Genomic DNA, 55,774 nt, shown 5'->3' with positions numbered 1-55,774 from the left:
GCCAGGTAGAGGACCGAGAAGTCCATCGACACCAGAATCACCGGCAGCGTCAGGACTCCCAGACCCACCCACGCCCGGCGTTCGCTGATCCCGGCGGGCATCGGCTCGGCTCCTGAGGTGTCAGATCGCGTACTGGAAGACGGTCAGCATATAGGCGCCGAACCAGGCGCTGCCGACCACGACGGGGACCAGGACGGCCGCGGCGGTGGCGGTGCGTTGCCGCGACAGCACCAGCGCCAATGGGATCAACAGGACGAACGCGGGCAGCAGCAGTCGGGCGCGGCTCATCATCAGGCCGCTCGAGAGCAGGATCGACGCCACGACCAGTGCGCCGTAGACCAGCACCGGCCACGGCAGGCGGGCCGCCACCGACCAGGCGAGCAGCCCGACGGTTCCCACCATCACCAGCGCCGTGGCGATGGTGGCGAAGTCCTCGGCGCCGGTGAACGCGTCGATCAGGAAGCGGCCGGCCGCGGCGCCGAAATCCACCCGGGTGTTCCACCCGGTGGTCTGGATGGTGAACCAGCCGGTCGGGGAGCCGGTCATCACTCCGACGTAGCCGAGGTAGCCGAGGTAGCCGAGGGGGGCCAGCACCACGGCGGCCCACGCGCGCGGTCCGTCGCGGTGGGCCAGCGCGGCGGCCAGCATCACCACGACGATCACGGCCACCCCGGTGGGGCGGACCAGACCGATCAGCAACGCGGCCGCGCCCGCCGCCAACCACTGGCGTTCCAACACCCAGACCAGCGCCCAGGCGGCGAGCGCGCAGAACAGCGCCTCGGTGTAGGCCATGTTCAGCACCACCGACATGGGCGTCGCGGCGAACAGCACCACCAGGTACAGCCCGCTGCGGTCGGGGTCGCCGCCGAGCGCGGTGCGCTCGGCGCACAGGGTGCCCAGTCGTGCGACGGCTACCGCGGCGAGCGCACCGAAGAGCACGTTGAGCAGGACGCCCGCGCCGAACGTGCTGACACCGGGGAGCGCGCCGAGCCAGCCGACGAGCAGGGGATAGCCCGGGAAGAAGGCGTAGGCGGTCTCGGCGGTGTGGATACCCTGTGCGTCGGTGAGCGTCGACGGCACGCCGCCGTAGCCGTGCTCGGCGATCGACAGCAGCCATTGCCCGTCCCATTTGGCGAGAACGTTCGACAGGGACAGGTCGTGTCGAGCGGCCATCGGAACCAACACCAGCACACCCACCGCACGGACGGCGAGGTAGGTGAGGACGGCCAGACTCCACTGCGGGACACCGGTGCGAGCTCGGGTCGAGGTGGGATTGCGCGTCACCGCAACGATCGTACGCAGGCCGCGCACTTGGTCAGGCCGAGGTCGCGACCGGTACAGTGGCCGGGAAAGAAGCACGCGAGTAGACCGAGTATAGGAAGGCCCCCGAACGTGGCATTGGTGGTCCAGAAGTACGGTGGCTCGTCGGTGTCGGACGCGGAGCGGATCCGTCGCGTCGCGGAGCGCATCGTCGAAACCAAACGGCAGGGCAACGACGTCGTCGTGGTCGTCTCGGCGATGGGTGACACCACCGACGAACTGCTCGACCTGGCGGAACAGGTCAACCCGAATCCGCCGGCGCGGGAGATGGACATGCTCCTGACGTCCGGCGAACGAATTTCCAATTCGCTTGTCGCCATGGCGATTTCGTCGTTGGGCGAGGAAGCGCAGAGCTTCACCGGATCGCAGGCCGGAGTGATCACCACCTCCAGCCACGGCAAGGCCAAGATCATCGACGTGACCCCCGGTCGCGTGCGCAGCGCACTCGACGACGGCAAGATCGTGCTCGTCGCAGGCTTCCAGGGCGTCGCCCTGGACACCAAAGACGTCACCACGCTCGGCCGCGGCGGCTCGGACACGACGGCGGTCGCGCTGGCCGCGGCGCTGAACGCCGACGTCTGCGAGATCTACACCGACGTGGACGGCGTTTACACCGCCGATCCGCGGATCGTGCCGGACGCCCGGCACCTGTCGCAGGTCTCCTTCGAGGAGATGCTCGAGATGGCCGCGTGCGGCGCCAAGATCCTGATGCTGCGGTGCGTGGAATACGCGCGCCGCTACAACGTTCCCGTTCACGTGCGCTCGTCGTACTCGACCAAGCCCGGCACCATGGTGTCCGGATCGATGGAGGACATCCCCGTGGAAGACGCGATTCTCACCGGTGTGGCACACGACCGCAGCGAAGCTCAGGTGACGGTCTTCGGTATCGACGACAAGCCGGGCAACGCGGCGCGGATCTTCCGGGCCGTCGCCGACGCTGAGATCAACATCGACATGGTGTTGCAGAACATCTCGAAGGTGGAGACCGGCAAGACCGACATCACGTTCACCCTGCCGCGCGAGCTGGGCCAGCTGGCCATCGACAAGCTCGGCGAGCTGCAGGCGGAGATCGGATTCTCCAAGCTCGTGCTCGACGAGAACATCGGCAAGGTCTCGCTGATCGGCGCCGGCATGAAGAGTCATCCGGGCGTCACCGCGACCTTCTGTGAGGCGCTGAGCGAGGCCGGTGTGAACATCGAGCTGATCTCCACCTCGGAGATCCGGATCTCGGTGCTGTGCCAGGAATCCCAGCTCGACGACGCCGTCCGCGCGCTGCACAAGGCTTTCGATCTCGGCGGCGACGAAGAGGCCGTGGTGCACGGCGGAACGGGCCGATAGTCATGGTGAACCTCGGAGTCGTGGGAGCGACCGGTCAGGTCGGCGGCGTCATGCGCCAGCTCCTGCAGGAGCGGAATTTCCCCGCAGATCAGGTGCGCTTCTTCGCGTCGCCGCGGTCGGCGGGCAAGACTCTGCCGTGGGGCGACGGTGAGATCGTCATCGAGGATGCGACCACCGCCGACCCGTCGGGTCTGGACATCGCACTGTTCTCGGCCGGCGGCACCATGTCCAAGATCCAGGCGCCGCGCTTCGCGGCCGCCGGAGCCACCGTCATCGACAACTCGTCGGCGTGGCGCAAGGACGAGGACGTGCCGCTGGTGGTGGCCGAGGTCAACGGCGAGCTGGCGCTGAACCCGCCCAAGGGCATCATCGCCAACCCCAACTGCACCACGATGGCGGCTATGCCGGTGCTCAAGCCGCTGCACGCCGCCAAGGGGCTGCGTCGATTGGTGATCTCCAGCTATCAGGCGGTCTCCGGCAGCGGTTTGGCCGGTGTCGAGGAGCTGGCGACGCAGGTCCGCAAGGGCATCGATGGCGCCGAGCAACTCGTCTACAGCGGCGCGGCCGTGGATCTGGGTGAGCCGGTCAAGTATGTGGCGCCGATCGCCTTCAACGTGGTGCCGCTGGCCGGCGACTTCGTCGACGACGGCTCCGGGGAGACCGACGAGGATCAGAAGCTGCGCTTCGAGTCGCGCAAGATCCTGGGTGTACCCGATCTGCTGGTGAGCGGAACCTGCGTGCGGGTGCCGGTCTTCACCGGGCATTCGCTGTCGATCAACGCCGAATTCGACGAGGCCGTGACTCCGGAGGAGGCCCGCGCCATCCTGGCCGCCGCAGCCGGCGTCAAGGTGGTCGACGTTCCCACGCCGCTCGACGCCGCCGGTGGCGACGTGTCGCTGGTGGGGCGCATCCGCCAGGATCCGGGTGCCCCGGACGGGCGCGGTCTGGCGCTGTTCGTCTCGGGCGACAACCTGCGCAAGGGTGCCGCGCTGAACACCATTCAGATCGCCGAACTGCTGGTCTGACGGGGGATTCCCCGCCCTCGCAACCCCCCACTGTGCGCCCGTCGAGCGAGTCTCGACGGGCGCACAGTGCATCGCGCGAGTCGTGACTACTCCCCGGTAACTGTGTCCTTTAGTATCGGTAAAATGAAACCAAGTCGGGGATTCATCTCAAAGTCCAAGTCAGCGGCCCGTCGGCGGCCCCTGCGTCAGCTGGGGGTGGTGCTGCTGAGCACCGCCCTGGTCGGTACGGCCACCGCGGTGGCGGCATCGCCGGCCGGTGCCGTCGGCGATTTCTATCGTCCGCCGGCGTCCTACTCGTCCACACCGGGCAGCGTGATCCGCACCCAGGCCACGCCGCTGCTGCTGCAGATTCCGGGGCTGCCCAATCAGTGGCCGGGCGATGCCAAGAAGATGATGTACACCTCCACGCGCCAGGACGGGAAGCCCACCGCGGTCACCGGGTACGTCGTCGAACCCACCGCGGCGTGGCGGGGCAAGGGCCCACGCCCCACCGTGGTGATCGGCCCGGGCACCGTGGGACAGGGCGATCAGTGCGCCGGATCCAAGATGTTGGCGCTGCCGATGAGCCTGGATCCGGTCAAGCCGAGCATCGGCGTCAACTACGCCGGACTGGAGATGAACCTGCTCCTTCTCAACGGCGTCCGCGTGGCCGTCACCGACTACGTCGGCATGGGTACGCCCGGCGTGCACACCTACGTCAATCGCGTGGAGTCCGGGCGCGCCATGCTCGACGCCGCGCGCGCCGCGCTGGCCGTCAGCAAGGCGCCCGAGAACGCGCCGGTGGCCTTCTCCGGCTACTCGCAGGGCGGCGGCGCCGCGGCGTCGGCCGCCGAACTCGCCCAGAGCTACGCCCCCGAGGTGAATGTGAAGGCCACTTACGCCGGCGCGCCGCCGGCGGACCTGAGCAAGGTGATCGACCAGATCGACGGCACCTTCATCGCCGGTGGCATCGGGTACGCGATCAACGGCTTGCAGGCCCGCTACCCGGCCCTGACGCCGATCCTGCGCAAGGAGCTCAACGCCCACGGACTCGGTGTCCTCGCGCACGCCGCCACCCAGTGCATCGGCGACACCGGCCTGATGGCCGGCTTCCAGCGCACCTCGCAGTGGACGCGGAACGGCAAGCCGCTGTCGGCGGTGATCGCCGGGCAGCCCGAGGTGAAGCAGATGATCGACGACCAGCGGATCGGCCGACTGAAGCCGAATGCGCCGGTGCTGATCTCCACCGGGGTGCACGACGACGTGATCCCCACCGGCCAGGTCCGGCAGCTGTACCGCGACTGGAAGGCGCAGGGCGCCGACGTGCGGCTCGCGACCAGCTACGTGCCGCCGATCTTCCCGGGGCTCGTGGTGAACCACGGGCTGCCGATGCTCGAGTTCCTGCTGCCCGGCACCTCCTTCCTCCTGGGTGAGTTCCACCGCTGACCCCTACTTCACACCGTCCGCTGGGCGATGTGATGAACTGCCGTCATGGTGAAATCGAGGTTCCGCGCCGTCGCGGCGGTGGTCACTGCGGTGGCCGCCGCCGCGACGTTCGTCTTCTCCGGCGCCGTCGCCGCGCCCGCGTCGGCCGAGCCGAGCGGGGTGCCGGGACTCGGGCCCAAGTGGACGTCGCTGATGCACGGCGACCTCGCGTCCACCGACAGCACCGCCTTCCGCGGCCCCGGCAAGACCGCACGACTGGCCGCGTCGAGCGTTCCCGGCGGCCCCTGCGCGGCCACCTTCATCGGTTCCGATCTGATGCCGGTCTCGCTGTGCACCAACGTGATCGCCGGCAGTCCGCCGCAGTTCGCCACCCCGGTGGTCACCCTGTTCGACAAGGACACGGCCGCCGTGCTGGCCACCCTCCCGTTGACCAAGGGCGGTCTGCTCGGCGGCGTGTACGGCTATCTCGACGACCGCAACCGCGTGGTGGTGGCCGACGGCACCGGCGCCATCCTGCGCGTGGCGCATCGTCGTACCGCGTCCGGCTGGCAGCTGTACGTGTCCGAGCGCATCGACATCTCGCGGCATCTGCGCGGCGACGCGGTGACCGGCTTGGCCCCGGACCACACCGGGCGCATCTGGTGGGTCACCACCGGCGGCCTGGTGGGCACGGTGACGGGCAAGAAGGTGGTCTCCATGCACCTGCCGCGCGGTGAGCAGCTGGGCAACGGCCTGTCGGTGCGGCCCGGCGGCGTGTCGGTGCTGACCACCCACGCCCTCTACGAGATGTGGGCCGACGCCGACGGTAAGCCGCGCACGGTCTGGCGTCGCGGCTACGACCGCGGGGCGGCCCGCAAGCCGGGCCAGCTCACCTGGGGCTCGGGCACCACCCCGACCTACTTCGGGCCGGGCGGCACCTCGTGGGTCGCGATCGTCGACAGCGCCGCGGTGCCGCGGCTGCACGTGTTCCGCAGCGCCGACGGCGCGCCCGTCTGCTCCATGCGAGCCTTCCCGGGCGCCAACCAGGGCACCGAGAACTCGCCGATGGCGACGGGGAACAGCCTGGTGATTCCCAGTACGTACGGCTTCCAGTACCCGCCGATCGCCGAGAGCGGAGGTCCGGCCTCGCCGCTGTTCGCACCCTTCGTCGGCGCGATGACCAGGATCGATGTGGAGCAGGGCAAGTGCACCCGGGTGTGGGAGAGCCACGACCGGATGGCCACGCTGCCGCGGCTGTCCACCGGTGACGGGCTGATCCACTCCCTCGGCTACGGCACCTACCGTCCGGGACCGCAGCAGGTGGGTCCGGTGAACTACGTGGCGGTCGACTTCCGCACCGGCAAGCGGGTGGTGACCCGTCAGATCGGCGTCGCGCCGCTCGACGAGCCGCTGCAGCTGACCGGGATGATCGCACCGGACGGTTCGCTGTGGCAGGGCACGCTCGGCCGGATGGTGAAGATCTCCCGATGACCGCACCGGGTTCCTGGGGCGACGAGCACGGCGACGGCGAACCGCTGCCGACGCAGGCCGAACTCGACGCGCAGGACATGGCCGAGTTGGCCGCCAACCGCGGGACCGCGGATCTGACGTCGCTCTATCCGCGACGGCAGTCCGATCCGGGGCCGGCCCCGTGGGCGCTCGCCCGCGGCGCCCGGTATGCCTGGTATCTCGCGGCGGTGAGCGCCGCCGTGTGCATCGGCTACGGCTTCGCCACGCTCGGCAGCACCGTCGAACGGCTGCGTGCGCGGTTGGAACCGCAGATGGCCGAGGTCACCACCATCGACGCGGGCGCCTCGGCGTCGTCGATGGCGAGCTTCTGGCCGCCTGCGCTCCTGGTCGGCTGGGTGATCGCGATGGGCGTCACCTACCCGCTGTTGGTGGCCATCGGCAACCATCACAGCCGAAATCTCCGCAGCATCTACGCCGCGGTGAGCGTGCTGGTCATCATGTTCGTGCCGCTGGTGACCGACCTGCTCTTCGCCTATCCGGCGGTGCCGACGGCCTTCCGCGTGTGCGGCTGGGTGTCGGCGGCAGCACTCGTTCTCTCGGTGCTGATGACCTTCAGCGGCGCCGTGGGCCGCTGGCTCCCGGCGTCGACCCGGATCAAGCCTTCGCGGGTCTGGCGCGAGTAGTCCTTCGGCGGAGTACGTTCGGAGGCGGAACTGACGACGCCCATCGCCGACCGGTACCGCCGGCGCGGTGGGGCAACGCATGGAGGCGAATCTGATGACCGTGAATCCCGTGTACCGAGTGTGGTCGATGTCCACCGGTGGTGGCCGCGACGGTGAAGTGGTGTCCGAGACCGGTCGTATCGACATGGAGCTGCGGCCGCCGGTGGAGATGGGCGGCAGCGGCGACGGCTCGAACCCGGAAGAACTGTTCTCGGCGGGCTACTCAGCGTGCTTCAACGGTGCGCTGCACCTGGTGGCCAAGAACGCGGGGGTCGCTCTCCCGGAGGGCACCACCGTCAAGATCACCGTCGGGATCGGCGAGGACGACGCCGACGGCGGCTTCGGACTCGTCGCCGACATCCACGTGACCATCCCGGGGCTGGACGCGGCACAGGCGGAGGACCTGACCGCGCAGGCGCACGCCTTCTGCCCGTACTCCAAGGCCACGCGCGGCAACATCGCGCACACGGTCACCGCGAGCGTCTGACGCTCCACCGGAGCCGCGGGTGCGAGGCGCTCGCCGCGCAGCCGCGGCCGACCGGTAGCGTGGGTGACCGTGAACACTCCGGCAATCATCGCTGCCCTCGGTCTCCTCTCCGCAGTCCTGACGACCCTCGCCTACGTGCGCTATCGCCAGCGCGAGTCGTCGTCGCTGCTCCGCAACGTGGAACTGGCTCGTGGCCTGCGGGAACTGGCCGACGGCGACCCCGTGCGCCTGGCCAGTGTCGACGAGTTCGAGGTGGGCCTCTACCAGCGGCTGTTCTACCTCTCGAGCGTCGGTCCGCGGGCGCGCAGCGCCGCGTGGGCGCTGATCGCCGCGCTGCTCGCGGCGACCGCCGCGCTGCTCTTCGACAGCCTCGACGGTGCGGCCGCCGACGTCTTCTGGATCGTCTCGCTGATCCTGACCTTCTGCTTCGGAATCGCGGTGATCGTGTACACGGCGTTGGCGTTGTATGCGGCCGCGACCACCCCGCGAGTCTCCTTCGACGACTCCTACGACACGGAAGAGGATGAGGCCGACGCCTTCTAGAACGCGAAGACCGGTCCGCGCCGCGCTGGTCGCGGGCGGCCTCGTGGTGATCGCCGCCGTGGTGGTCGCCTCGGCAGGCGCGCTCGGCGGCGGTCGAACCAGCACGTCGCAACCGATTCCCGGCGAGATCCGTGTACTCGCCGAGCCGGGTGTGCCCGGCGAGGTGCTGGTGAGCCGGTTGCTGCTGGACGCGTCCTCGTCGGCGCTGGTGGTCGCCGAGGATGCCGCACCCGCGGACCGCGCGCGGGCGGTGGAGCTCAGTCGTACCCGGCGGGTGCCGCTGTTCGTGGTGGAGCCTGGGCGGGCCGCCGTGGTCGCCGACGAACTGCGTCGACTCGACGCGCGGACGGTCGTGGCCGTCGGCGATGAGATCGCCGAGCTCGGGCTGGACCAGACCGTCGACGTGGGGCGTCTCGGCACGGGCGTGACATCGGAGGTGGACCGGCCGGTCGTGGTGCTGACCACCGAGCCAGCGGTCGCCGCGGATGCCGAGATCGGCGGAGCGCAGGCGACGCTGGTGCCCGTCGCAGATCCGCGGGCCGACGGCGCCTCGGTGGCGGCGGTGAAGAACGCGGGCGAGGCCGCGGTGATCGGGGTGGGCGAGCAGTTCGGCAGCACCGAGCAGTTCGTCGAGCGGGTGACGTTGGCGCGCACGGTGCCCCAACTGCCGGGCGGAGGCCAGCTGATGTTCCCGTCGCGGCGGGTGGTGGCGCTCTACGGCTCACCCGGTTCGCGGGAGCTCGGGCCCCTCGGCCGGCAGGACCTGCCGGCCACCGTGGCGAGGGCCGGTCGGCTCGCCGCCCAGTACGACACGCTCTCGCCGGTACCGGTGGTGCCCGGCTTCGAGATCATCGTGACGGTGGCCTCGGCCGAGCCCGGCTATCGGGGCGCGTACACCAACGTCATCGACCCGTCGGTGATCGAGCCGTGGGTGGATGCGGCGGCGGAGGCGGGGATCTACGTGACGTTGGACCTGCAACCGGGTCGCATGGATTTTCTGACCCAGGCCAAGATGTATCGGCGGCTGCTGGAGCGGCCGAATGTGGGCCTGGCCCTCGACCCCGAGTGGCGCATCAAGAAGGACCAGGTGCACCTGGAGCAGATCGGTTCGGTTCAGCCCGCAGAGGTCAACCGGACCGCGGCCTGGCTGGCCGAGCTGGTGCGCAGCAAGGGGCTGCCGCAGAAGGCCTTCGTGCTGCACCAGTTCGACGCCGACATGCTCGGCGACCGGTCCCGGCTGGACACCTCCCACCCGGAACTCGCGGTGGTGCTGCACGCCGACGGGCACGGGACGCCCGCGGTGAAGATGGGCACCTGGAATCGAATGACCACGGGTCTGCCTCCGAACATCTGGATGGGGTGGAAGAATTTCTACTCCGAGGACAAACCGATGTTCAGTCCGGCGGCGACGATGGACGTCCGTCCGGTGCCGTACTTCATTTCCTATCAGTAGATCGGCGGGCTCGGCCGTCGGCGGAGAGGCGGAGCCGTGACGCTCACAGCACACGAATTGGGTTCCGGCCCGGTGCACACACAGGAGCGGGACCCGGTCTCGATCCTCGTCGCCCAGGACCGGAATCGGCTGCAGGATCTGATTCCGGTCCGCCATCAGCGCATGGCGGTCACCCCGTTCACGTTCTTTCGGGGTGCGGCCGCCCTCATGGCCGCCGACCTCGCTTCGGTGCCCCACAGCGGGATTCGGACCCAGCTCTGCGGCGACGCCCATCTGAGCAACTTCGGGCTGTTCCTGTCGCCGGAGCGCCAGATGGTCTTCGACCTCAACGACTTCGACGAGGCGTACCCGGGCCCGTTCGAGTGGGACGTGAAGCGGCTGGCCGCCAGCATGGCGGTGGCGGCGCGGGCCAACGGCGCCGACGATCGGGACGCCCGCCGGGCGGCGCGTCGTGCCGCGCGGGCCTACCGACGCACGATCATCACGTCGGCGCAGCAGAGCGTGCTCGACTGCTGGTACGACAAGGTCGACGTCGACAAGGTGCTCGCCGAGATCGGCGACCTGCTGGACACGACGGCCAGCAGGAACATGCGCAAGATCCTCAAGAAGGCTCGGCACCGCAACAGCGAGCAGGCTCTCGCCAAGCTCTGCGTGGTGGAGGACGGGCGCCTTCGGATCAAGAACGACCCGCCGCTGCTGATCCCCGCCGAGGAGGTCTTCGTGCGGGCCCCGGCCGCCTACGTGCACGAGATGTTCGCCGAGCGCTTCGAGCGCTACCGCGCCGGGATCGCGCCGCACCTGGGCACGCTGCTCGATCAGTACACCTTCGTGGAGGCCGCGCGGAAGGTGGTGGGCGTGGGCAGTGTGGGCACGCGCTGCTGGATCATGCTGTTCGTCGGCAAGGAGAACGGTGACCCGCTGTTCCTTCAGCTGAAGGAGGCCCAGGAGTCCGTGCTGGCCCCGTACGTCGACCCGGTCGACTTCGACAACCAGGGACGCCGGGTGGTCATCGGGCAGCAGCTGATGCAGGCCTCCAGCGACGTTCTGCTGGGCTGGCTGCGCGGGCCGGTCTACGCCAGCGACGATCGCGGCGTGGCGCGCGGCGCAGCCGGCGAGTCCGACTTCTACGTCCGCCAGCTTCGTGACGGCAAGGGGTCGGTGGTGGTCGAGGGCATGCCGGTGGATCGGCTGTCCCTGTACGGCGAGCTGTGCGGGACCGTGCTGGCGCAGGCACACGCGCGCACCGCCGCCCGCGGTGAGATCGCGGACTACGTGGACGGCCTCGGGAAGTCCTTCGACCGGGCCATCGCGGACTGGTCGCTGCGCTACGCCGAGCTCAACGATGCCGATCACGCCAAGTGGGTGGAGGCGGTCTCCACCGGAGCGATCTCGGCGGCCGCGATGGACTAGTCGCGTCCCTCGCCGCTCGTCCCGAACAGGGCTCTGACCAGGCGATTTCTTGCTTCCGTCGCGCATCAGGTACTCTCGTTGAGGTTGTAACACGGGGTATGGCGCAGCTTGGTAGCGCGCTTCGTTCGGGACGAAGAGGTCGTGGGTTCGAATCCCGCTACCCCGACGCTTTGGTTGAGAAGCAGATGAGGCTCTGACTGAGAAATCAGTCAGGGCCTCCTCGTTTTTCTCGGGTCAGATCCCCCCGCGCCGGGACCCGGATCCCCGTGTCGCGACCCGTCCCTCGTGTCGCCGCGCTGCAGCCAAGGCGACACGAGGCACGGGTCGCGACATGGCGGGCCGTGGGCGGAGGTCAGGGGCCGGGGGCGACGGGGGAGTCACACCACCGAGAAGCCGCTGGGCAGGTCGGCGCGGCCCGACAGTGCCGTGAGCACCTGGACGCCGCTGCCGAGTTCGACGGCGATCCGCGCGGCCAGTACCGTCGTCTCGGCCAGGACGGCGGGGGGAAGTTCGAAGGCCAGGCCGGCGGCGGCCGCGATGTCCAGGCTGTGCACGGCCAACTCGAAGGTCCGTGTCGGTAGGTAGTCGTGCAGGCGCATGCCCATGTCGCCGGCGACGAGAATCGGGCGATCGGCGCCGTCGTCCAGCTTCTCGAGGACCTCGACCACCTGAGCGTCGACGGTGGCCACCGGATCGGGTCCGAGCGCTCGGCCGGCCTCCCGGCCGCGTTCGACGATGCCGGTGATGGCGCCGGAGGCGACCGCGGCCCGGGCGCGGGAGTAGTACTCGGCCGCGCTGTCGACGTCGACGACAGCGGCGGGGCGATCGAGGTACTGCACGACGGTGGTCATGGCCCGCACGGTGTGGCCGACGAGCGACCGAAGGTCCCATTCGCCGAGTCCGGGACCGTCCCACGCGTCGCTCGGGATCGTGTGCACCAACGACGAAAACCCTTGTGCCGCAGCGGTAAAGGTGGTCAATGTGGTGGTCATTAANCACCCTTCTGGTGAGCAACTCTACCGTGTACTACCCGCAGCCGACGGTCACCGGTGACGGTGCCGGGATCGTGTCTCATGCCGGACTGGCGTTGGTGACCCGTACCGCCGAAGTCGCAGGCCTGCCGGGGTTGTTGAGCCAGGCGCTGGCGCCGTGGCGCAAAGACCATGCCGTCCATGATCCGCCGTATCAGGTCAACGCCGAGGTCATGGCGGCCACCGGCAATCCGAACACCAAGTTCCTGCACTGTCTGCCGGCGTTCCACGACCGCAAGACCAAGGTCGGCGAGCAGATCTACGAGGAGACCGGACTCGACGCGCTGGAGGTGACCGACGAGGTGTTCCGCTCGGAGGCGTCCATCGTCTTCCCACAGGCGGAGAACCGGTGGCACACCATCAAGGCCGTCGTCGCCGCGACGCTGGGGATCTAGCGATGCGTGTGGTCGTCGCCCTCGGCGGCAATGCGCTGCTGCCGCGCGGGGAACCGCTGACCCAGGAAAACCAGGTGCGGGCGGTCAGCGAGGCCATGGAGGTGCTGGCGCCGGTGTCGGTCGATCACCACCTGGTGATCACCCACGGCAACGGGCCGCAGGTGGGCATGCTGGCCAATCTCTCGGCCGGGGCCGAGCACGCGCAGACCTTCGACGTGCTCGACGCCCAGACCGAGGGCATGATCGGCTACCTCATCGAGCGAGAACTGCGGGAGTTGCTGCCCGCGGTCCGCGAGGTGGCCACTCTGGTGACCCTGATCGAGGTGGATCCGAAGGATCCTGCGTTCGCGAACCCGACCAAGTTCATCGGTCCGGTCTACAGCAAGGATCAGGCCGAGCAACTCGCCGCCGAACGCGGGTGGGTGGTCAAGGAGGACGGCCAGTACTGGCGGCGCGTGGTGCCGTCGCCGTCGCCGGCCGCGATCCCGGGGATCTCGACCATCAACCGGCTGCTCCGCGAGGAGGTCACGGTGGTGTGCGCCGGCGGCGGCGGCATCCCGGTGGCCTGGGATGCGGTGGCCCGCCGCTACTCGGGGGTGGAGGCGGTGATCGACAAGGACCTGGCGACGTCGCTGCTGGCCTACGAGCTCAGCGCCGACCTGATGGTGATCGCCACCGATGTGGAAGGCGTGTACGAGAACTGGGGCACCCCGGAGCAGAAGTTGATCGCCACCGCGCACCCGAAGGCGTTCGACACCAGCGCCTTCCCGGCCGGATCGATGGGCCCCAAGGTGGCCGCCGCCATCGAGTTCGTCGAACGGGGCCTGCGGGGGGAGGCGGTCATCGGTTCGCTCTCGCAGCTCGCCGAGATCCTCGACGGCACCGCGGGCACCCGGGTGGGGCGCCAGTACAGCGGGATCACCTACCGCTGATCAGCGCGCGAAAAGGCCCCGCCGGGACGTGCCCGGCGGGGCCTCTTCACACCCCGCGATGCCGCTGGCGACGTCTGAGTTAGGTGAACCAGAATCAATTGAACCTGAAACTGTTGTTTCGAGTACCCGGAATCAGCGATATTGCCCGGCGCGGTCAGGTCATGGACGTCGCCAGCTGCGGCAACGACTGATCGATGATCTCGTCGTCGCCGCCCCCGCTGCGCGTCGCGGTGAGCGTCAGCAGCGACGCCTCCGGGCGACAGCAGAAGCGCGCCGGGGCATACGGCGACGTGCCGAGTCCGGCGCTGACATGCAGTTTCATCGTCGAACCCCAGTTGGAGACCCCCTTGACGCGGGACCGGTCGAGGTGACAGTTGGTCACCAGGGCGCCGTACCCGGGCAGGCAGAGCTGACCGCCGTGGGTGTGTCCGGCCAGCACCAGGTCGTAGTCGTCCGCGGCGAACTGATCCAGCACGCGCGGCTCGGGTGAGTGGGTGAGGCCGAGCCGCAGCTGGGCCAGCGGATTGGGCCGACCGGCGATGGTGGAGTAGCGGTCGCGGCCGATATGCGGATCGTCGACGCCAGCCGCGGCGACGCGTACGCCCGCGACCTCCAGTTCGCGCACCGTGTGGGTGGCGTCGAGCCAGCCGCGCTCGCTGAAGGCCGCCCGCAGGTCCTGCCACGGCAGCGGCTCCCCGTGCTGGCGCTTGTGGTCCTTCTGGAAGTACTTCAACGGATTCTTCGGGGTGGGGCCGAAGTAGTCGTTGGAGCCGAACACGAACAGTCCCGGACGGGACAGGAGACCGCCGAGGGCCTGCACCACGGCCGGCACCGCACCCGGGTGCGCCAGATTGTCGCCGGTGTTGACCACCAGGTCCGGTTCCAGGCGTTCCAGACCGCTGATCCAGGACTGCTTGAGCACCTGCCGCGGCAGCATGTGAATATCGCTCAGATGCAGCACCCGCAGGGGCGACGAGCCGGGTTCGAGTACCGGGATGGTCACGTGGCGCAGGGTGAAGGCGTTCCGCTCGATCACCGTCGAATACAGCAGGCCCGCGGCCGCGGCACCCGCGGCCCCGGCGGCGACGCCGGCCAACCGGCCGGAACGGAGCCGCTCAGAGGTGGCGGACAGCAGATCGGCGGAGAGACGGGGAGGCAGACCGGGCGCGGAAGGCATACCGACCAGGATACGCGTCGGTTCGGTGCCTGCCTGCCCGTCTGGCGCGTCGTCTCAGCCCTCGGGTACCTCGATGACCACCGGTCCCACTCCGGGCACGGTCACCGTCTTGGAGGTGGGTGCGCCGCCGCCGCTGTTCTCGCTCTTGCCGTTGCTCACGTAGATGGCGATCTCGGTACCCGGCATGGCGCTGTCCGAGGGAGCGGTGAAGACCACGGTGCCCTTCGGTTTGGCGCTGTCGACCTCGAGCTCGTTCACCTTGAAGCCGGCCTCCTGAAGTCGGGAGACCGCCTGGCTGGCCGGCAGGCCCGCCACATTCGGGATGCGGCCGCGACTGCTGCCGCGAACGAACTGCGGATCGTTCGGGGCCATGCGGACGGGACCGAACTTCTGCGCGACCGGACCGATGGCACCGAACCAGGTGCGGGCCGGCTCCATGCCGCCGTACACGTCGCCGTCGTAGCACTGGCGCAGCGGCGAGGTGCAGATACCGGAGGGGCGCGAGCCGTCGTTGTAGATGTAGGCCGCCGCGGCCAGCTGGTTGGTGAAGCCCAGGAATGCGGCCGAGCGGTGCGCCTCGGTGGTGCCGGTCTTACCGGACATCGGCAGGGTCCAGCCCGCAGAGGAGGCGGCCGCCGCGGACGTGCCCGCGCCCTTGTCGTCTTCGCTCATCGCGTTGGCGAGGGCGTTGGCCAGGCCGCGTTCGACCACCTGCTCGCACTTGGGGGGATTGAACGGCACATTGGTCATGACGGGCTTGCCGTCCTCGCCCATCACCACGTTGCTGTACGAGTCGCGCTTGACCTGCTGGATGGACACGATCGGGCTCGGCGGGCACCAGACGCCGCCGGAGGCGAGGGTCGCGGCCACGTTGGACAACTCCAGCGCGTTGATCGGGAACGGGCCCAGCGTGAACGAACCGAAATTGCCCTTCTTGATGTAGTCGGCAAGGCTCGCTTCGCCGACGCCCGAGGATCCCGGTGCCGTGTACGACCGCAGTCCCAGGCGCACGGCCATGTCGACGGCCGGCTTCACGCCGACCTGCTGCAGCATCTCCACGAAGGTGGTGTTGGGGGACTGCGCGAGCGCCTGCGTGAGGCTCAGTGCCGGCGGGTACGGGCCAGCGTTCTTGACGCAGTACGCGTTGGCCGGGCAGCCGAAGGCGCCGTTGCTGTTACCCATGCCGTAGACGGCGATGCTCGCCGGCACGTTCAGCACCGCGCTGGTGCCCAGGCCCTTCTCCATGGCGGCGGCGGTGGTGAAGATCTTGAACACCGAGCCCGCGCCGTCGCCGACCAGCGAGAAGGGTTGCGGCTGAACGGTTTGGCCGAGGTTCTGCTTGAGGCCGTAGTTGCGGCTGGAGACCATCGCCACCACGTCGTGCGACTGCGTGCCCGGGCGGACGATGCTCATCACGTTGGCGAGCCCGTCGACGGTGGGGGAGGCCTGGGCCTGTGCGGCGCGCAGCGCGTTGGCCTGCACCTCGGGGTCGAGGGTGGTGCGGATGGTGTAGCCGCCGCGGGACACCGTGGAGCGGCTGATCCCGTTCTCGGCGAGGTACTGCAGGACGTAGTCGCAGAAGAAGCCGTTGTTGTCCGCCGAGATGCAGCCCTGGGCGGTGGTGCGCGGCTGCGGCAGCACGCCGAGGGGCTGCTGCTTCGCCTCCAGGAGCTGGGGCGCCATCTGGGGGAAGTTCTCGATCATGGTGTCGAGCACCGTGTTCCGCCGCGCGGTGGTGGCCTGCGGGTCGGTGTACGGGTTCAGCGCCGAACTCGACTGCACCATGCCGGCGAGCATCGCGGACTCGGCGATGTTCAGCTCCTTGGCGGGCTTGCCGAAGTAGGTCTGCGCCGCGGCTTCGATCCCGTAAGCGTTGTTCCCGAAGGGGACCATGTTGAGGTAGCGCGTGACGATCTGCTTCTTCGCGTCTTCCTTGGCAGCGGCTTCGTCGAGTCCCTTCTCGCGCATGGCCTGCTCGACGAGGGACTTCTCCAGCGTCATGGCCATTCGCGCCTCGCGCAGCTTGCGGGCGGGGGTCGATTCCACCGCGGCGTCGCGGTCGGCCTCGGTGCGCGCCAGCACCAGGAGTTGGTAGTTCTTGATGTACTGCTGGTCCAGCGTCGACGCGCCCTGCTGGACCTCGCCCGCCGACGAGTTCTTCAGGGCCGCGCGGATGGTGCCGCGCCAGTCGACGCCGTCGTGCTCCAGGAAGCGGCGGTCCTCGACGGAGATGATCGCTCGGATCATGTCCTGCGAGATGTCGTTGTAGCCCACCGTCATTCGGTACTGGTCGTACAGCAGCGCCAGTGGCTTGCCGTTGACGTCGGTCACCGTCGTCACTTCCGGCACCGTGCCGTTGAGCAACTCGGACGAGGTGTTCTCCATGGTCGCCGCGGCCCGGTTGGACAGCATGGCCGCACCGCCGACGAACGGGAACAGGAGGCCGGCGACGAGGATGCCCGCCAGCACTAGGGCCAGCGCAAGGCCGGGGAGCTTCGTGGAGTTGCGCACGCGGCCAGGATACGTGGCCTGTGGGCTCGAGCACCGGACCCGTCCGCCGGAGCGGGGAATCTGCGTGTCGCAAACGCTTGCGTATAGCACTTTCTCGAATCGAGACTTGCGTTTGTCGTGAACACCTCAATAGATTAGGAAACGTGAGTTGTCTAACACTTCAGGGGGAGTGCGAGACAGGGCACGAGCAAGATCTTATGCACGCCCCGACCGGCGGGGAGTGTCGATGGGTTTGTGAAAGGCGGAGTACCGCAATGACTTTGGCGCCTCTTTCCAGCGGAGATTCAGAAGCTCGTCTTGCCTGGGTCGCCCAGGCCCGGTGCCGTGGCGGCGATCCCGACGACCTGTTCGTTCGTGGAGCGGCACAGCGGAAGGCCGCGACCATCTGTCGCCACTGCCCGGTTCAGCTCGAGTGCGGTGCGGATGCGCTCGACAATCGCGTGGAGTTCGGCGTGTGGGGCGGCATGACCGAGCGTCAGCGTCGCGCCCTGCTGCGTCAGCATCCGGAGGTCACCTCGTGGGCCGCGTTCTTCGAGGCTCAGCGTCGTCGGCAGCGCCTGGCCGCGGTGCCGCAGTCCGTACTGGGCTGACAGCCCGCAAGTTCGGACCGCGCCGGATCAGGCGCGGTCCCGGGCGGCGCCGCATTGCACCAGCGGTGCGGTGTCCCCTAGCGTCGGCACTATGACTGACCAGCCGCCGTCGCCGTCGCCCGAGGGTCCGGAAGACGACCGCGTGCCCGAGGCGGAGAACCCGTACGCGACCGATGCGCCGGTCCCGCGCGAGCCCGCGCAGGCCTCCGCGGAGGTCCTGCCGGGGCCGTTGAACAACGCCGTGCGCCTGATGTACCTGGGGGCGGCGTTGCAGGTCGCGATCGGCGCCTGGCTCTTCTTCTTCGTCTCCCGACTCCGCGACGACGACGAGGTCCGACGCGTCTACGAGGAGTACGTGGCCGACGCCGGCGGGGATGCGCAGGCCCTCATCGACAGTGCCGTGACCAACTGGCGGATCGGCGCGGTGGTGGCGACGGTTCTGCTCACCGCCCTCTGGTTCCTGGTGGCGTGGGCCGTGCGGAACGGCAAGCGGTGGGCCAGGCCCACGGCCACCGGCCTCGGTGTGCTGGCGCTGATCGGCTCGATCTACACCTTGCTGGGCGGGCTCAACGTCATCGCGATCGGGACGGTCGTGCTGTCCTCCGCCATTCTGTACCTGCTGTACCGCCCGGCCTCCACCGCCTACTTCGCTGCGGTCGCCGCGCCCCGTCGCTGAAGCGCCGACGGGCCGGAAGAGACACGGGGCAGAAGAGATATGGGGCGGGCGATCAGCCGCGACTGGTGATCTGCTCGGACACCGCGCGCAGCGCCTCAGCGTCGGCCACTTCGAACGGCAGCGCGGGCACTCCCACCCAGGGGACGCTCGGATTCGCCGAAGTGAAGCGCTGCAGCATGTGCAGCTCGCGCTGGGCGGTGGCCGCTCGCTCGATGTGGATCGACAGGACGCCCTGGGCCAACGCGTCGTCGGTCCGCTCCCGCGCGGCCTGCGCGGCCGGGGTGGAGATCCCCGTCAGGTTGGGATGGGTCCGGTTCACGATCAGGCCGCACAGGGGCATCGAGTCCTGGGCCAGCCGGTTGACGAAGAAGGCCGCTTCGCGCAGGGCGTCGGCCTCCGGGGTGGCGACCACCACGAAGTTGGTGCCCGGCTGCTTCAGCAGCTCGTAGGTGCGGCCGGCGCGCTCCTGGAAGCCGCCGAACATCGAGTCCAGGGACTGCACGAAGACCGCCACGTCGCGCAGGATCTCCGCGCCGATGATGGTGGCGATGCCGCGCATCGCCAGGCTCATCGCCCCGGTCACCACGCGGCCCACGCCGCGGCCGCCGCCGATCAGCATCTTCATCAGGCGCCCGGACAGGAACGAGCCCAGGCGCTGGGGGGCATCGAGGAAGTCGAGGGCGTTGCGCGACGGCGGGGTGTCGACGACGATCAGGTCCCAGCGGTTCTGCTCCAGCAAGCGGCCGAGCTTCTCCATCGCCATGTACTCCTGCGTGCCGGAGAACGACGAGGCGACGGTCTGATAGAAGGCGTTGTTCATGATGATCTCGGCGCGCTCGGGGGTGGAATGCTCCACCACCATGTCGTCGAAGGTGCGACGCATGTCGAGCATCATCGCGTCGAGCGTGCCGGTGCCCTCGACCGGCACGGGCTGCGGCTCATTGGTGAGCTCGGTCATGCCGAGCGACTGCGCGAGCCGGCGCGCCGGGTCGATCGTGAGGACCGCGACGGTGCGCCCGCGTTCGGCGGCGTACAGGGCCATGGCGGCCGCCGTCGTGGTCTTGCCGACACCGCCCGAGCCGCAGCAGATCACCACGCGGGTCGCCGGATCGAGTAGAACGCGGCCCATCTCCAGGTCGGACATCAGACGCCAGCCTCCTTCATGGTGCGCGCGAGTTGGTAGAGCGCTCCGAGATCGACGTGCTCGTCGAGCTCGGGCAGTTCGATCTGCGGTGCGGGCACCTCGTCGAGATCGGCGCGCGCCACCTGCTGCGCCTGCAGGCGTACGGCGTAGTCGATGGTCTCGGTGAGCAGGCCGGCGAAATCCTCGTCGGTGACGGTCAGCCCGGCCGCCTCCAGCTCGGCACGAAGAGCCGTCGAGTCCACCTGACCTTCGGCGATCTCGTCGAACTGGTCGTCGGGAAGGTGGTGCGGGCGTACGCGATTGACGAAGACCGCGCCGATGTTCAAGTCCTTGCCGACGAGCTCGTCGACGGCTTCGATGGTCTCCTGGATCGGCATCGCCTCCAGCAGGGTGCACAGGTGCACGGCCGTCTGTGCCGAATGCAGCAGGGTGACCACGCCCTCGCTCTGATTGCGGATCGGACCGGTCTTGGCCAGATCCCGCATCGCCGCGGTCACGTCGAGGAAGTTGCCGATGCGGCCGGTGGGCGGGGAGTCCACCACCACGGCGTCGTACAGGAGTCGGCCCTGCTTGTCGGTGGCGATAACGCGTTCCTTGATCTTGCCGGTGATCACCACGTCGCGCAGGCCGGGCGCCACGGTGGTCACGAAGTCGATGGCACCGACCTTCTTGATGGCGCGCCCGGCGAAGCCGAGGTTGTAGAACATGTCGAGGTACTCGAGCAGCGCGTGCTCGATGTCGAGCGCGAGCGCCCAGACACCTCCGCCGTCTTCGGCGGTCGCGACCTGATGGTCGGTGGGCGGCAACGGCGGCACGTCGAAACGCTGCGCGATACCTTGGCGCCCTTCGACTTCCACGAGGAGGACCTTCTTGCCCTCGCTGGCCAGTGCGATGGCGAGTGCGGCGGCCACGGTGGTCTTGCCGGTTCCGCCCTTCCCCGACACGAAATGCAGGCGGGCGTTGCGGGCCTGCTCAGGCCACACGCCTCCGGGTACGGTCAACGCGTCAGTCGTCACGACGCTCACCTTATCGACCACACTGTTGAGAGCGAGAACCAACCGATAAGGTTGGGCCATGAGTGAATTGACCACGTGGGAATATGCGACCATTCCGCTGCTGACGCATGCGACCAAAGACATCCTCGACACCTGGGGTTCGGACGGTTGGGAACTGGTCAGCGTGCTGCACGGGCCGACCGGTGAGCAGCACGTCGCCTACCTGAAGCGCCCCACCAACTAGCCATGGCCGGTACCTGGAGTACCCGACTGGCCGAACTCGGCATCACGCTGCCCCCGGTCGTGGCGCCGGTCGGCAGCTACACGCCGGCGCTGCGCGTCGGCGACCTGGTGTACACCTCCGGGCAACTGCCGGTGGTCGACGGGGAACTCGTCCTGCGCGGCAAGGTGTCCGACGGAGCCGAGGGCATCGTCACCCCGGAGCAGGCCAATGCCGCGGCCCGGCAGTGCGCGCTGAACGCGCTCGCCGCCGTCGATTCCGTGGTCGGTGTCGACGCGATCGTCCGCATCGTCAAGGTGGTCGGCTTCGTCGCCTCGGCGGCCGGATTCACCGGGCAGCCCGGGGTCCTCAACGGCGCCTCGGACTTCCTCGGTGAGATCTTCGGCGAGGCCGGCGTGCACGCGCGGTCCGCCGTCGGAGTGGCCGAACTTCCGCTGGGCGCCCCGGTGGAAGTTGAATTGATCGTGCAGGTGCGCTGAGCGTGACCGAACCGTTGAATCACCCCGCGTACGGCCGGGTCCGTCCGGTCACCGACTTCGCGTCGGTCCTGTTGCGCGACAACCCGGGCTTGATGGAGCTCGACGGCACCAACACCTGGATCCTGCGTGCGCCGGGCAGCGCCACCGCGGTGGTCGTCGATCCCGGCCCGCCCCGCTCCAAGAAGCACGTGCGGGCCATCGCGGAGGCCGCGGGCGAAGTGGAGTTGACGCTCATCACGCACCGCCACTTCGACCACACCGGTGCGATCAAGCGGATGCGCAAGGACACCGGTTCGGTGCATCGCGCGTATTCGGAGCAGTTCAGTCACGGCGCGCCGCGGCTGACCGATCGCGAGGTGATCGAGGCGGCGGGACTGCGCATCACCGCGATGCACACGCCCGGCCACACCGCGGACTCGATGAGCTTCCTGGTGGAATGGGAGGGGCAGCGGGCCATCGTCACCGGTGACACCATCCTCGGCCACGGCACCACCGTGCTCGATCCGCGCGACGGCGGTCTCGGCGACTACTTCCACTCGCTCAACCGGCTGATCGTGGACGCCTCGGATGCGACGCTACTGCCCGGGCACGGTCCCGACCACGCCGAACTCGGACCTGTTGCCCGCTTCTACAAGGCGCACCGCGAGGAACGGCTCGATCAGATCCGGCAGGCGCTGGACGATCTGAAGGTGAGCCCGCAGGACGCCAAGCCGATGAAGGTGGTCCGCAAGGTCTACTCCGACGTCGATCAGAAGCTCTGGCCGGCCGCGAAGATGAGCGTCAAGACCCAGCTCGAATACCTGCGCACGCTGTAACCGCCGTGCCCGCCCCGAGTGGGCACGGGTAAGACGAAAAGGGAGTACCTCGCGCGGTGCGCGGAGGTACTCCCTTTTTCGTCCGTTGCGACCGGGTCAGCGGGCCCGTCGGGCCAGGCGCTCGGAGTCGGCGATGAGCACGCTCTTGCCCTCCAGGCGCAGCCAACCGCGCTGGGCGAAGTCGGCCAGCGCCTTGTTCACCGTCTCGCGGGACGCGCCCACCAGCTGCGCGATCTCTTCCTGCGTCAGGTCGTGGGTCACGCGGAGCGCCCCGCCCTCCTGGGTGCCGAACCGTTGGGCCAGCTGCAGCAGCTGCTTGGCCACGCGGCCGGGCACGTCCGTGAAGATCAGGTCGGCGAGGTTGTTGTTGGTGCGGCGCAGGCGACGGGCCAGCACGCGCAGCAACTGCTCGGCGATCTCCGGGCGGTCCTTGATCCACTTGCGGAGCGCATCGCGGTCCATCGTCGCCGCGCGGACCTCGGTGACGGTCGTCGCCGACGACGTACGCGGTCCGGGGTCGAAGATCGACAGCTCGCCGAACATGTCCGACGGGCCCATGATGGTCAGCAGGTTCTCGCGACCGTCCGGAGAACGTCGTCCGAGCTTCACCTTGCCGCTCAGGATGATGTACAGGCGGTCGCCAGGCTCGCCCTCATGGAAGATCACGTGTCCGCGGGGGAACTCGACCTCCGTCAGTTCGGTGGAGAGCGCTGCGACCGCGGCAGGCTCGACCCCCTGGAAAATACCCGCCCGGGCCAGAATCTCGTCCACCTACGAACCTTCCTCGTTCTCAAACTCGTCGCCACTGACATGGACGCCAGTGATCCACGCTACTCGATGGTCGAGTGTAATTGTTGCAATCCTCACGCGCGCAGGGGATCGCCGGGAATGTCTACTCCGACTCGTCGCGTGACCCGCTGCGCCGGTTGCGCAGTTCGTCCAGTGCGGCCGGAAGGCCGGTCTTCGCCAGATTGCTGACGTCGGTCTCGTCGGCGCTCTCCAGGAATTCGTCCACCTGGGCGCGGCCGACGGAGAGGCGATCGAGGTTCGCTTGAACCTTCTCCATGGCGAGAGCGAAGAGCAGCAGGAGAAAGGGGAAGGCGATCACAGCCAGACCTTGCATGGTTTCCAACTAAACACTCTCGACCGCGAGAGGGAAAACCAGGAGCGTCGTCGTCACTGAGTTGTGACCTGGTGACGGCGCCGCGGCGGCCGCTCGCCGAGCACCGGTAACCTGGGCTGTTGTGAGCAGAAGGAAGCCGGAGACCCGACTTGGGCTGGTGCGTCGCGCGCGACGGATGAACCGCACGATGCAGGTCGAGTTCCCCGAGGTCTACTGCGAGCTGGACTTCACCACCCCGTTGGATCTCTCGGTGGCGACCATCCTGTCGGCGCAGTGCACCGACGTCCGGGTCAACATGGTCACGCCCGCCCTGTTCGCGCGCTACCCGGACGCCTGGGCCTACGCCGGCGCCGATCGCACCGAACTCGAGGAGATGATCCGGTCGACCGGCTTCTATCGGAACAAGGCGAACTCGATCATCGGGCTGGGGCAGGCGCTGGTGGAACGGTTCGACGGCGAGGTGCCGAACACTCTCGAGGAACTCGTGACCCTGCCGGGCTTCGGGCGGAAGACCGCGAACGTGGTGCTGGGCAACGCCTTCGGGGTGCCCGGCCTCACCGTGGACACGCACTTCGGTCGGCTGGTGAACCGCTGGGAGTGGACCGCCGAGACCGACCCGGTGAAGGTGGAGCGCGCCGTGGCCGAACTGTTCCCCCGCAAGGAGTACACCGACCTGTCGCACCGGATCATCTTTCACGGCCGCCGTGTCTGCCACGCGCGCAAACCCGCGTGCGGCGTCTGCCAGCTGGCGCCGGACTGCCCGTCGTACGGGCTCGGGCCCACCGAGAAGGCCGCGGCGGCGGCGCTGGTGAAGGGGCCGGAGACCGAGCACCTGTTGGCCCTGGCCGGAGTTGAGCAATGAGCGTTCTGAAGACCCCCGCCGCCAAGGCCATGATCGCGTTCGTCGTGGTGATGGTGGCACTGATCTTCGCCCTGTGGCCGCGCGACACCGAGGAGCCGACCCGCTCGACGGCACCCGGCGGACCGACGCAGGGCGTCACCGATCAGGACGTGCCCGAGGACGTGCTCGCGCAGGCTCGGATCGATGCGACGCTGGTGCCCTGCCCGCAGAGCGGCGCTCCGGTGCCCGCCGAGGCCGCGCTCAAGAACGTCACCGCGCTGTGCCTGGCCGACGGCCGACCGATCAATCTGGGCCAGGCCACCGCCGGGCGCCCCACCGTGATCAACATGTGGGCGGTGTGGTGCCTGCCGTGCCGCAAGGAGCTGCCGTACTTCGACGAGCTGTCCCGGCAGGCCGGCGACCAGTTGGACGTGCTGGCCGTGCACGCGATCGACGGGGCCTCCAAGCCGTACGCGATCCTGCAGTTCCTGAAGGAAGTGGGCCTGACGCTGCCGACGGTCGCCGACACCGACGGTTCGGTGGCCAAGGCGTTGCGCGCGCCGCGGGTGTATCCCTCGACCATCCTGGTGCGCGCCGACGGCACGGTGGCCGCGACCCTGCCGAAGGTCTTCACCTCGTACGAGGAGCTGGTGGGTGTGGTGCGCGACGAACTGGGTGTGAGCGTGTCCGGAGGACAGTCATGAGCAGGCAGTCGTCGCCCCGTTACGGCGCGCTGGTGGACCGCGAACTGATCCCGTCGTGGCTGCACCCGGTCACCGACGACCCTGCCGTGGTGAACGAATCGGTGCTGCGGCGCGGCGGCGATCGGGCGCGGTGGGCGGCGGCCTTCCGGGCGCAACGCGCCGCGGCCGTGCTGGTGCTGTTCGGCGGTTCCTTCGAGGCGGCGACGGATCATCCGGGCGGCCTGCCCGCCGACGCCGACGTGCTCCTCACCGAGCGGGCCGCGACCATGCGGACCCACGGCGGTCAGATCGCGTTTCCCGGCGGCAGCCGCGATCCGGGCGACGACTACCCGGTGGGCACCGCGATGCGTGAGGCACGGGAGGAGACCGGGCTGCGCGCCGACGGCGTGCGCGTGGTGGCCAGCCTGCCGACCTTCCCGGTGCCGTCGGGCTTCGAGGTGACGCCGGTGATCGGGCACTGGACGCAGCCGAGCTGGGTCGGGGTGGTCGACGAGGCCGAGACCGCGCGCGTGGCCCGGGTGAACCTGCGGGAACTGCTGCACCCGAGCAATCGCTTCCAGGTGAGCCGCTCCGTGATGGGCGCGACCGCCTACAAGGGGCCGGCCTTCCTCTACGACGGCATGCTGGTGTGGGGCTTCACCGGCGGGCTGCTGGCGGCCATCAGCCAGTCGGCGGGCTGGGATGTGCCGTGGGACACCGACGATGTGCGGCCCCTGGAACAGATGATCGCCGAGACCGGCGGACGCCAGGTCTCCGGGTTCCCGCTGGTCGACGAGGATCGGGGCCGCGCATGAGCGGTGCCCTCTGGGTGGACCTCATCATCGTGATCGTCGCGTTGCTCGCGGCGGCCAGCGGCTACCGGCAGGGCGCAGCGGCGTCGGCGATGGCCTTCATCGGCGTGGTGATCGGCGTGGTGGCCGGCATTCTTCTGGTGCCGCACGTGGTCGACCCGATCACCGACCCGCGCGGGCGCTTGCTCACGGCGGTGGTCCTGCTGCTGGGCCTGGTGATCCTCGGCGAGATCGCCGGGATGGTGGTGGGTCGGGCCGTCCGGAGCGGGCTGCATTCGATCCGGCTCCGCAAGGTCGACAGCCTGATCGGGGCCTGCCTGCAGTTCGTGGCGATCCTGGTGGCCGCATGGCTGCTGGCCACCCCCATCCGCAGCGCCGAGTCCGACGGGGCCTTCGCCCGGTCGGTGTCGGAGTCACGGGTGATCGACGCCGTCGACCGAGTGGCCCCGCAGTGGATGCGCGAACTTCCCGGGGACTTCACCGCGCTGCTGGACAACTCCGGTCTCAAGCAGGTGATCAGCCCCTTCGGCGACGCCGAGGTGGCGGCGGTGGATCCGCCGGATCAGCAGCTCGACGGCTCCGCGGCGGTGACTCGGGTGCGCCCCAGCGTCCTGAAGATCCTGGGGGTGGCGCGCAGCTGCAGCCAGGCGATGGAGGGCTCGGGCTTCGTGATCAGCCCCGAGCGGGTGATGACCAATGCGCACGTGGTGGCCGGCGCCGACGAGGTGTCGATCCAGACGCCGGGCGGACGTGAACTCTCCGCCACCGTGGTCTGGTTCAACGACCGCAACGACGTCGCCGTGCTCGACGTGCCCGGGCTGCGCGCACCGGCGCTGAACTTCGCCGAGACCCCGGCCGCGTCCGGCGACGACGCGATCGTGCTGGGGTATCCGGAGAACGGTCCGTTCACGGTGACCCCGGTGCGGGTGCGCAACACCATCAACCTGGTGGGCCCGGACATCTTCCAGCGGCCCGACAAGGTCAAGCGGCAGGTGTACACCGTTCGCGGCAGCATTCGATCGGGCAACTCCGGCGGGCCGATGATCGCGCCCGACGGCACGGTGCTCGGCGTGGTCTTCGGTTCGTCGGAGAACGTCGCCGACGACACCGGCTTCGTCCTCACCGCCGAACAGGTGGAAGCGGACCTGACCGGTTCGGCGCAGCGGACCGCGGAAGCGAGCACGGCCAGCTGCCTGCCGCATTGAGCCCGGGGCCGGCGTGGTTAGCGGGCCAACAGAGCGCGCAGCGCGGCGTTGGTCTCCTCGGGATTCTCCTGGTGCACGAAGTGCCCGGCGCCGGGCACCTCGCGGTAGTCGAAATCCGACGACCAGTGGCTGCTGGCCGACATCACCGAGTCCAGGATGTAGCGGTCCTCGCTGCCGCGCAGGGCCAACACCGGGATGTGCAGGCGCTTGTTCATCAGGTCCATGAACCGGTATCCGTCGGTCCGGAACTGGGAGCGGAAGGCCCAGCGGCGGTACTCCAGGCTCGAATGAGCCACGCCCGGGATGGTGATGGCGAGGCGATTGCGCGCCACCGCCTCGGTGAAGTCCGGGGTGTCGCGCCAGCGCGCCCCGGAACGCTCGCGGAAGTAGCTCTCCAGATAGGCGCCGCCGTCGCGGGTGAGTCGTCGTTCGCCGAGGCGGGGCACCTGGTCGTGCAGGAAGGGGCCGAGGAAGGCGTCGCGTTCCCCGCGGCTGGTCCAGATCGATTGGCGCAGCGCCCGCGGATGCGGTGAGGCCAGCACCCCGATCCGGGCGACGGAGCGGGGGTGCAGGGTGGCCGTCGCCCAGCACACCAGGCCGCCGTCGGCATGGCCCACCAGGGTCGCCTGGCTGTGGCCGAGCGCGCGGATCAGCGCGTGGGTGTCACCGGCCAGGGTCCAGCCGTCGTAGCCGCGCGGCGGCTTGTCCGAGTCGCCGTAGCCGCGCAGATCGACGGCCACCACGCGGTAGCCGGCATCGCGGAGCGCGCTGAACTGGTGACGCCAACTCCACCAGAACTCGCCGAAACCGTGCAGGAACAGGACGAGCGGGCGGTCGGCGATGGACCCGGCCACCGCCTCGACCGCGTGGAAGCGCAGACCGTTCGCGCGGACGTCGAAGTGATGCCACGGACCGTCGAACCGGACTTCGGTGGCATCGGGCAGGACGGTCTGTGCGGCCAGGGTCAGCTCCGCGAGGGGTCGTGGGCCGCCGGGATCTGCGGGTGGGCGTGGGCGTTTCCGTGGGGGCTCACCGGCGCGCCGCGGCCCGGGATGACCGACGCGACTTCCTTCACCGATTCGATCGTCTTCTCGGGCTTGCGGAGCCGACGGAACAGGATGTAACCGAAGGCGATGGCGCCGATCGAGACCGCCATCAAGATGGCGAAGACGATCAGGAAGGCTGCCCAGGTGGGCAGCCAGACGTCGAGCAGGAAACCGAGGAAGACGAAGAAGAACAGGCTCGCGTAGAGCAGGAGCACGGCCGCGCCCACCAGGAGGCCGGTACCGGCGCCCGCCTTCTTGGCTTCGCCGATCAGTTCGCTCTTGGCCAGCGCCACCTCGGCGCGGAAGAGAGTCGAGGCGCTCGCGGTGGCTTCCTTGACCAGATTTCCGATGGTCGGCTGGCCGTCGGCGCCGAGGTTCGCATCGGACATCGGGATCGACGGCACCTGCGGAGCGGTCTTCGGCTCGCTGGGCCAGGTGTCCTGATTGCCGCTCACGAAATCTCCTTGGGGTCGACGTATTCCGGCTTCATGTTGCCATGCCCGGGGCCGGGCCGGGGACGCAGATCGGCCGAGAGCCCGTCGGGCGAGTCTCGGCCGATCCGCGAATGCGGGGGTTGCGGGCGGGTCGATCAGGCGCGCTGCGCGCGAATCGCCTCGAACACCGACGGATCCACCAGGGTCGAGGTGTCGCCGAGCTCGCGGCCTTCGGCGACGTCCTTCAGCAGTCGGCGCATGATCTTGCCCGAGCGGGTCTTGGGCAGTTCCGGCACGATGTTGATCTCCCGCGGCTTGGCGATCGGGGAGATGTCCACGGCCACCTGGTTCCGCATTTCGGCGATCAGGTCGTCGTTCGGCTCGGCGTCCTCCATCAGGATGACGAAGGCGACGATGCCCTGCCCGGTGGTCTCGTCCGCGGCGCCGATCACGGCGGCCTCGGCGACGGCGGGATGCGCCACGAGTGCGGACTCGACCTCGGCGGTGGAGATGCGGTGGCCGGAGACGTTCATGACGTCGTCGACGCGGCCGAGGACCCAGAGGGCGCCGTTCTCGTCGTACCGTGCGCCGTCACCGGCGAAGTACCAGCCCTGCTCGGCGAAGCGGGACCAGTAGGTGTCCTTGAATCGCTGGGGGTCGCCCCAGATACCGCGGAGCATGCCCGGCCACGGCTTGTCGAGCACCAGGTAGCCCTGCTCGCCGCGCGGAAGTTCGTTGCCGGCGTCGTCGACGATCTTGGCACTGATGCCCGGCAGCGGACCCATCGCCGAGCCGGGGGTGCAGGCGGTGACGCCGGGCAGCGGCGCGAGCATGTGCCCGCCGGTCTCGGTCTGCCACCAGGTGTCCACGATCGGGCAGCGGTTGCCGCCGATGAACTCGTAGTACCAGCGCCAGGCCTCCGGGTTGATCGGTTCGCCGACGGTGCCGAGGAGGCGAAGGGAGCTGAGGTCGTGCGCCCCGGGGATCTCCTTGCCCCACTTCATGAACGTGCGAATCAGGGTGGGGGCGGTGTAATACGTGGTGACGCCGTACTTCTCGATGATGTTGAAGTGCCGGTGCTCGTCGGGCGAGTTGGGCGTGCCCTCGTAGACGATCTCGGTGGCGCCGGCCGAGAGCGGTCCGTAGACGATGTAGGTGTGCCCGGTGACCCAGCCGATGTCGGCGGTGCACCAGAAGACGTCGCGTCCTTCCTTGTGGTCGAAGACGTTGTGGAAGGTGTAGTTGGCCTGCGTCAGGTATCCGCCGGAGCTGTGGACGATGCCCTTCGGGCTGCCCGTGGTGCCGGACGTGTACAGCAGGAACAGCGGATGCTCGGCGTCGAAGGCCTCCGCCTCGTGTACGAACGAGGACTCCTCGACGGTGTCCTCCCACCACACGTCGCGGCCGTGCACCCACGGCAGATCGGGGTCGTGGTTGGTGCGGCGCACCACGATGACCTTCTCGATCGACGGTGCGGCGTCGTCGCCGGAGCCCAGCGCCTCGTCGACGGCCGACTTCAGCGGGGCGGGCTGGCCGCGGCGGTACTGGCCGTCGGTGGTGACGACGACCTTGGCGGCGGCGTCGTCGACGCGTGCGCGGAGCGCGGCCGACGAGAAGCCCGCGAACACCACCGTGTGGGTCAGGCCCAGGCGCGCGCACGCCAGCATGGTGATGATCGCCTCGGGGACCATCGGCATGTAGATGGCGACGCGGTCGCCAGCCTGCAGCCCGATGGCGGTGAAGTAGTTGGCGGCCTTGGACACCTCGTCCTTGAGCTGGCCGTAGGTGAGGTCTCGGGTGTCGCCGGGCTCGCCGACCCAGTGGATGGCGACCCGGTCGCCCTTACCCGCGTCGACGTGGCGGTCCACGCAGTTGACCGCCACGTTCAGCTTGCCGTCGGCGAACCACTTGGCGAACGGGGTATCCGACCAGTCCAGCACCGTGGAGAACGGGGTGGCCCAGTCGAGGCGCCGTGCCTGTTCCGCCCAGAACTCGGTCGGGTCGTCGGCGGCCCGCTGGTACATTTCGGCGTTGGCGTTGGCCTGTGCCACGAACTCCGCGGACGGGGGATAGACCTGATCGGTGGTGGACATGGTGGCTGCCTTTCGGTTGCGTGAGAGGGACGCTGGGCCCTGATCCCGAGGTGTCGCACGTCGGTGCGACCGCTGCTTGTGAGGGTAATCACTCGTCCGGTTCAGCGTAATGGCGCGTAGGTTGCGGGTGCGATGCGAGCGATGAACGGTCGGTCAGGGTCGATCGGTGGACGGCGGTCGGGTCGGTGGCCGACGGGTGGGGTGGGGGTGCGGCGCACCGGCACTAGGCTGGGGTGGTGAGTTCTGATCCGTTGGCACCGCTGCTCAACCTGCCCGGCGTCGCCGCCGCCGCCGAGGAGGCCGCCGAAGCACTGGCGGCGGTGCACCGCCATCCGGTGAATCTTCGCGGCTGGGACAAGACGTCTCGGGAGTCGTCCTGGCGCGGCGGACGCAGTTCGGCGGCGATGGAGGGGGCCACCACCGAACTCAACCGGGAACACGACTTCGACGATCCGGTGATGTCCGGGGCGATCCGGGTGGCCCAGGCGCTCGACCCCGACGACCTCGATCGGGAGGTCGCGGTCTTCCGGCGCGCGCCCATGCAGTCGTTGGCGCGGCTGCATTCGTTGGCCGCCGCCGAACTGGTGGAACCGGAGCTGTTGGGCCGACCCCGCGACGAGCCGCACATCGCGCCGCGGCTGGATCTGCTCGGTCAGCTCGTCACCGGCGCCACCTCGGTGCCGGCCGCGGTGTTGGCGGCCGTGGTGCACGGCGAATTGTTGGCGTTGCAGCCGTTCGAGGAGGGCAACGGTGTGGTGGCGCGGGCTGCGTCGCGGCTGGTGTCGGCGACCACCGGCCTGGACCCGCATCTGCTGGGTGTTCCCGAAGTGACATGGTTGGCGCGATTGGGCGACTACCGGGAGGGGGCGGCGGTCTTCGCCACCGGGGATCCGCAGGCGCTGGCCGACTGGATCATCCTCAGTTGCCAGGCGATGTTCGCCGGCGCGGCGGAGGCGAAGTCGATCGCCGACGCCGCCCGGTAGCCGCCGCTCGCGGTCCGCACAGTATTGCGGGCGGTACCCAATGGGGTACCGCCCGCGAGCACGGACGCAAGTTACCAAGCGTGCAAGGTGGGCTGTGGGATTCGCCTCGGCGAGGGACTGTGGTCTTCGGCTGAGCCGGGAGGCCTCAATGTCGCAGGCGCACAACGCTTCTGCCAATGCGGCGAGCTCCGCGTGGGTGCTTGCCGCCCGTGCTGGGAGCTTCCTTCGGGGGTTCGGACCTTCTCTTCTGGTCCGAGCTTTGCCTGGGGAGGCTCCGTACCTATTTTCTACACGGTGATTTGCATCACAGCAAGTGTTTGGGAAAAGTCATGCCGCGGCGTGTCGCTGATACACCAGGCGATAGGCCACCGCGGCCGCCGCCAAAGCGCCCACACCGGCGACGACGGTGGTCCAGCCGCCCGGCCCGGGGTGGGTCCAGTCGACCTTGGGTGCGGGGTTCGGGAAGTCGAGAATCTCCCAGTCGTGCTCGAGTGCATGGGCGCGCAGCGTGCGGTCGGGATTGACCACCGCGCGGTGGCCTGCGGCCTCCAACATGGGCAGGTCGGTGGCCGAGTCGGAGTAGGCGTAGCAGTCGGCGAGGTCGTACCCGCGTTCGGCGGCCAGATCGCGCATGGCGTGAGCCTTCTCCTCGCCGAAGCAGTAGAACTCGATCTCGCCGGAGTAGTGGCCGTCGACGACCTCCATCGTGGTGGCGCGTACCAGGTCGACGCCGAGAAGCTCGCCGATCGGCTCGACCATCTCGATGCCCGAGGCGGAGATGAGGACCACGTCGCGGCCGGCCGCCTTGTGCTGCGCGATGAGCTCGGTGGCCCCGCTGAAGATCACCGGGCGCACCACGTCGTCGAGGGTCTCGGCGACGATCGCGCGGACGGTGTCGGCCTCCCAGCCGGCGCACATCTGGGTGACGTGTCGGCGGAGTCGTTCCACGTGCTCGTCCGGCGCCGAGGTGAGCAACAGCTGGAGTTGGGCGATCGCCGACCGGAGCATGGCGCGCCTGGTCAGTAGCCCGCCGTCGTAGAAGGGGCGGGTGAAGGCGAGTGCGCTCGACCTGGCGATCACGGTCTTGTCCAGGTCGAAGAATGCCGCGGTGCGCGGAGGCGTCGTCGGAGCCACGGCGCTAAGCGTACGTTCAAATCGCCGGGGCGCGTGGGGAACGAATGCAATTCTGAAACACCGTTAGTTGCAAGTTGCAAGGACACCCGAGCGGGTGTACCTTCGCAGTTGTCCGGCTTAGGCCGGTGTCTTCAGCCCGACCCCCCGGGGCTGAAGACAGATGACCCCGGCCTCCTCCCCCCTGGCCGGGGTCATCCACTTTTCGGGGTGCGGAAATCTCCAACCCCATGTTACTGCTGGCGGGATTTTGTTACCCTCGATAACCAAGCAAACGCTCGGTTTGCGGTCTGGCTGGCGTTGGGGAACACATGCGGAAACTACTCGGTGCGTGGTGTGCGGCGGTGCTCGTCGTTCTCGGGGCGGTCGCGGGCGGGCCGGCGGCCGCCGCGCCGTCGGACAAGCTCCCGGAGAACTACAACTTCTTCGGCGGGATTCCCTACGAACTGGCGCATCCCGGCGGCGACCTGCCCGGAGCCAACGACTGGAACTGCCAGCCCTCGCCCGAGCATCCGCGTCCGGTCATCCTGGTGCACGGCACCGGCGGCGCCAAGACCACCAACTGGGGTGCGTACGTCCCCATGCTGCGCAACCGCGGCTACTGCGTCTTCGCGCTGACCTACGGCGCGCTGCCCGGCCTGCCGTGGCCGTTCACCGCGATCGGCGGCATGGACCGGCAGGAAGTCAGCGCCGCGCAGCTCGCGCGCTTCGTGGACAAGGTGCGCGCGTCGACGGGCGCCTCGACCGTGGACCTGGTCGGCCATTCGCAGGGCACCTACATGCCCACCTACTACCTCAAGTACCTCGGCGGTGCGGACAAGGTGACCAACTACGTCTCGCTGGCGCCGTTGTGGCGGGGTACCGGTGACATCGGGCCGATGGGGAAGATGTTCGGCGAGATGAACGTGCCGATGCCGATGTGCGTCGGGTGCGGCGGCATGCTGCCGGGGTCGGCGATGAACAAGAAGATCTGGGCCGGTGGCAGCCCGTATGTGAAGGGCGTCGCTTACACCAACATCGCCACGCGATACGACGAAGCGGTCATGCCGTATACCGCCGGACTGGTGCCGGGGCGGGCAGGCGAGAAGGTCACCAACATCGTCGTGCAGGACACCTGCGCACAGGACTACAGCGATCACATGGCGATCGCCGGTTCCCGTCGGGCGGCGTACATGGTGCTCAATGCGCTGGACCCGGAACACCCGGTCGCGGTGCCGTGCACGTTCGTGCCGCCGTTCACCGGCTGAGCCTCGGCGCGACCTGCCGAAACGGCGAAAGCGGACATGCGTCCGGTGTTCTCCCGGTAGTTGTGATCTCAACAACCACACTTCTTGAGTAGGAGAACCATGTCCGGCATGCGCCCCGATCTGTCCGGTGTCGACCCGCTGACCGTCAACCTCGCCCAGCGCGTCTGCGTGGGCGACCAGCCGACGCGCAGCGCGCACCTCTACGGCTCCCGGGTGGCGATCGTCGACGGCGATGTACGCCTGACCTACCTGGACGTGGAGGAGCGCGCGAACGCATTGGCGCGCGGGCTGTCCGAGCGCGGATACTCCCACGGCGATGCGGTGGCTCTGCAGTTGCAGAACAGCTGGCAGTTCGTCGTCGGCTTCTTCGCGCTCGCCAAGCTGGGGGTGGTGGCGATGCCGCTGAACCTGCTGTTGTCGCCGAGCGACGTGGCCTACCAACTGTCCGACAGCGGCGTGCAGGCGGTGATCACCGAGACCCCGTTCCTGCCGGTCATCACGGGTGCGCTGGCCGAGGCGGGCGGCGCCGCGGTGCGCGAGGTGATCGTCGTCGGGGAGGCCCCGGCCGAGGTCGCGGGGCTGCCCGCCGTCGCCTGGGACGCGGTGCTGTCGGATGACGCCTCGGCGGTGGAGACGATCGTTGAGGACCGGGACATCCTGCACTGCCTGTACACCTCGGGCACCACGTCGCGGCCCAAGGGCGTGGTGACAAGTCATGTGGCCGTTCACATTTCGAATCTGTCGTCGGCATTGGGCCTCGGTCTGCGCCCGGACACCGCGTACCCGGTGCAGCCGATCGTGCTGCCGCTGTTCCACGTGACCGCGCTGGATGCGCTGCTGCTGCCCACCCTGCTGGTGGGTGGCACCGCGGTGCTCTTGCGGGGTTTCGAGCCGGCGGTGGTCGCCCAGACCTTCGTCGATCATCGCGTGACGCACCTGACCATGCTCCCGATGATGTGGGGAGCGGTGATCGGCCAGCCCGCGCTGACCGACGAGAACACCGCGCACCTGATCACCGCCCTGTACGCGATGGCGCCGATGCCGGCCCCGCTGCTGGCCGCGGTGCGCGCACGGTTCGCCAACGCGGCCGTCATCCTGGGTTCGGGCCAGACCGAGACCACGCCCGCGTCGGAGCTGCAGTGGGTCGGTCATCAGGGCAGCAAGGACGATTCGTGGGGCCCGGCGACGGTGTCCACCGATGTGGCGATCATGGACGGCGAGGGGAACCTGCTGCCGCCCAACGAGATCGGCGAGATCGTCTACCGGAGTCCGCAGCTGATGACCGGCTACTGGAACAACGCCGCGGCGAACGCGGAGGCCTTTGCGCACGGCTGGTTCCACGGCGGCGATATCGGCTACATCGACGACGAGGGCGTCGTCTGGTTCACCGACCGGGCCAAGGACATCATCAAGACCGGCGGCGAGAACGTCAGCTCGGTGGAGGTGGAGCGGGCCTTGCTGGGGCACCCGGACGTGGCCGAGATCGCCGTGGTCGGTCGCGCCGACGAGCACTGGGGCGAGGCGGTGACCGCCGTGGTGGTGCTGACGCCGGGGGCCTCGGTGACGGGCGACGAGCTGCGGGAATGGTCGCGCGAGAAGCTGGCCGGTTTCAAGGCGCCCAAGGAGGTGCTGGTGGTCGACGCGCTGCCGAAGACCGCGACCGGCAAGATTCAGAAGCACCTCGTCCGGCAGATGTAACCCGATCCGAGAGGCGGCTCCGCCGGGTGGATAAGTCCGCCCGCGGCGCCGCCCGGGTGTGGACATCGCACTGGCGGTGTCGATACCTCCGGCTCACGCTGGGGGCATGAGCGAGGCATTGCTGGCGTTGACCGGCCCGGCCCTGCACGACGAGGTGGCTCGGTGCGGGGCCGCCGCCGGCTATCAGATCGTGCGCGGCGATCCGGCGCGCTGCCGGGGCGAATGGTTGCGGGCCACGGCAGTGGTGGTCGACGGCGCAGCCCTGTCCGTGCTCGAGGAATCGGGTCCGCCCGCGCGGCCGGGCGTCCTGGTGGCGGCGGGCCCGGGCGCGGACCCGACGGTGTGGCGCGCGGCGCTGTCGGTGGGTGCGCAGGGCGGGTACACGTTGCCCGACGACGAGGCCGCGCTGGTGGCGGCGCTGTCTGCGCTGCGGCGGCCGCGTCGTTCGGCAGCGGCGGTGATCGCGCTGGTCGGCGGGCACGGCGGAGTCGGCGTGAGTACCTTTGCGGCGGTGCTGGCGCTCACCGCCGGTCGCGCCGACATCGGGGTGCTGCTGCTCGACGTGGAACCCGGCGGCGCGGGTCTCGACCTGCTGCTGGGGGCCGAAGACGCGGCCGGGCTGCGCTGGTCGGATATCACCGGCGAGACCGGAAGCATTCAGGGACAAGCACTTTCGGCGGCACTGCCGCGGTTCGGGGAGCGCGTGCGCATCCTCACCCAGCGTCGAGATGACGGTGCGTCGCTCTCGGCGGAGACGGTGTTGGCGGTGGTGGACGCCGCGCGCTCGGACGGTGGGCTGGTGGTCGCCGATCTGGGGCGCGCCACCGATCCGGTCGCGGCCGGAGTGTTGGACTCGGCCGACCTGGTGGTGGTGCTCTCGTCGGCGACGGTGCCCGCGGTGGCCGCGACACGAAAGCTGCTGGCGCGGATCGGTTCGCGTCCGGAGTTGCGGCTGCTGGTGCGTGTGCCGGCTCCCGGTGGCCTCGCACCGGAACAGATCGCACGGGCCGTTCAGGTGCCGTTGGTGGGGACGCTGCGCACCCGTGCCGCGTTGGCCCGCCGCTGCGAAGAAGGTGGGGTTCGGGCGGTCCCGCGCAGCCCGGAGGTGCGGGCCGCCGCCGCGGTCCTGGCGGCGCTGACCGATGTGCGCGGCGGGCGACGATGACTGCGCCCTCAGCCCTTCGGCATGCTGTCCTGCTCGATCGGGTGCGCGAGCAGCTGGCGGCGCGGTCGGTGGAGCCGGACGCCGAGACCATCGCCGAGGTGGTGCGGAGTGAGTCCGGGGGATTGCTGTCGGACACCGATCTGCTTGCGGCGCTTCGCTATCTGCACACCGAGCTGGTGGGGGCGGGGCCGTTGGAAGCGCTCCTCGCCGACTCCGCGGTGACCGACATCCTGGTCACCGGGCCGGATCGCGTGTGGATCGAACGAGGGGCCGGACTCGAACGGGTCCCGGTGGCCTTCGACGACGAGGCGAGCGTTCGGCGTCTGGCGGTGCGGCTGGCGCTGGGCGCGGGCCGGCGTCTCGACGATGCGCAGCCGTGGGTGGACGGACGGCTCGCGGGCATCGGGCGGCACGGCTATGCGGTGCGCCTGCATGCGATGATTCCGCCGCTCGCGCTGGACGGCACCTGTATCTCGCTGCGCGTGCTGCGTTCGGCGACGATGGACTTCGCCACGCTCGTCGCCAACGGCGGGATTCCCGAGCCGGTGCGCGACCTGGTCACCGGGGTCGTCGCGCAGCGTCGGGCCTTCGTCGTGGTGGGCGGTACCGGCGCGGGCAAGAGCACGTTTCTCAATTGCCTTCTGGGGCAGGTGGATCCGCGGGAGCGGATGGTCATCGTCGAGGATGCGCCGGAACTGGATCCCCAGCACCCGCACGTTGTCCGGCTGGTGGCGCGCGCGCCTAACGTCGAGGGAATCGGGGAGGTTTCGGTGCGCACACTGGTGCGGCAGGCGCTCCGCATGCGCCCGGACCGGATCATCGTGGGCGAGGTCCGCGGCCCCGAGGTGATCGACCTGTTGACGGCGTTGAACACCGGCCACGAGGGGTGTGCGGGCACTCTCCACGCCAACTCGGTGGCGGAGGTGCCGGCCCGCATGGAGGCGTTGGCCGCGCTGGGCGGTATCGGACGCACGGCGCTGCACAGTCAACTGGCCGCTGCGCTGGATGTGGTGTTCGGAGTGGCGCGGCGCCCGGACGGACGCCGCGGCCTCGTCGAGGTGGGCGCGGTGGACGTGGCAGCCGACGGCACCGTGGTGATCCGATCGCTGTGGTCGCGGACCGACGAGCCTGGTTGGTCGTCGCCATGACGGTCGTGGCGGCGGGCTGTCTGCTGACGGCCGTCGCGCTGGTGGTGTGGCCGTCGACGGCCCCGGCTCGACGCGTTGCGCGATTGACCGGGCCGCCGCCTTCCCGCCGGGGGCGGCCGCGTGCAGAACTCCTGGCGATGGCAGCCGTGCCGGTGCTGGGTGCGGTGCTCGGCGTCGGGGTCGGGGTCGCGTCGGCGATCGTCGTGGCCGTGGCGCTGTCGCGGTGGCGCCGGCTGCGCGATCAACGGCGGCGCGGTGAGCGGGAAGCCCAGCTGTGTCGGGCGCTGACGGTGATGACGGCCGAGATGTCGGTCGGCGCCCCCATGGTGGGTGCCTGCCGGGCCGCCGCCGACGAACTGGCCGAGTCCGCCGGCGCCGAGCCGACAGACTCGACCGTGGCACGGGAGCTGATGCGGATCGCTGCGCGCGTGGAACTGGGCGGCGGGGTGGATCCGGAGTCCGTGCCTGCCGACCTTCCGGGACTGCACCGGCTCGGCGAGGCGTGGTCGATCTCGGTGCGACACGGGCTGCCGATGGTGGCGTTGCTGGAGGCGCTCCGCGCCGACCTGGTCCAGCGTCGGGAGTTCGCCGCGCGGACGGAGGCGGGCTTGGCCGGTCCCCGCGCCACGGCGATGGTGCTGGCGGGATTGCCACTGCTCGGGCTCGGTTTGGGTCAACTCATGGGTGCGGCTCCCTTGGCGGTGCTGCTTGGCACACCGCTGGGGTCGGTCCTGTTGGTGGTCGGGGTGGGCTTGGCCGCCGCCGGAGTGTGCTGGGCCGACGCCATCGTTCTGCGGGCGAAACGATGACTTCGGTGCTGCTGCTGCTCGGTGTGGCCCTGCTGCTGTGGCCGGCCCCGGGGGCGGCGCTGCGCCGTGCGGTCCCGGCGACGTCGGACATCGGACGACGTTCGGTGCTCGGTGGGGAGCCGCGTTGGTTGAGGCAGCGTAGGCAGGCGTCCGACGCCTTTGCGGTCGCCGCCGGCTATGACCTCTTCGCCGTCTGTTTGAAGGCCGGGTTGCCCGTCTCGACGGCCGCGGCCGTGGCGGCCGAGCACTGCCCGGATCCGATGGCCGGGCAGTTGGCACGTGCGGCCGAGTTGCTGGCGCTCGGCGCCGATCCCGCCCAGGCCTGGGCGCAGGAGTCCGCCGGGAAGGCGGACGACCCGGGCGAGCACTTCCGCGAGTTGGCGACGTTGGCTCGGCGTGCCTCGCGGGCCGGGTCGTCGCTGGCCGACGGCGTGGCCGCCCTCGCCGAGGCCACGCGCGAGCAAGCGCAGACGGAGGCGCTGGCCAGGGCTGAGAAGGCCGGTGTCACCATCAGCGGTCCACTCGGCCTGTGCTTCCTCCCGGCCTTCGTCTGCCTGGGCATCGTGCCGGTGGTGATCGGCTTGGCCGGCCGCATGCTCGGGCAGTGGTGACGCGCGCGGGTAACCCTCGCCCGGGGCCCAATGGGCAGGCACACTATGAAGTTTTCAAACAACATATCGCGCCGAGAGAACTTTCCCGACACTTCCTTCGCAAGGTTCTTCGACTCCGCCTTGGCGGAATTCGTGGCAGACAACCGGTCTGCCACTTCGTGTATCTCCAGTACTTCGTGGACTTCATAGCCGGGAACCGGTCGAGCCGCGTGACGATCGGTCACCCGGCCACTCATGTTCCGCGAGTTCGGATTCGTTGATCCCATCTCGACTACGTCTATGTTACCTCTCACCTATGACAGGAATACTCGTGCGAGCCGGTTGTGGATATGTCCTGTCTCAGGACATCGGTGACAGTGAGCGGCCCGGTGGCCGGCGCTGAGTTCGAACGGTGTTCGGCGTCCCAGGCGTGTCGTGGAACCGCGTGGGCGGTGTGCGCGTCTAAGTGTCGTCCAGACAATTTCGACGCGAGGGGGATCTCATGAGCAATCATCCATTCGGGAGCGTGACCGAGCGTATCGGCGCCGAGGTCGGTCGGCTGATCAGCGACGACAGCGCCATGTCGACGGCCGAGTACGCGATCGGCACCGTCGCCGCGGCGGCGTTCGGTGCGATTCTCTACACGGTGATCAGTGGCGACAACGTGGTGAGTGCGTTGACCGGGATCATCAGCCGGGCACTGTCCACGTCGATCGGGTGAGGGCGTTGTGGTGTCGACGGCTTGCCGCGGACGAGACGGGGATGGTGACGGTCGAGGCCGCGTATGCGCTCGCGGCGCTCGCGGTGTTCGTCGTTCTCGGCGTGGCGGCGATCGGTACCGTCGTGGCGCACCTGCGGTGTACCGACGCGGCTCGTGAAGTGGCCCGGTTGTCCGCTGCCGGCGATGATCAGGCCGAGGCTGTCGGTGCGCGGGTGGCTCCGCGGGGCGCGCGGATTCAGGTGCGTCGGCGGGGCGATCAAATCGTCGCGGTGGTCAGTGCCAGGGTGCCGTTGTTGCCGCTGTTCGATGTTTCGGCGCGGAGTGTGGCGGCGGTGGAACCCGAGGTCCAGGCGGCGTCTGTGGGCGAATGAGGACGGATCGGTGACGGTGGCGGCGGCATTGACGATTGCCGGCTTGGCCACGGTGCTGGTCGCGATCGGATTCGTGGGTGCCGGGATGGTGGCTCGGCACCGTGCGCAGAATGCGGCGGACCTGGGGGCTTTGGCCGCCGCGGCCGGACATGTGTGGGGCCAGGAGCGGCCGTGCGCGTTGGCGCAGGTGATCGTCGAGGCGCAGGAGGGTGGTCCGCGGGTGGTGCGGTGCGAGGTGGATGGTCCGGATCTGTTGGTGGAGGTGGCGGTTCGGGTGCGGTTGGGGCCGTGGGGTGTGCGTGCTGCGGTGGGGCGGTCTCGCGCCGGACCGGTGGCGGCTGGTGGTTGAGCTGTCGTCGCCGTGAGTCGATCCGGCGGCGCTGTGCGACCGCGTGCGCCTCACTCCGCTCCTATCGAGCGAGCTCGATAGGAGCGGAGGGTCGTCACTTGGCCGTCGGCATGGCGAACTCCGTCGGAGCCGCTCCGGCCTCGGGCCACCGGATCGTCGCGGTCTTGTACCGCGTGTAGAAGCGCACGCCTTCACGACCGTGGACGTGATGATCGCCGAACAGGGAACGCTTCCAGCCGCCGAACGAGTGGAACGCCATCGGGACGGGGATCGGCACGTTGATGCCGACCATGCCCGCGCGCACCTGCGAGATGAACGTTCGCGCGGCACGACCGTCGGCGGTGAACAACGCGGTGCCGTTGCCGAACTCGTGGTCGTTGACCAACTGGAGGGCTTCGTCGAACGAGTTCACGCGCACAATGGCGAGGACGGGTCCGAAGATCTCCTCGCGGTAGATCTTCATCTGGGGCGTGACGTGGTCGAACAGCGACGCGCCGAGGAAGAACCCGTCCTCGCGGACCCCGTTCCGGCCATCCACGACGAGCTCGGCGCCTTCGTTCTCGCCCGCCGCCACATACGACATCACTCGCTCGCGATGCTCCCGCGTGATCAGCGGGCCCATCTCCACTCCGGGCTCGGTGCCGGGGCCGACACGCAGCTCAGCTATCCGCTCGACCAGCCGCTCGCGGATCGCGCGGGCCACCTCGTCGCCGACGGCGACCACGACGGAGATCGCCATGCACCGTTCGCCCGCCGATCCGAACGCCGAGCCCATCAGCGCGTTCACCGCGTTCTCCACGTCCGCATCGGGCATGACCACGAGATGGTTCTTGGCGCCGCCGAGCGCCTGCACACGCTTCCCGGCCTCGGTGCCGGTTCGATAGACGTGCTCGGCGACCGGAGTGGACCCGACGAAGCTGACCGCCTCGACACGCGGATCGGTGATCAGCGTGTCGACCACCTCGCGGCCTCCGTGCACGATGTTGAAGACCCCGTCCGGCAGCCCCGACTCGGTGAGCATCGCCGCCATCTCCATGGCCAGGGTCGGCACCTTCTCCGACGGCTTCAGGACGAAGGTGTTGCCGCATGCCAGCGCCACCGGGAACATCCACATCGGGACCATCGCGGGGAAGTTGAACGGCACCACACCCACCACCGGGCCGAGCGGCTTGCGCAGGGACATGCCGTCGACGCCGCTTCCGACGTTCTCGGTGAACTCGCCCTTCAACAGTTCGGGGATGCCGCAGGCGAATTCGACCACTTCGATGCCTCGCTGCAGTTCGCCCTTGGCGTCGTCGAGGACCTTGCCGTGCTCGTCGCAGATGATCGCCGCGAGCCGGTCGATGTCGGCGAGCATCTTCTCGCGGAAGGTGAACATGACGCGCGCTCGGACGTGCGCCGGAGTGGCCGCCCACGCGTCGAAGGCACGTGCGGCGGCGGTGACGGCGGCCTCGGCGTCGGCGCGGGAGCCGACCGGTACGCGTTTGGTGACCTCGCCGTTGGCAGGGCAGTAGACGTCGGTGGCGTCGGGAGCGTCTGAGTCGACGACTCGGCCGTCGATCCAGTGACCGACGGTGTCCACGGCGATGGCGGTGGAAGACATGGGGAACTCCTCAGAGGTGGAAGGGAGGGGAAAAAGGATTCGGGGTGCGTGATCGGCGATCAGTAGATACGGCGGTAGATCTCGCAGATCTCGTCGGCGGTCGGGACCACCGGATTGTTCTGGGGCGAGCCGGAGGCCAGCGCCTGCTCGGCCATCGTCGGCAACAGTGCGGACCAGCGCTCGGCGTCGACGCCCAGCGTCCGCGGGGACGGTACGGCCAGGTCGTGATTGAGGCGACGCAGCTCGTCGACGAAGCGTTCGCCCGCGACTTCGTCGGAGACTCCGTCGTCGGCCACGCCGTAGGCGCGAGCGCAGTCGGCATAGCGGGAACGAGCACCGGGAAGCGAGAACTCGGCGACGGCCGGGAATAGCATCGCGTTCGAGAGCCCATGGCTGACGTGGAAGTGGGCGCCGAGGGGCCGGCTCATGCCGTGCACCAACGCGACACTCGAGTTGGAGAACGCGATACCGGCCTGTGTGGCCGCCAGCATCATCTGCTCGCGGGCCTGCTCGTCCGACCCGTCGCGGTAGACGCTGCGCAGGCAGGAGGCGATCGTCGAGATCGCGGTGAGTGCGAACCCGTCGCTGAACGGATTGGCCTTGACACTGACGTATGCCTCCACCGCGTGGGTCAGCGCGTCGATACCGGTGTCGGCGGTGAGCCGCGGCGGCATCGACATGGTCAGCGTGTAGTCGATGATCGCGGCGGTCGGCAGGAACGCCAGCCCGGGACACAGCATCTTCTCACCGGTCTCCGAGTCGGTGATGACGGTGAACCGGGTGGCCTCCGAGCCGCTGCCCGCCGTGGTCGGGATGGCCACGAGCGGCAGCAACGGCTGGTCGGTCGTCGTCGGTGCCTTGAAGTCCCGCATCGGCCGATCGGTGGTGGCCAGGAGCGCGACGGCCTTGGCCGTGTCGAGTGAGCTGCCGCCACCGAAGCCGACGACCGCGTCGCACCCGTCGGCGCGAGCCATATCGACGGCGGGACGCAACGAGTCGGTCGTCGGATCGGGGACGACGCGATCGAAGACGCTGAACTCGATGCCGGCCGCCGCGAGCGACTGACCGAGACGCGCGACGGCGCCGGTGGAGGTCAGGAATTCGTCGGTCACGATCAACGGTCGGCGGCAGCCGAGGTCGGTCAGGAGTACGGACAGATCGTTCAAAGCGCCGGCGCCGATCCGCAGGACGCGTGGCAGGGCGATGACGTTGGACATGTGGAGGGCCTCTGGTCGGATATGGGGTCACTTGTGACTCTGCCCGACCCCGTGCGACCCGACAACGGCCAAATGCACACACTCCTGTGCGTTTGTGCACGACGGTTCGCACGTCTGCGCCACCCGTCGACCGGCGCAGATCTCCGCAGGTGAAAGGGAGGAAAGGGGTTACACGATGATCCCGTACTCCTTGATGTGGTGGTACAGCGTGCTGCGGCTGATCCCCAGATAGTCGGCCGCGTGGGCCTTGTTGCCGTGGTAGATCTCCATCGCTCGCATGATCGCGTCACAGCTGGCCTGCTGCCACGGTGTCATCTGCTTGGTCGTGGCCTTCATCCGCAGTTCGGTCGGTAGGTCGGCGACGTCGATGAGCGTTCCGCGGGAGCGCGCCAGGGAGCGCAGCACCGTCGCGAGCTCCCGATGATTGCCCGGCCACGAGTACGACTCCAGGACCCGCGTCGCCTGCGGTGTGAACCGGTACCGAACGCCCGGACCGGCGATCTCGTTGAGCGTGCTGAGCAGCTCCGAGCGTTGATCGCGCAGCGTCGGGAGATCCAGACGGGCGTCGAACAGGTCGAGGAGCCGGGCATGGTCGGCGTCGCCGGGGACCGACGTGGCGGCCAAGATCCGCGGCCGCCCGCAGACGAGGAGATTCTCGATGAGGTCGCGTGCCGCTTTCGACAGCAGATCGAGGTTGTCGATGGTGAGCACATCGGGGAACGCCTCGCAGGCCAGGGCGCGCAGCTCGTCCTCGACATCGGCGGGCGCCGCAGTCCGGCCGTCGATCGCGCGCACGGCGAGGCCCGCCGCGACCTCGCCGAGGGCGGTCGTGCGTCCGCTGCCGGGTTCGCCGACGATCACCGCGGAGCCGGTGCCGGCCTGGACGTCGTCGATCCCCTGCTGCACGCGGCTCCGTCGACGCAACGGTGTGGCGGCGCGCGGCACGGCCGGGCGCTGTCGCGTCCGCAGTCGGATCAGCACCGCGTCCGACCCCTCGATCGATTCCATCTCGATCTGGGCGGTCTGCCCGCTGGTCAGCTCGCACTCGGCGCGCGTGGTGCCGCGCACGCCGTCGGCGAGCTGCTGCAACGCCGTGACATCGGTGTCGGACAGGGCGCGGGCCGCCATCGAACTCTGCAGCACCATCGAGCGGGACACGGCCACGACCATCGCCGCCGGGTGACGGGCCGCATCCTCGAAGGCGCGGACCACCGAGTGGGTACGACTGCCCGCGGTGTCCTGGATGTTCTGTTCGATCTCGGCGATCGCCGAGTCGATGAACGGCCGCATCAGACTCGACTCGGCTCCGACGACGCTCATGACGTCCAGCACGCCCATCAAATGTCCGTTGAGCGGGTTGAAGATCGGCCTGCCGTAGCAGCTGTAGCCGTGCAGACCCTCCATGAAGTGTTCGTCGCCGCGCACGAACAGGGGGCTCCGCGTCTCGAAGGGGGTCGCCAGCGCGTTGGTGCCCGTGGTGTCCTCGCGCCACACCGCGCCCGGCGTGGCGCCGATCCGCTCGACGACGGTGTCGATCTGTCGGCATCCGTTCACCGTGGTCAGCATTTCGGCTTGGGCACCGACGAGCATCACCGAGAGTCGTTCGCCGTCGATTCCGTTACGAATCCGGTGCAACACCGGCGCCGCGGCGCGAAACAGTCGGCTCGCGGTGTCGACGTCGCCGGCGGTCGGGGGATCCATCGGCTTGGACGGATCGAGACCGTACTGGCGCGACCGCTTCCACGAAGCGTGCAGGAGGCGGCTCGCGCGGCTCGTCGTGAACGACGCCAGCGCGTCTGTGACGTTGTCTTTCATCGGATACGACCTCTCGATCTTCCGCTGACGCGGGTTGGACGCACGCGTGCTTCAGGCGACACCTCGCGAGAGGTGTGAACGCCATCACTTGCGATGGCAATCACCATAGCGGGCGCGGGGGAGGGCCCCGCTCGCAGATTCGGGGTGTACGGATACCGAACAGATAGGTGTGACGCACGACGCAAGACTGAATGTCGTCGCCCTCCCCGGTACTTCCGGCGGACCCGCTCACCGGGTTCCGCGGCCCGATTTTCGAGGCGACCTTCCCCGTGCCGGCGGCACTTGAATCGAGAGGATTGTGATGACCTCACTCATCGCCCCGACCCCTGGACTGGGGTTCGACCTGGCGACCAAGAAATACAGCCAACTGATCGACGGGCGGCTCGTCGACGGCGCCATCGACGTCGCCGTGCTCGACCCGGGTACGGCCGAGCAGGTGGCCACCACCCCGGCGGCGTCGACCGAGCAGTTGGACGAAGCGGTCGCTGCCGCACGGCGCGCTCTCCCCGGTTGGGCGGCGCTCAGCGTCGGCGAGCGCGGAGCGATCCTGCACCGAGTCGCCGACGTGCTCGTCGAGCACCACGAGGCGCTGGCCCAGCTGACCACCCTGGAACAGGGCAAGCCGATCGCGCAGGCTCGTGACGACGTCAGCTGGTCGATCGATTTCACTCGGTACTTCGCCGACTACCGCCTCGAGACCGAAGTCCTGCGTGACGACGAGAACGGGTATGTGGAACTGCGCAAGCGACCGGTCGGCGTGGTCGGCGCGATCACCCCGTGGAACTTCCCGCTCTTCCAAGCTCTGTACAAGCTGGCTCCGGCCCTGATCGTCGGCAACACGATGGTCCTCAAGCCGTCGCCCACCACCCCGTTGGCGACCCTGCATTTCGCCGAACTGGTCCGCGACGTGATCCCGGCCGGCGTGTTCAACGTGGTCGGCGACGCGGGCGACCTCGGTGCGCACCTCACCTCGCACCCGGGGATCAACAAGGTGTCGTTCACCGGTTCCACCGTCACCGGCCGCCGCGTGATGGAGGCCTGCGGCCCCACGCTCAAGCGACTGACCCTCGAACTCGGTGGCAACGACGCGGCCATCGTGCTCGACGACGCCGACATCGAGAAGACCGCCGAGGGTCTCTGCACCTGGGCGTACGCGAACGGCGGCCAAGTGTGCGTGTCGATCAAGCGGATCTATGCGCCGTCGTCGATCTACGAGCAGTTGGTGGAGGCGCTCGCCCGACGCACGTCGGAGCTGACCGTCGGGCACGGACTCGACGAGCAGACCCGCCTCGGCCCGGTGCAGAACGCGACGCAGTTCGAGAAGGCCCGCGCGAGCCTGGCATTGGCCCACGAGCACGGAACGGTCGTCGTCGGCGGTCAGACGCTCGACCGGCCCGGTTACTACGTCGAGCCGACCCTGGTCCGCGACGTCGACGAGGACAGCCCGCTGATCCGCGAGGAGACGTTCGCCCCGATTCGTTCGGTTCTCCGATACGACGACCTCGACGATGCGATCGCCCGCGCCAACGACACTCCGTACGGGCTCGGCGCGTCCGTGTGGGGCTCCGACATCGAGCGCGCCATCACCGTCGCCGGCCGCCTCGAGGTGGGTACCTCGTGGGTCAACCACCACTTCCAGCTGACCCCCGACGTCCCGTTCGGCGGCATCAAGCAGTCCGGCCTCGGCGCCGAGTTCGGCCGCATCGGCGTCGAGGGGTTCGTCGACGTCCATGTCGTGAACCTCAAGCGGTCCTGACCTCTACCCCCGATCAACTCTCTCCCCACCTGAGCGCACCGGCCTCGGCGCGCTCGTCCACCCAACAGAAGGAACACTCATGAAAACCCTCGCAGCAGTCGTCGTCGAACCGGGCAAGCCGATCGAGATCGAGGAACTCACCCTGGCCAAGCCGGGCCCGCACGAGGTCCTCATCCAGTACCAGTACGGCGGTCTGTGCCACTCGGACGTGCACATCGCGATCGGTGACACCATCGCCAGGCTGCCGATGGTCCTCGGTCACGAGGGCGCGGGCATCATCCAGGAGGTCGGCCCCGGCGTCACCCGTGTCAAGCCCGGCGACCATGTCATCTGCTCCTTCACTCCGACCTGTGGTCGATGCAAGTACTGCGCCACCGGCCGTCAGTCGGTGTGCGACATGAACGCAGCCATGCTGGAAGGCCACCTCGACGGTCAGCGCTGGCCGATCAGCGGACCGCGCGGCCAGTACGGCGCCATGTGCACTTTGGGCACGTTCAGCCAGTACAACGTGATCAACGAGTACTCGGTGGTGAAGGTCGACGACGACATCCCGCTCGACAAGGCAGTCCTCGTCGGCTGTGGCGTCCCGACCGGCTGGGGCTCGGCCGTCTACGCCGCCGACACCCAGCCCGGCGACATCGTGGTGATCTTCGGTATCGGCGGCATCGGCATCAATGCGGTGCAGGGCGCCAAGCACGCCGGCGCCGAGCACATCATCGTCATCGACCCGCTGCAGAACAAGCGGGACAAGGCCATCGAGCTGGGCGCGACCCTGGCCTTCGACAATGCGGCCGACGCCAAGGTCGCGGTCGACGAACTGACCAACGGGCAGGGCGCCGAGTCGGCGATCATCACCACCGACTTGATCACCTCGGAGCAGGTCAGCGACGGACTCTCGATGGTCGGTCGCTGCGGAACCCTGGTCCTCACCGCGCTGAACCGGATCGACGAGATCACCGTCAAGGTTCCCAGCACCGAGATGAGCTACTTCCGCAAGACCATCAAGGGTTCGCTGTTCGGCGACTGCAACCCCACGTACGACATTCCGAAGCTCGTCCGCATGTACGCCGACGGAAAGCTCAAGCTCGACGAGCTGATCACCAAGGAGTACAGCCTCGAGCAGGTCAACGAGGGCTACGACGACCTGCTGGCGGGCAAGAACATCCGCGGAATCATCAAGCACCAGCACTGACCGATTGAGCGGTCGCGCCGCGGCGTCGATCCCCGCTCTCAGCGAGAGCGGGGATCGAGGTCGGCGCCGCATGCGCAACCGACCCGAACCCTGTGAGGAATCATCATGACGCTCACTGTGAGCGAACTCGTCGGCGCCGCCGGCGGCGGCGCCCTCGGGGCGGCGCTCGGCGCGCTCGGCGCCTTCTCCCTGATGGGCGTGGTCGTCATCGTCGCCACGTTGGCGACCACGTTCGGTCCCGACACCGGGCTCGTCGAAGGTCTCGCGTTCGGTCCGGTCTTCGGTCCGCACGTGATGTTCGCCAGCGGAGCGGCCGCCGCGGCCTACGCGGCCTACATCCGGCGCCACGAGTCGGGGCGTGACATCGCCAAGCCGCTGATCACCTACGACAAGATGTCGATCCTCGGCGTCGGCGCGGTTTTCGGAGTGCTGGGGCAGTTGCTGGCGCGGGCGGTCGGCGAGATTCCGCTCGTGCGCGCCGCCGACGATTCAGAGATCTCGATGGTCGATTCGCTGGCGGTGAGCGTGGTCCTGACCGCACTCATCGCGGCGGCGCTGTGGGCGCGCACCCCGCTTGCCGAACGAATGACCTGGGTGCCGTGGCAGCACCGTGCTTCGGCGGTGCTCACCATCGGCGCGATGGGCGGTGCGATCGCCGGGTCGGTGTTCCTGGCCTGGCCGGAGGACTCGCGGGCGATGGCCGGCCTGTTCCTCTACGGTGCGTCCGCGGTGACACTGCTCGCGCTGGTCTTCGGCGCGGCGGTACCGGTGACCCATCACATCACGCTGCCCGCTGCGCTCGCGGCCGGCGTCGCGGCCGCGCACACCGGTGAGGCAACGTGGATCCTGGTCGCGGCGGTGGCTGCCGGCGTCGTCTCGTCGGTCGTCGCCGAGGGATGGGCGCGTCTAGTGTTGGAACGCTGCCGGATGCACCTGGACCCGCCGGCAGTCGCGATCGCGATCATGGCGACGGTGCTCGCGCTGATCAAGTTGGGGCTCGCCTAGATGGCTCCGGCCCGAACGCTGCACTCCAAGGTCGGCGCAGAGGATCTGCTGATCCTGCTGGCCGTGGCGCGCAGCGGCACCATCACCGGTGCCGCTGCGCGGCTCGGCGTCGACCACTCCACGGTCAGTCGGCATGTGGCCCGCATGGAGAAGAAGGTCGGGCAGCGCCTGTTCAATCGGTCGCCGAGCGGGTGGCAGCTCACCGAGACGGGACGTCGGCTGCGATCCATCGGCGAGCGGATCGAACAGAGCGTCGACGATGCGGTCCGCGTCGTCGACGCCGACGGCGAGGACGGCGTGTGCGGGCCGGTGCGGCTGCTCACCCCGGATGCCTTCGGCTCGTATCTCGCCCCGCACGCCCTGGCGGCCGCGGTGGCCAGGCACGGGTCCCTCCGCCTGGAACTGCTGACGTCCACCACCCATCTGGACCTGGGCAGCGGCGAATACGACATCGCCGTCTCCTTGGAGCCGCCGCCGTCTCGCGCGGTGGTCTCCCGCCGCCTGTGCACCTACTCGCTGGGACTGTTCAGCTCGGTCGAGTACGCGGCGACTCACGCCGAGCTCACCGACATCGACGACCTGCGAGATCGTCGTCTCGTCTACTACTTGGACGGCCACCTGGACATCGCGGCTCTGCGTGTGCTCGATGAGCTCCTGCCCGGGGCGTGCGCGACGGTGCAGTCCAACAGTGTGAGCGCCCAGATCCAGGCGGTCCTCGCCGGCCACGGCATCGGGCTGCTCCCGACATATGCCGCCGCGTTTCACCCGGGACTGGTACCGGTGCTGCCCGACAGCGTCGCCGTGGGGCAGCAGTACTGGCTCGTCGTCCCGTCGGCGGTGCAGCGCGCACCGCACATCCGGGTGGTCGCCGATGCCCTCATCGAGAGCCTGTCCGGGCACCTCGAACCCGGCGCGCCAGATTCCGTCCCCTTCACACCCCGACCCTTCACACCCCGACCCTTCACACCCCGACCCTTCACACCCCGTCCCTTCCCACCAGGAGGATTTCCCACCGATGTCCACTTATGACACTCTTTCGCTCGCCGTCGGAGACGACGGCGTCGCCCTGTTGACCCTGAATCGACCGGACGCGCTCAATGCCTTGAACTCGACGATGATGCGCGAGTTCGCCGAGGCGCTGGACGAGGCGACGCGTGCCGAAGCTCGGGTCCTCGTGCTCACCGGAGCCGGCCGAGCCTTCGCCGCGGGCGCCGACATCGCCGAGATGCGCGACCGCACCTTCGGCGACATGACCGACGCCGATCATCTGTCGCTGTGGGAGCGGCTCGCGCAGCTGCGCATTCCCACCATCGGCGCCGTCAACGGCTTTGCGCTCGGCGGCGGCTGCGAGATCGCGATGATGTGCGATGTCCTCATCGCGGGCGAGGGCGCCTCGTTCGGACAGCCGGAGATCGCTCTCGGCATCATCCCCGGCATCGGTGGAACCCAGCGGCTGACTCGGATCGTCGGGAAGGCTCAGGCGATGGACCTGGTGCTCACCGGTCGCCGTGTCGATGCTGCGGAAGCTCACCGAATCGGCCTGGTCAGCCGTGTGGTCTCGGACGCCGACGTCCTCGACGAGGCCTTGACCGCGGCGCGAAAGATCGCGGGCTTCTCCGCACGCGCGGTGCGCGCCGCCAAGGAGTGCGTGCTGCGCGCGGATCAGACGCCGCTGTCCGAAGGCCTCTTGTTCGAACGACGCTGGTTCCACTCGTTGTTCGCCTTCGCAGACCAGACCGAGGGCATGTCCGCGTTCCTCGACAAGCGGCCGGCGAGGTTCACCGATGGCTGAGCAGCGTCGACCGCAGGGTTCCACCATCGATGCGGATGCGATCGATTCGTATGCGGCCGCCACCGACGCAGCGCGTGATCCGGGCCGATTCTGGCTGTCCGCGGCCCGCGAGATCGACTGGGTGGACGAGCCGTCCCAGCCGTACACGGAGAACCCGGACGGTACCGTCGACTGGTTCCCGGGAGCGACCGTCAACACGGCCTACAACGCGGTCGACCGACACGTCGCCGAGGGGAACGGCGACCGCGCCGCACTGATCTACGTCTCTCCGGTGACCGGCCGCGAAGAGACCGTGACGTACGGGGAGCTGCTCGAACAGGTCCGCCGGGCGGCCGGTGCGCTGCGCCGTCTGGGCGTGGGCGCCGGGGACCGAGTCCTCGTGTATCTGCCGATGATCCCGGAAGCCGTCGTCACGATGCTGGCCTGCGCCCGACTCGGTGCGGTGCACGCGGTGGTCTTCGGCGGCTTCGGCTCGGCCGAGCTGGCGGTTCGCATCGACGACGCCCGCCCGGTGGTGGTCGTGACCGCCACCGGGGGACTGGAGCCCGGCCACACCGTGCCGTACCTTCCCCTGCTCGACGCGGCGCTCGACGAGTCCCGGCACCGCCCGCGACACGTCGTCGTCGTCGATCGGCCGGAGGTGCCCCCGCCGGCCGATCGGGTGGTCGCCTGGCCGGTGCACGACTGGGCCGAGCACGACTGGGCGGAACTGATCGCGGTCGCCGAACCCGTCGACCCGGTTCCGGTCGCGGCGGACCACCCGCTGTACATCCTGTACACCTCGGGGACCACCGGGATGCCGAAGGGAATCGTCCGAGACAACGGTGGCCACGCCGTCGCGCTGTCCTGGTGCATGCGGCACGTGTACGGGGTTCAAACCGGGGATGTGGTCTTCGCAGCCAGCGACATCGGCTGGGTGGTCGGGCATTCGTTCATCGTCTACGGTCCGCTGCTGGTCGGCGCCACGACGGTGCTGTTCGAGGGCAAACCGGTCGGCACGCCCGACGCGGGTGTGTTCTGGGACATCGTCGAACGCCATCGGGTCGATGTGCTGCTCTCGGCACCGACCGCGATGCGTGCGGTGCGCCGCGACGACCCGAACGGGGTGCTGCTCGCCGAGTACGACGTGTCGAGTCTGCGCGGGATCTTCCTCGCGGGCGAGCGGCTGGACCCGGACACCCAGCGGTGGTTGGGGCAGGTCCAGCCGGCGCCGGTGATCAACAACTGGTGGCAGACCGAGACCGGCTGGCCGGTGGTGTCGAACTTCCTCGGCCTGACGTACTTCGAGCCGCGGCCCGGCTCGTCCACCAAGCCGGTGCCCGGCTTCACCGTGGAGATTCTCGGGCACGACGGGACGCCGGTGCCGGTGGGCCACGAGGGAGCGGTCTGTCTACGGCTGCCGTTGCCGCCGGGGGCGCTGACCGGAGTGTGGGGCGACGACGAGCGTCTCGCGCGGACCTACCTCACCGAGCACCCCGGCTTCTACAGTTCCGGCGACGGCGGGCATGTCGACGAGGACGGCTACGTCTACATCCTCGGCCGCACCGACGACGTGATGAACGTCGCCGGGCACCGGATGTCGTCGGGACAGATCGAGGCCGCGATCTCCGAGCATCCGGGGGTGTCCGAGTGCGCGGTGGTCGGCGTCCGCGACGAGCTGAAGGGGCAACGACCCCACGCGATCCTGGTGCCCGCGATCGACTTCGTCGACCGGGCGGACCAGCTGCGAGCGGAGGTCTCGGCGCTGGTGCGCAGCCGAATCGGACCGATCGCCTCGCTGGCCGGGGTCGACGTGGTCGGCGCACTACCCAAGACCCGCTCGGGAAAGATCGTCCGCCGCTGCCTGCGGCAACTGCTCGAAGGCGCCGAACTCGAGGTGCCGCCCACCATCGAGAACCCGGCGGCGCTCGACGATCTGGCTCGCACTCTCGGACCTTCACCGCGCGGATAACGCTGCGGCTCAACAACTTTCCTCAGGAGGAGAACCTTTCATGTCTACTTTTCAAGCACTGGTCGCCACCCTCGTCGGTGATTCGGTCCGGCCGGAGTTCACCGACCGCGAGCGGCAACCGCTCGGCGCCGACGAGCTGCGCGTCGACATCAGTCATTCGAGCGTGAACTTCAAGGACGCTCTCGCCTTCACCCCGGGCGGCGGTGTGGTCCGCGACTATCCGATCATCCCCGGCATCGACCTGGCCGGTGTGGTGACCGAATCGACGTCGGCCTACTTCCAGGTCGGCGACCATGTCATCGCGCACGGCTACGACATCGGGACCGCCCGCGATGGCGGATACGCGCAGGAGACGGTGGTCCCGGCCGGCTGGACGGTGAAGCTGAACTCCCTGACGCCGCGCGAGGCCGCCACGATCGGCACCGCCGGATTCACCGCCGCGATGAGTGTCGCCGCGATCCTCGACTGGGGGGTGACGCCGGACTCGGGTCCCGTCGTGGTCACCGGGGCCACCGGCGGGGTCGGTTCGGCGAGCATCGACCTGCTGGCCGCGCGTGGCTTCGAGGTGATCGCCGCGTCGGGCAAGCCGGAGGCCGCCGACGGTCTGCGCGCGCTCGGCGCTTCCGAGGTGATCGGTCGGCTTCCCCTGGACCCCGATGCCAAGCCGCGGCCGCTGGGCCGCAGTCGGTGGGCGGCGGCCGTCGACTGTGTCGGCGGTACGGCGTTGGCCGACATCCTCGCCACCACCGAATACGGCGGGGTGGTCACCGCCAGCGGTCTGACCGGCGGCGTCGCGCTCGCCACCACCGTCATGCCGTTCATCCTTCGCGGGGTGGGGCTCCTGGGTATCGACTCGGTGCAGATGCCCATCGACCGGCGCCGGGCGCTGTGGCAGCGGATCGAGACGGACCTGCGGCCGCGCAGCCTGGACAAGATCGGGGTCGATGTGCAGATCGGCGACGTGCCGACCGTGGTCGGTCAGCTGCGTCGCGGAGAGTTCACCGGTCGTGCGGTGATCGACATGGGCCGGGGATGGGCATGACCGCGGTCCTGGACCGTCCCCTGCCCACCCCGGCCGCCGGCCGGGTCTTCGTCCGCGCGGCGAGGGCCGGCGAACTGCTCGACGGCGGCGGTCCGCTGTGGTGGCACGTCCGCGAGGACGGCGGCCTGTGCCTGGTGCATCGGTTCACCGCCGCCGACATCAGCGACGACGCACTGGTAGCGGCGCTGTCGCTTCTCGTCGACATCGGTGCGCTGGCCGGTCAGGACGAGTTCGAAGCGGCTGCGGTGCAGATCATTCTCAGCTCGGCGCCGACCGCCGTCGAAGCGTGGGACGCGTTCTACGACAACACCCTGCGCGGCCTGACGGACGGAACCTCGGCGTTCGCGCCGATCCACCGCCGAGCCCGATCCCTGGTGACCGGCGGTTCGGTCCTGGAGGTCGGCAGCTGTTTCGGGTTCCTCGCGATTCAGCTGGCACGAGACGGCCGGACGGTCGCGGCGTGTGACCTCAGCAGGGGAGCGGTCTCGCTGCTTCACCATGAGTCTCGGCGCTACGGGTTGCCGATTTCGAGTCGAGTCGCCGACGCGACCGCGTTGTCGTACGACGACTCGAGCTTCGACACCGTGACGCTCATCCACCTCCTCGAGCATCTGGAGGACGACCAGGCGGTGGCCGCCATCCGCGAGGCCCTGCGCGTCGCCCGTCGCGCAGTGGTCATCGCGGTTCCGTTCGAGGAGACACCCAGCGAGCACTTCGGTCATCAGCAGAATCTGGAGACCGCGACATTGCGGCAGTGGGCGGAGGAGGTGCCGCACGCCGGCGCGCAAGTCTTCGAAGATCACGGAGGGTGGCTATTGCTGTCAAGTGTCGGGTTTGGTAGAGGCTGATCTACTTGGTTTCGGTTAATGAGTGCTCGCGCGCAGTGGCGCGATAGGCCGCCTCGAGCTCGGCGGGCGGGACGTGCCCGATCTCGCCATGGAGGCGACGGTTGTTGAACCAGTCGATGTATTCCGCCGTCGCGATCTCGACGTCGTTGATCGCCGTCCAGGGACCGCGGTTGCGGATCAACTCGGCCTTGTAAAGCGAGTTCAGCGCCTCGGCCATCGCATTGTCATAGCTATCGCCCTTTGACCCGACAGAGGCGACGGCGTCGCATTCGGCGAGACGTTCTGCGTAGCGGATCGCTCGATACTGGACCCCGCGATCGGAGTGATGAATTAGGCCGGTCAGGTCGTCGCCGGCATGCTGGCGCCGCCAAATCCCCATTTTCAGGGCGTCGAGCGCGAGGTCCGTATAGAGCCTTGTAGAGACCTGCCAGCCGACGACAAGACGACTGAACACGTCGGTGACGAACGCGACATAGACCCAGCCGGAGAACGTGTGGACATAGGTTATATCGGCGACCCAGAGCTCGTTCGGACGCGACGCGACGAACTCGCGCCCCACGAGATCCAACGGCCTGCCCGTCTCCGGTGCCGGCTTCGTCGTCCGCGGACCCTTCGCCCGCGAGATCCCACGCAGCCCGGCCTCGCGCATGAGACGCCGGACCGTGGACTCGGCGACTTTCTCGCCCTGCCTGCGCAGCTCGGCGTGGATCTTACGGACTCCATAAACGCCGTAGTTGTCCGAGTGGATCTTCCGGATCAGCTCCAGCAGCTGCCCGTCGCGGACCTCTCTCGCCGAGGGCGACCGAGACTGAGCGGCATAGAACGTCGACGGGGCAATCTGGCCGGGCGTTCCTTCCAAGACCCGGCAGATCGGCTCGACCCCATGCTCGCCACGATGCTCCGCGACGAACCGGACGCGTTCGCTCATCGGGACGGGCGGTCGAGC

Annotated in this window: 54 protein-coding genes, 1 tRNA gene and 2 pseudogenes (1 of these 57 cut by a window edge); 40 read left to right on the top strand and 17 right to left on the bottom strand. The window is 69.0% G+C overall.

Going from position 1 to position 55,774, the window contains the following annotated elements; genetic code table 11:
* Together ACFFJD_RS00785 and ACFFJD_RS00780 are read right to left on the bottom strand one after the other, a co-directional pair.
* Positions 1–101, bottom strand: the 5' end (the start) of a protein-coding gene (locus ACFFJD_RS00785) for an MFS transporter (protein ID WP_382359450.1). The gene continues 1,357 nt to the left of window position 1, outside the view; only the first 101 of its 1,458 coding nucleotides appear in the window; the start codon lies at positions 99–101; the stop codon falls past the left edge of the window.
* A gap of 19 nt (positions 102–120) precedes the next feature.
* Positions 121–1,284: a putative hexosyltransferase gene (locus ACFFJD_RS00780; RefSeq protein WP_382359447.1), complete on the bottom strand. Its 1,164-nt coding sequence runs from the start codon at positions 1,282–1,284 to the stop codon at positions 121–123.
* Positions 1,285–1,392: 108 nt separating this feature from the next.
* On the opposite strand from ACFFJD_RS00780, the gene ACFFJD_RS00775 reads away from it, so the two are divergent.
* The 10 genes from ACFFJD_RS00775 to ACFFJD_RS00730 all read left to right on the top strand — a co-directional run bounded on the left by ACFFJD_RS00775 (position 1,393) and on the right by ACFFJD_RS00730 (position 11,338).
* Positions 1,393–2,658 (top strand): aspartate kinase, encoded by a 1,266-nt coding sequence (locus tag ACFFJD_RS00775; RefSeq protein ID WP_382359444.1) that lies wholly within the window; start codon positions 1,393–1,395, stop codon positions 2,656–2,658.
* 2 nt (positions 2,659–2,660) lie between these two features.
* A complete protein-coding gene (locus ACFFJD_RS00770; protein ID WP_382359441.1) occupies positions 2,661–3,683 on the top strand; it encodes an aspartate-semialdehyde dehydrogenase in 1,023 nt (340 codons plus the stop codon).
* Positions 3,684–3,806: 123 nt separating this feature from the next.
* Positions 3,807–5,108 carry a lipase family protein gene (locus ACFFJD_RS00765; protein WP_382359438.1) on the top strand — a complete coding sequence of 434 codons (1,302 nt, stop codon included), beginning with the start codon at positions 3,807–3,809 and terminating at the stop codon, positions 5,106–5,108.
* 45 nt (positions 5,109–5,153) lie between these two features.
* Complete coding sequence (locus tag ACFFJD_RS00760; protein WP_382359435.1) at positions 5,154–6,578, top strand: hypothetical protein; 1,425 nt, start codon at positions 5,154–5,156, stop codon at positions 6,576–6,578.
* The gene (locus ACFFJD_RS00755; RefSeq protein WP_382359432.1) at positions 6,575–7,240 is read left to right on the top strand and encodes a hypothetical protein; all 666 of its coding nucleotides are present in this window, start codon (positions 6,575–6,577) and stop codon (positions 7,238–7,240) included. The genes ACFFJD_RS00760 and ACFFJD_RS00755 overlap by 4 nt, the downstream gene beginning before the upstream one ends.
* A 94-nt stretch (positions 7,241–7,334) precedes the next feature.
* Complete coding sequence (locus ACFFJD_RS00750) at positions 7,335–7,766, top strand: organic hydroperoxide resistance protein (protein WP_382359429.1); 432 nt, start codon at positions 7,335–7,337, stop codon at positions 7,764–7,766.
* A 69-nt stretch (positions 7,767–7,835) separates the two neighbouring features.
* A complete protein-coding gene (locus tag ACFFJD_RS00745; RefSeq protein ID WP_382359426.1) occupies positions 7,836–8,309 on the top strand; it encodes a hypothetical protein in 474 nt (157 codons plus the stop codon).
* Positions 8,290–9,762, top strand: coding sequence for an IolE/MocC family protein (locus ACFFJD_RS00740; RefSeq protein ID WP_382359423.1), 1,473 nt, complete (start codon positions 8,290–8,292; stop codon positions 9,760–9,762). Before ACFFJD_RS00745 ends, ACFFJD_RS00740 begins: the two co-directional genes overlap by 20 nt.
* A 36-nt stretch (positions 9,763–9,798) precedes the next feature.
* A complete protein-coding gene (locus ACFFJD_RS00735) occupies positions 9,799–11,172 on the top strand; it encodes a DUF2252 domain-containing protein (protein WP_382359420.1) in 1,374 nt (457 codons plus the stop codon).
* 92 nt (positions 11,173–11,264) lie between these two features.
* Positions 11,265–11,338, top strand: a tRNA-Pro gene (locus ACFFJD_RS00730).
* Positions 11,339–11,549: 211 nt separating this feature from the next.
* On the opposite strand, the gene ACFFJD_RS00725 is transcribed toward ACFFJD_RS00730, so the two are convergent.
* A complete protein-coding gene (locus ACFFJD_RS00725) occupies positions 11,550–12,164 on the bottom strand; it encodes a maleylpyruvate isomerase N-terminal domain-containing protein (protein WP_382359417.1) in 615 nt (204 codons plus the stop codon).
* Positions 12,165–12,178: 14 nt separating this feature from the next.
* Here ACFFJD_RS00725 and ACFFJD_RS17595 point away from each other — a divergent pair.
* The 3 genes and pseudogenes from ACFFJD_RS17595 to ACFFJD_RS00715 form a co-directional block, all read left to right on the top strand.
* Positions 12,179–12,352 (top strand): annotated as a pseudogene (locus ACFFJD_RS17595) (IS1380 family transposase); the annotation flags it as partial.
* A 12-nt stretch (positions 12,353–12,364) separates the two neighbouring features.
* Positions 12,365–12,598: pseudogene (locus tag ACFFJD_RS17590) on the top strand (ornithine carbamoyltransferase); the annotation flags it as partial.
* Positions 12,599–12,600: 2 nt separating this feature from the next.
* Complete coding sequence (locus tag ACFFJD_RS00715) at positions 12,601–13,530, top strand: carbamate kinase (protein WP_382359411.1); 930 nt, start codon at positions 12,601–12,603, stop codon at positions 13,528–13,530.
* Positions 13,531–13,684: 154 nt separating this feature from the next.
* On the opposite strand, the gene ACFFJD_RS00710 is transcribed toward ACFFJD_RS00715, so the two are convergent.
* Both ACFFJD_RS00710 and ACFFJD_RS00705 read right to left on the bottom strand, forming a co-directional pair.
* Positions 13,685–14,707 (bottom strand): metallophosphoesterase, encoded by a 1,023-nt coding sequence (locus tag ACFFJD_RS00710; protein ID WP_382359408.1) that lies wholly within the window; start codon positions 14,705–14,707, stop codon positions 13,685–13,687.
* Between the two features lie 54 nt (positions 14,708–14,761).
* On the bottom strand, positions 14,762–17,218 hold the full coding sequence (locus tag ACFFJD_RS00705) for a penicillin-binding protein (protein WP_382359405.1): 2,457 nt from the start codon (positions 17,216–17,218) through the stop codon (positions 14,762–14,764).
* A 254-nt stretch (positions 17,219–17,472) separates the two neighbouring features.
* On the opposite strand from ACFFJD_RS00705, the gene ACFFJD_RS00700 reads away from it, so the two are divergent.
* Both ACFFJD_RS00700 and ACFFJD_RS00695 read left to right on the top strand, forming a co-directional pair.
* The gene (locus ACFFJD_RS00700; protein WP_382359402.1) at positions 17,473–17,808 is read left to right on the top strand and encodes a WhiB family transcriptional regulator; all 336 of its coding nucleotides are present in this window, start codon (positions 17,473–17,475) and stop codon (positions 17,806–17,808) included.
* A gap of 91 nt (positions 17,809–17,899) precedes the next feature.
* The gene (locus ACFFJD_RS00695) at positions 17,900–18,484 is read left to right on the top strand and encodes a hypothetical protein (protein WP_382359399.1); all 585 of its coding nucleotides are present in this window, start codon (positions 17,900–17,902) and stop codon (positions 18,482–18,484) included.
* A gap of 52 nt (positions 18,485–18,536) precedes the next feature.
* Here the strand turns inward: ACFFJD_RS00695 and bagB are convergent, their stop codons facing one another.
* Together bagB and bagA are read right to left on the bottom strand one after the other, a co-directional pair.
* The gene (gene bagB, locus ACFFJD_RS00690) at positions 18,537–19,631 is read right to left on the bottom strand and encodes an ArsA family ATPase (protein ID WP_382359631.1); all 1,095 of its coding nucleotides are present in this window, start codon (positions 19,629–19,631) and stop codon (positions 18,537–18,539) included.
* Positions 19,628–20,704: an ATPase BagA gene (gene bagA / locus ACFFJD_RS00685; protein ID WP_382359396.1), complete on the bottom strand. Its 1,077-nt coding sequence runs from the start codon at positions 20,702–20,704 to the stop codon at positions 19,628–19,630. The genes bagB and bagA overlap by 4 nt, the downstream gene beginning before the upstream one ends.
* On the opposite strand from bagA, the gene sp36 reads away from it, so the two are divergent.
* Genes sp36 through ACFFJD_RS00670 form a run of 3 tightly spaced genes read left to right on the top strand, consistent with a single transcriptional unit; the run spans position 20,703 to position 22,158 of the window.
* Positions 20,703–20,867: a Sp36 family protein gene (sp36, locus tag ACFFJD_RS00680; RefSeq protein ID WP_382359393.1), complete on the top strand. Its 165-nt coding sequence runs from the start codon at positions 20,703–20,705 to the stop codon at positions 20,865–20,867. The genes bagA and sp36 overlap by 2 nt on opposite strands.
* Positions 20,868–20,869: 2 nt before the next feature.
* The gene (locus ACFFJD_RS00675) at positions 20,870–21,343 is read left to right on the top strand and encodes a RidA family protein (RefSeq protein ID WP_382359390.1); all 474 of its coding nucleotides are present in this window, start codon (positions 20,870–20,872) and stop codon (positions 21,341–21,343) included.
* 2 nt (positions 21,344–21,345) lie between these two features.
* Positions 21,346–22,158, top strand: a complete 813-nt coding sequence (locus ACFFJD_RS00670; RefSeq protein WP_382359387.1) for an MBL fold metallo-hydrolase — start codon at positions 21,346–21,348, stop codon at positions 22,156–22,158.
* A 96-nt stretch (positions 22,159–22,254) separates the two neighbouring features.
* On the opposite strand, the gene glxR is transcribed toward ACFFJD_RS00670, so the two are convergent.
* Together glxR and ACFFJD_RS00660 are read right to left on the bottom strand one after the other, a co-directional pair.
* Positions 22,255–22,929, bottom strand: a complete 675-nt coding sequence (gene glxR, locus ACFFJD_RS00665; RefSeq protein ID WP_382359384.1) for a CRP-like cAMP-activated global transcriptional regulator GlxR — start codon at positions 22,927–22,929, stop codon at positions 22,255–22,257.
* A gap of 121 nt (positions 22,930–23,050) precedes the next feature.
* A complete protein-coding gene (locus ACFFJD_RS00660) occupies positions 23,051–23,281 on the bottom strand; it encodes a hypothetical protein (protein WP_382359628.1) in 231 nt (76 codons plus the stop codon).
* A gap of 175 nt (positions 23,282–23,456) precedes the next feature.
* Here ACFFJD_RS00660 and nth point away from each other — a divergent pair, with 175 nt between their 5' ends.
* From nth to ACFFJD_RS00640, 4 genes are read left to right on the top strand one after another with little or no spacing between them, the layout of a single operon-like run.
* A complete protein-coding gene (gene nth / locus ACFFJD_RS00655) occupies positions 23,457–24,143 on the top strand; it encodes an endonuclease III (RefSeq protein WP_382359625.1) in 687 nt (228 codons plus the stop codon).
* Positions 24,140–24,826 carry a TlpA family protein disulfide reductase gene (locus tag ACFFJD_RS00650; RefSeq protein ID WP_382359381.1) on the top strand — a complete coding sequence of 229 codons (687 nt, stop codon included), beginning with the start codon at positions 24,140–24,142 and terminating at the stop codon, positions 24,824–24,826. The genes nth and ACFFJD_RS00650 overlap by 4 nt, the downstream gene beginning before the upstream one ends.
* On the top strand, positions 24,823–25,620 hold the full coding sequence (locus ACFFJD_RS00645; protein ID WP_382359378.1) for an NUDIX hydrolase: 798 nt from the start codon (positions 24,823–24,825) through the stop codon (positions 25,618–25,620). The genes ACFFJD_RS00650 and ACFFJD_RS00645 overlap by 4 nt, the downstream gene beginning before the upstream one ends.
* Complete coding sequence (locus tag ACFFJD_RS00640; protein WP_382359375.1) at positions 25,617–26,822, top strand: MarP family serine protease; 1,206 nt, start codon at positions 25,617–25,619, stop codon at positions 26,820–26,822. The genes ACFFJD_RS00645 and ACFFJD_RS00640 overlap by 4 nt, the downstream gene beginning before the upstream one ends.
* Before the next feature lie 17 nt (positions 26,823–26,839).
* Here the strand turns inward: ACFFJD_RS00640 and ACFFJD_RS00635 are convergent, their stop codons facing one another.
* From ACFFJD_RS00635 to acs, 3 genes are all read right to left on the bottom strand, one after another.
* Positions 26,840–27,766 (bottom strand): alpha/beta fold hydrolase, encoded by a 927-nt coding sequence (locus ACFFJD_RS00635; RefSeq protein WP_382359622.1) that lies wholly within the window; start codon positions 27,764–27,766, stop codon positions 26,840–26,842.
* A 20-nt stretch (positions 27,767–27,786) separates the two neighbouring features.
* Positions 27,787–28,323 (bottom strand): phage holin family protein, encoded by a 537-nt coding sequence (locus ACFFJD_RS00630; protein WP_382359372.1) that lies wholly within the window; start codon positions 28,321–28,323, stop codon positions 27,787–27,789.
* Positions 28,324–28,457: 134 nt separating this feature from the next.
* Complete coding sequence (gene acs / locus ACFFJD_RS00625; protein ID WP_382359369.1) at positions 28,458–30,395, bottom strand: acetate--CoA ligase; 1,938 nt, start codon at positions 30,393–30,395, stop codon at positions 28,458–28,460.
* A 236-nt stretch (positions 30,396–30,631) separates the two neighbouring features.
* Between acs and ACFFJD_RS00620 the strand changes: the two genes are divergently transcribed.
* Complete coding sequence (locus ACFFJD_RS00620; RefSeq protein WP_382359366.1) at positions 30,632–31,378, top strand: Fic family protein; 747 nt, start codon at positions 30,632–30,634, stop codon at positions 31,376–31,378.
* A 327-nt stretch (positions 31,379–31,705) separates the two neighbouring features.
* Here ACFFJD_RS00620 and ACFFJD_RS00615 read toward each other — a convergent pair whose 3' ends face one another.
* Positions 31,706–32,512 (bottom strand): HAD family hydrolase, encoded by an 807-nt coding sequence (locus ACFFJD_RS00615; protein ID WP_382359363.1) that lies wholly within the window; start codon positions 32,510–32,512, stop codon positions 31,706–31,708.
* A gap of 308 nt (positions 32,513–32,820) precedes the next feature.
* On the opposite strand from ACFFJD_RS00615, the gene ACFFJD_RS00610 reads away from it, so the two are divergent.
* From ACFFJD_RS00610 to ACFFJD_RS00570, 9 genes are all read left to right on the top strand, one after another.
* Positions 32,821–33,756 carry an esterase/lipase family protein gene (locus ACFFJD_RS00610; RefSeq protein ID WP_382359360.1) on the top strand — a complete coding sequence of 312 codons (936 nt, stop codon included), beginning with the start codon at positions 32,821–32,823 and terminating at the stop codon, positions 33,754–33,756.
* Positions 33,757–33,855: 99 nt separating this feature from the next.
* Positions 33,856–35,454 (top strand): class I adenylate-forming enzyme family protein, encoded by a 1,599-nt coding sequence (locus ACFFJD_RS00605; RefSeq protein WP_382359357.1) that lies wholly within the window; start codon positions 33,856–33,858, stop codon positions 35,452–35,454.
* 106 nt (positions 35,455–35,560) lie between these two features.
* Positions 35,561–36,619: a septum site-determining protein Ssd gene (gene ssd / locus ACFFJD_RS00600; protein ID WP_382359354.1), complete on the top strand. Its 1,059-nt coding sequence runs from the start codon at positions 35,561–35,563 to the stop codon at positions 36,617–36,619.
* On the top strand, positions 36,616–37,767 hold the full coding sequence (locus ACFFJD_RS00595; protein ID WP_382359351.1) for a TadA family conjugal transfer-associated ATPase: 1,152 nt from the start codon (positions 36,616–36,618) through the stop codon (positions 37,765–37,767). The genes ssd and ACFFJD_RS00595 overlap by 4 nt, the downstream gene beginning before the upstream one ends.
* Positions 37,764–38,576: a type II secretion system F family protein gene (locus tag ACFFJD_RS00590; RefSeq protein WP_382359348.1), complete on the top strand. Its 813-nt coding sequence runs from the start codon at positions 37,764–37,766 to the stop codon at positions 38,574–38,576. The genes ACFFJD_RS00595 and ACFFJD_RS00590 overlap by 4 nt, the downstream gene beginning before the upstream one ends.
* Positions 38,573–39,187, top strand: coding sequence for a type II secretion system F family protein (locus ACFFJD_RS00585; protein ID WP_382359344.1), 615 nt, complete (start codon positions 38,573–38,575; stop codon positions 39,185–39,187). Before ACFFJD_RS00590 ends, ACFFJD_RS00585 begins: the two co-directional genes overlap by 4 nt.
* 481 nt (positions 39,188–39,668) lie before the next feature.
* The gene (locus tag ACFFJD_RS00580; protein WP_382359341.1) at positions 39,669–39,887 is read left to right on the top strand and encodes a DUF4244 domain-containing protein; all 219 of its coding nucleotides are present in this window, start codon (positions 39,669–39,671) and stop codon (positions 39,885–39,887) included.
* A 41-nt stretch (positions 39,888–39,928) separates the two neighbouring features.
* On the top strand, positions 39,929–40,258 hold the full coding sequence (locus ACFFJD_RS00575; RefSeq protein ID WP_382359338.1) for a TadE family type IV pilus minor pilin: 330 nt from the start codon (positions 39,929–39,931) through the stop codon (positions 40,256–40,258).
* A 10-nt stretch (positions 40,259–40,268) separates the two neighbouring features.
* A complete protein-coding gene (locus ACFFJD_RS00570; RefSeq protein WP_382359335.1) occupies positions 40,269–40,607 on the top strand; it encodes an Rv3654c family TadE-like protein in 339 nt (112 codons plus the stop codon).
* A gap of 94 nt (positions 40,608–40,701) precedes the next feature.
* Here ACFFJD_RS00570 and ACFFJD_RS00565 read toward each other — a convergent pair whose 3' ends face one another.
* The 3 genes from ACFFJD_RS00565 to ACFFJD_RS00555 all read right to left on the bottom strand — a co-directional run bounded on the left by ACFFJD_RS00565 (position 40,702) and on the right by ACFFJD_RS00555 (position 45,242).
* Complete coding sequence (locus ACFFJD_RS00565) at positions 40,702–42,210, bottom strand: CoA-acylating methylmalonate-semialdehyde dehydrogenase (protein ID WP_382359332.1); 1,509 nt, start codon at positions 42,208–42,210, stop codon at positions 40,702–40,704.
* 59 nt (positions 42,211–42,269) lie between these two features.
* A complete protein-coding gene (locus ACFFJD_RS00560) occupies positions 42,270–43,427 on the bottom strand; it encodes an iron-containing alcohol dehydrogenase (RefSeq protein ID WP_382359329.1) in 1,158 nt (385 codons plus the stop codon).
* A gap of 168 nt (positions 43,428–43,595) precedes the next feature.
* Entirely contained in the window at positions 43,596–45,242 is a 1,647-nt protein-coding gene (locus ACFFJD_RS00555) for a sigma-54-dependent Fis family transcriptional regulator (RefSeq protein ID WP_382359326.1), read from the bottom strand.
* A gap of 301 nt (positions 45,243–45,543) precedes the next feature.
* Between ACFFJD_RS00555 and ACFFJD_RS00550 the strand changes: the two genes are divergently transcribed.
* The 8 genes from ACFFJD_RS00550 to mftM all read left to right on the top strand — a co-directional run bounded on the left by ACFFJD_RS00550 (position 45,544) and on the right by mftM (position 54,828).
* Positions 45,544–46,998: an aldehyde dehydrogenase family protein gene (locus tag ACFFJD_RS00550; protein ID WP_382359323.1), complete on the top strand. Its 1,455-nt coding sequence runs from the start codon at positions 45,544–45,546 to the stop codon at positions 46,996–46,998.
* 79 nt (positions 46,999–47,077) lie between these two features.
* Positions 47,078–48,190 (top strand): NDMA-dependent alcohol dehydrogenase, encoded by a 1,113-nt coding sequence (locus ACFFJD_RS00545; RefSeq protein ID WP_382359320.1) that lies wholly within the window; start codon positions 47,078–47,080, stop codon positions 48,188–48,190.
* A 105-nt stretch (positions 48,191–48,295) separates the two neighbouring features.
* Positions 48,296–49,195 carry a DUF7973 family transport facilitator gene (locus tag ACFFJD_RS00540; protein WP_382359317.1) on the top strand — a complete coding sequence of 300 codons (900 nt, stop codon included), beginning with the start codon at positions 48,296–48,298 and terminating at the stop codon, positions 49,193–49,195.
* Complete coding sequence (locus ACFFJD_RS00535) at positions 49,196–50,224, top strand: LysR family transcriptional regulator (RefSeq protein ID WP_382359314.1); 1,029 nt, start codon at positions 49,196–49,198, stop codon at positions 50,222–50,224.
* The gene (locus ACFFJD_RS00530; RefSeq protein WP_382359311.1) at positions 50,211–50,987 is read left to right on the top strand and encodes an enoyl-CoA hydratase-related protein; all 777 of its coding nucleotides are present in this window, start codon (positions 50,211–50,213) and stop codon (positions 50,985–50,987) included. Before ACFFJD_RS00535 ends, ACFFJD_RS00530 begins: the two co-directional genes overlap by 14 nt.
* The gene (locus ACFFJD_RS00525; protein ID WP_382359308.1) at positions 50,980–52,938 is read left to right on the top strand and encodes an AMP-binding protein; all 1,959 of its coding nucleotides are present in this window, start codon (positions 50,980–50,982) and stop codon (positions 52,936–52,938) included. The genes ACFFJD_RS00530 and ACFFJD_RS00525 overlap by 8 nt, the downstream gene beginning before the upstream one ends.
* 40 nt (positions 52,939–52,978) lie before the next feature.
* Positions 52,979–53,980: an acrylyl-CoA reductase family protein gene (locus tag ACFFJD_RS00520; RefSeq protein ID WP_382359305.1), complete on the top strand. Its 1,002-nt coding sequence runs from the start codon at positions 52,979–52,981 to the stop codon at positions 53,978–53,980.
* The gene (gene mftM, locus ACFFJD_RS00515) at positions 53,977–54,828 is read left to right on the top strand and encodes a mycofactocin oligosaccharide methyltransferase MftM (protein WP_382359302.1); all 852 of its coding nucleotides are present in this window, start codon (positions 53,977–53,979) and stop codon (positions 54,826–54,828) included. Before ACFFJD_RS00520 ends, mftM begins: the two co-directional genes overlap by 4 nt.
* A gap of 1 nt (position 54,829) precedes the next feature.
* Here the strand turns inward: mftM and ACFFJD_RS00510 are convergent.
* Positions 54,830–55,774: IS3 family transposase (locus ACFFJD_RS00510; protein WP_382359299.1), on the bottom strand; the 945-nt coding region annotated here is incomplete at its 5' end.

This window comes from Gordonia phosphorivorans, assembly GCF_042432625.1.
GTDB lineage: Bacteria > Actinomycetota > Actinomycetes > Mycobacteriales > Mycobacteriaceae > Gordonia > Gordonia phosphorivorans.
This window is presented reverse-complemented; position numbering and strand designations above follow the sequence as displayed.

Bases quoted from the DNA above. Each gene is read 5' to 3' on its own strand.
- ACFFJD_RS00580 (WP_382359341.1), top strand. From the start codon at position 39,669: ATGAGCAATCATCCATTCGGGAGCGTGACCGAGCGTATCGGCGCCGAG.
- ACFFJD_RS00660 (WP_382359628.1), bottom strand. From the start codon at position 23,281: ATGCAAGGTCTGGCTGTGATCGCCTTCCCCTTTCTCCTGCTGCTCTTC.
- ACFFJD_RS00595 (WP_382359351.1), top strand. From the start codon at position 36,616: ATGACTGCGCCCTCAGCCCTTCGGCATGCTGTCCTGCTCGATCGGGTG.
- ACFFJD_RS00560 (WP_382359329.1), bottom strand. From the start codon at position 43,427: ATGTCCAACGTCATCGCCCTGCCACGCGTCCTGCGGATCGGCGCCGGC.
- ACFFJD_RS00610 (WP_382359360.1), top strand. From the start codon at position 32,821: ATGCGGAAACTACTCGGTGCGTGGTGTGCGGCGGTGCTCGTCGTTCTC.
- ACFFJD_RS00675 (WP_382359390.1), top strand. From the start codon at position 20,870: ATGGCCGGTACCTGGAGTACCCGACTGGCCGAACTCGGCATCACGCTG.
- ACFFJD_RS00700 (WP_382359402.1), top strand. From the start codon at position 17,473: ATGACTTTGGCGCCTCTTTCCAGCGGAGATTCAGAAGCTCGTCTTGCC.
- ACFFJD_RS00710 (WP_382359408.1), bottom strand. From the start codon at position 14,707: ATGCCTTCCGCGCCCGGTCTGCCTCCCCGTCTCTCCGCCGATCTGCTG.
- ACFFJD_RS00525 (WP_382359308.1), top strand. From the start codon at position 50,980: ATGGCTGAGCAGCGTCGACCGCAGGGTTCCACCATCGATGCGGATGCG.
- ACFFJD_RS00555 (WP_382359326.1), bottom strand. From the start codon at position 45,242: ATGAAAGACAACGTCACAGACGCGCTGGCGTCGTTCACGACGAGCCGC.
- ACFFJD_RS00645 (WP_382359378.1), top strand. From the start codon at position 24,823: ATGAGCAGGCAGTCGTCGCCCCGTTACGGCGCGCTGGTGGACCGCGAA.
- ACFFJD_RS00605 (WP_382359357.1), top strand. From the start codon at position 33,856: ATGTCCGGCATGCGCCCCGATCTGTCCGGTGTCGACCCGCTGACCGTC.
- ACFFJD_RS00695 (WP_382359399.1), top strand. From the start codon at position 17,900: ATGACTGACCAGCCGCCGTCGCCGTCGCCCGAGGGTCCGGAAGACGAC.
- ACFFJD_RS00530 (WP_382359311.1), top strand. From the start codon at position 50,211: ATGTCCACTTATGACACTCTTTCGCTCGCCGTCGGAGACGACGGCGTC.
- ACFFJD_RS00575 (WP_382359338.1), top strand. From the start codon at position 39,929: ATGGTGACGGTCGAGGCCGCGTATGCGCTCGCGGCGCTCGCGGTGTTC.
- ACFFJD_RS00540 (WP_382359317.1), top strand. From the start codon at position 48,296: ATGACGCTCACTGTGAGCGAACTCGTCGGCGCCGCCGGCGGCGGCGCC.
- ACFFJD_RS00770 (WP_382359441.1), top strand. From the start codon at position 2,661: ATGGTGAACCTCGGAGTCGTGGGAGCGACCGGTCAGGTCGGCGGCGTC.
- acs (WP_382359369.1), bottom strand. From the start codon at position 30,395: ATGTCCACCACCGATCAGGTCTATCCCCCGTCCGCGGAGTTCGTGGCA.
- ACFFJD_RS00750 (WP_382359429.1), top strand. From the start codon at position 7,335: ATGACCGTGAATCCCGTGTACCGAGTGTGGTCGATGTCCACCGGTGGT.
- ACFFJD_RS00550 (WP_382359323.1), top strand. From the start codon at position 45,544: ATGACCTCACTCATCGCCCCGACCCCTGGACTGGGGTTCGACCTGGCG.
- ACFFJD_RS00725 (WP_382359417.1), bottom strand. From the start codon at position 12,164: ATGACCACCACATTGACCACCTTTACCGCTGCGGCACAAGGGTTTTCG.
- ACFFJD_RS00755 (WP_382359432.1), top strand. From the start codon at position 6,575: ATGACCGCACCGGGTTCCTGGGGCGACGAGCACGGCGACGGCGAACCG.
- ACFFJD_RS00765 (WP_382359438.1), top strand. From the start codon at position 3,807: ATGAAACCAAGTCGGGGATTCATCTCAAAGTCCAAGTCAGCGGCCCGT.
- ACFFJD_RS00535 (WP_382359314.1), top strand. From the start codon at position 49,196: ATGGCTCCGGCCCGAACGCTGCACTCCAAGGTCGGCGCAGAGGATCTG.
- ACFFJD_RS00585 (WP_382359344.1), top strand. From the start codon at position 38,573: ATGACTTCGGTGCTGCTGCTGCTCGGTGTGGCCCTGCTGCTGTGGCCG.
- ACFFJD_RS00740 (WP_382359423.1), top strand. From the start codon at position 8,290: ATGAGGCCGACGCCTTCTAGAACGCGAAGACCGGTCCGCGCCGCGCTG.
- ACFFJD_RS00640 (WP_382359375.1), top strand. From the start codon at position 25,617: ATGAGCGGTGCCCTCTGGGTGGACCTCATCATCGTGATCGTCGCGTTG.
- ACFFJD_RS00650 (WP_382359381.1), top strand. From the start codon at position 24,140: ATGAGCGTTCTGAAGACCCCCGCCGCCAAGGCCATGATCGCGTTCGTC.
- ssd (WP_382359354.1), top strand. From the start codon at position 35,561: ATGAGCGAGGCATTGCTGGCGTTGACCGGCCCGGCCCTGCACGACGAG.
- ACFFJD_RS00545 (WP_382359320.1), top strand. From the start codon at position 47,078: ATGAAAACCCTCGCAGCAGTCGTCGTCGAACCGGGCAAGCCGATCGAG.
- ACFFJD_RS00590 (WP_382359348.1), top strand. From the start codon at position 37,764: ATGACGGTCGTGGCGGCGGGCTGTCTGCTGACGGCCGTCGCGCTGGTG.
- ACFFJD_RS00760 (WP_382359435.1), top strand. From the start codon at position 5,154: ATGGTGAAATCGAGGTTCCGCGCCGTCGCGGCGGTGGTCACTGCGGTG.
- mftM (WP_382359302.1), top strand. From the start codon at position 53,977: ATGACCGCGGTCCTGGACCGTCCCCTGCCCACCCCGGCCGCCGGCCGG.
- nth (WP_382359625.1), top strand. From the start codon at position 23,457: ATGAACCGCACGATGCAGGTCGAGTTCCCCGAGGTCTACTGCGAGCTG.
- ACFFJD_RS00715 (WP_382359411.1), top strand. From the start codon at position 12,601: ATGCGTGTGGTCGTCGCCCTCGGCGGCAATGCGCTGCTGCCGCGCGGG.
- ACFFJD_RS00520 (WP_382359305.1), top strand. From the start codon at position 52,979: ATGTCTACTTTTCAAGCACTGGTCGCCACCCTCGTCGGTGATTCGGTC.
- sp36 (WP_382359393.1), top strand. From the start codon at position 20,703: ATGAGTGAATTGACCACGTGGGAATATGCGACCATTCCGCTGCTGACG.
- bagA (WP_382359396.1), bottom strand. From the start codon at position 20,704: ATGGCCCAACCTTATCGGTTGGTTCTCGCTCTCAACAGTGTGGTCGAT.
- ACFFJD_RS00565 (WP_382359332.1), bottom strand. From the start codon at position 42,210: ATGTCTTCCACCGCCATCGCCGTGGACACCGTCGGTCACTGGATCGAC.